Annotated in this window: 54 protein-coding genes; 21 read left to right on the plus strand and 33 right to left on the minus strand. The window is 64.6% G+C overall.

The annotated features are described in order from the left end of the window. Positions 1-213 precede the first annotated feature (213 nt). A complete protein-coding gene (locus tag NMQ14_RS13960; RefSeq protein ID WP_257097102.1) occupies positions 214-1056 on the minus strand; it encodes a DNA ligase in 843 nt (280 codons plus the stop codon). A gap of 202 nt (positions 1057-1258) precedes the next feature. On the opposite strand from NMQ14_RS13960, the gene NMQ14_RS13965 reads away from it, so the two are divergent. Next, positions 1259-2086 carry a DNRLRE domain-containing protein gene (locus NMQ14_RS13965; protein WP_257097104.1) on the plus strand — a complete coding sequence of 276 codons (828 nt, stop codon included), beginning with the start codon at positions 1259-1261 and terminating at the stop codon, positions 2084-2086. 126 nt (positions 2087-2212) lie between these two features. Here NMQ14_RS13965 and NMQ14_RS13970 read toward each other — a convergent pair whose 3' ends face one another. The 15 genes from NMQ14_RS13970 to mnmG form a co-directional block, all read right to left on the minus strand. Beyond that, positions 2213-2914 (minus strand): ABC transporter ATP-binding protein, encoded by a 702-nt coding sequence (locus tag NMQ14_RS13970; RefSeq protein ID WP_257097106.1) that lies wholly within the window; start codon positions 2912-2914, stop codon positions 2213-2215. Beyond that, complete coding sequence (locus NMQ14_RS13975; protein ID WP_257097108.1) at positions 2914-3723, minus strand: ABC transporter ATP-binding protein; 810 nt, start codon at positions 3721-3723, stop codon at positions 2914-2916. Before NMQ14_RS13975 ends, NMQ14_RS13970 begins: the two co-directional genes overlap by 1 nt. Further along, positions 3720-4820 (minus strand): ABC transporter ATP-binding protein, encoded by a 1101-nt coding sequence (locus NMQ14_RS13980; protein ID WP_257097260.1) that lies wholly within the window; start codon positions 4818-4820, stop codon positions 3720-3722. The genes NMQ14_RS13975 and NMQ14_RS13980 overlap by 4 nt, the downstream gene beginning before the upstream one ends. A gap of 2 nt (positions 4821-4822) precedes the next feature. After that, positions 4823-5248, minus strand: coding sequence for a PIN domain-containing protein (locus NMQ14_RS13985; RefSeq protein ID WP_257097110.1), 426 nt, complete (start codon positions 5246-5248; stop codon positions 4823-4825). Continuing rightward, positions 5245-5511, minus strand: coding sequence for a hypothetical protein (locus NMQ14_RS13990; RefSeq protein WP_257097112.1), 267 nt, complete (start codon positions 5509-5511; stop codon positions 5245-5247). The genes NMQ14_RS13985 and NMQ14_RS13990 overlap by 4 nt, the downstream gene beginning before the upstream one ends. 70 nt (positions 5512-5581) lie before the next feature. Beyond that, complete coding sequence (locus NMQ14_RS13995; RefSeq protein ID WP_257079238.1) at positions 5582-6505, minus strand: branched-chain amino acid ABC transporter permease; 924 nt, start codon at positions 6503-6505, stop codon at positions 5582-5584. 7 nt (positions 6506-6512) lie between these two features. Next, a complete protein-coding gene (locus NMQ14_RS14000) occupies positions 6513-7724 on the minus strand; it encodes a branched-chain amino acid ABC transporter substrate-binding protein (protein WP_257097114.1) in 1212 nt (403 codons plus the stop codon). A gap of 172 nt (positions 7725-7896) precedes the next feature. After that, the gene (locus NMQ14_RS14005) at positions 7897-9150 is read right to left on the minus strand and encodes a nidogen-like domain-containing protein (RefSeq protein ID WP_257097116.1); all 1254 of its coding nucleotides are present in this window, start codon (positions 9148-9150) and stop codon (positions 7897-7899) included. Positions 9151-9294: 144 nt separating this feature from the next. Beyond that, positions 9295-10227 (minus strand): acyl-CoA desaturase, encoded by a 933-nt coding sequence (locus NMQ14_RS14010; RefSeq protein ID WP_257097118.1) that lies wholly within the window; start codon positions 10225-10227, stop codon positions 9295-9297. Positions 10228-10389: 162 nt separating this feature from the next. Continuing rightward, positions 10390-10719 carry a c-type cytochrome gene (locus NMQ14_RS14015; RefSeq protein WP_257079234.1) on the minus strand — a complete coding sequence of 110 codons (330 nt, stop codon included), beginning with the start codon at positions 10717-10719 and terminating at the stop codon, positions 10390-10392. Positions 10720-10892: 173 nt separating this feature from the next. Then, on the minus strand, positions 10893-11765 hold the full coding sequence (locus NMQ14_RS14020; protein WP_257097120.1) for a DMT family transporter: 873 nt from the start codon (positions 11763-11765) through the stop codon (positions 10893-10895). A gap of 38 nt (positions 11766-11803) precedes the next feature. Then, complete coding sequence (locus NMQ14_RS14025; RefSeq protein ID WP_257079232.1) at positions 11804-12661, minus strand: ParB/RepB/Spo0J family partition protein; 858 nt, start codon at positions 12659-12661, stop codon at positions 11804-11806. A 35-nt stretch (positions 12662-12696) separates the two neighbouring features. Then, on the minus strand, positions 12697-13467 hold the full coding sequence (locus tag NMQ14_RS14030; RefSeq protein WP_069038906.1) for a ParA family protein: 771 nt from the start codon (positions 13465-13467) through the stop codon (positions 12697-12699). A gap of 7 nt (positions 13468-13474) precedes the next feature. Continuing rightward, complete coding sequence (rsmG, locus tag NMQ14_RS14035; protein WP_257097121.1) at positions 13475-14113, minus strand: 16S rRNA (guanine(527)-N(7))-methyltransferase RsmG; 639 nt, start codon at positions 14111-14113, stop codon at positions 13475-13477. Between the two features lie 47 nt (positions 14114-14160). Beyond that, positions 14161-16050 carry a tRNA uridine-5-carboxymethylaminomethyl(34) synthesis enzyme MnmG gene (gene mnmG / locus NMQ14_RS14040; protein WP_257097122.1) on the minus strand — a complete coding sequence of 630 codons (1890 nt, stop codon included), beginning with the start codon at positions 16048-16050 and terminating at the stop codon, positions 14161-14163. 164 nt (positions 16051-16214) lie between these two features. Between mnmG and NMQ14_RS14045 the strand changes: the two genes are divergently transcribed. Next, positions 16215-16541, plus strand: a complete 327-nt coding sequence (locus tag NMQ14_RS14045) for a hypothetical protein (protein ID WP_257097123.1) — start codon at positions 16215-16217, stop codon at positions 16539-16541. 46 nt (positions 16542-16587) lie between these two features. On the opposite strand, the gene NMQ14_RS14050 is transcribed toward NMQ14_RS14045, so the two are convergent. The 6 genes from NMQ14_RS14050 to rpmH form a co-directional block, all read right to left on the minus strand. Further along, a complete protein-coding gene (locus NMQ14_RS14050) occupies positions 16588-17349 on the minus strand; it encodes a sulfite exporter TauE/SafE family protein (protein WP_257097124.1) in 762 nt (253 codons plus the stop codon). Between the two features lie 30 nt (positions 17350-17379). After that, positions 17380-18744: a tRNA uridine-5-carboxymethylaminomethyl(34) synthesis GTPase MnmE gene (mnmE, locus tag NMQ14_RS14055; protein WP_257097125.1), complete on the minus strand. Its 1365-nt coding sequence runs from the start codon at positions 18742-18744 to the stop codon at positions 17380-17382. A gap of 103 nt (positions 18745-18847) precedes the next feature. Continuing rightward, the gene (gene yidC / locus NMQ14_RS14060) at positions 18848-20488 is read right to left on the minus strand and encodes a membrane protein insertase YidC (protein ID WP_257097126.1); all 1641 of its coding nucleotides are present in this window, start codon (positions 20486-20488) and stop codon (positions 18848-18850) included. 71 nt (positions 20489-20559) lie between these two features. Next, on the minus strand, positions 20560-20769 hold the full coding sequence (yidD, locus tag NMQ14_RS14065; protein WP_069038899.1) for a membrane protein insertion efficiency factor YidD: 210 nt from the start codon (positions 20767-20769) through the stop codon (positions 20560-20562). Next, positions 20766-21281 carry a ribonuclease P protein component gene (gene rnpA / locus NMQ14_RS14070; RefSeq protein ID WP_257097127.1) on the minus strand — a complete coding sequence of 172 codons (516 nt, stop codon included), beginning with the start codon at positions 21279-21281 and terminating at the stop codon, positions 20766-20768. The genes yidD and rnpA overlap by 4 nt, the downstream gene beginning before the upstream one ends. Positions 21282-21327: 46 nt before the next feature. Further along, complete coding sequence (gene rpmH / locus NMQ14_RS14075; RefSeq protein ID WP_083223994.1) at positions 21328-21462, minus strand: 50S ribosomal protein L34; 135 nt, start codon at positions 21460-21462, stop codon at positions 21328-21330. 287 nt (positions 21463-21749) lie between these two features. Here rpmH and dnaA point away from each other — a divergent pair, with 287 nt between their 5' ends. The 15 genes from dnaA to NMQ14_RS14145 all read left to right on the plus strand — a co-directional run bounded on the left by dnaA (position 21750) and on the right by NMQ14_RS14145 (position 39083). Continuing rightward, a complete protein-coding gene (dnaA, locus tag NMQ14_RS14080) occupies positions 21750-23216 on the plus strand; it encodes a chromosomal replication initiator protein DnaA (protein WP_373457197.1) in 1467 nt (488 codons plus the stop codon). 263 nt (positions 23217-23479) lie between these two features. Continuing rightward, the gene (gene dnaN / locus NMQ14_RS14085; protein WP_257097263.1) at positions 23480-24580 is read left to right on the plus strand and encodes a DNA polymerase III subunit beta; all 1101 of its coding nucleotides are present in this window, start codon (positions 23480-23482) and stop codon (positions 24578-24580) included. Between the two features lie 93 nt (positions 24581-24673). Next, positions 24674-27178, plus strand: coding sequence for a DNA topoisomerase (ATP-hydrolyzing) subunit B (gyrB, locus tag NMQ14_RS14090; protein ID WP_257097130.1), 2505 nt, complete (start codon positions 24674-24676; stop codon positions 27176-27178). A gap of 444 nt (positions 27179-27622) precedes the next feature. Continuing rightward, on the plus strand, positions 27623-28387 hold the full coding sequence (locus tag NMQ14_RS14095; protein ID WP_257097132.1) for a DUF1837 domain-containing protein: 765 nt from the start codon (positions 27623-27625) through the stop codon (positions 28385-28387). After that, on the plus strand, positions 28387-31905 hold the full coding sequence (locus NMQ14_RS14100) for a DEAD/DEAH box helicase (RefSeq protein ID WP_257097133.1): 3519 nt from the start codon (positions 28387-28389) through the stop codon (positions 31903-31905). The genes NMQ14_RS14095 and NMQ14_RS14100 overlap by 1 nt, the downstream gene beginning before the upstream one ends. 362 nt (positions 31906-32267) lie before the next feature. Continuing rightward, on the plus strand, positions 32268-33344 hold the full coding sequence (locus tag NMQ14_RS14105) for a Fic family protein (RefSeq protein WP_257097135.1): 1077 nt from the start codon (positions 32268-32270) through the stop codon (positions 33342-33344). Positions 33345-33566: 222 nt separating this feature from the next. Further along, positions 33567-34610, plus strand: coding sequence for an XRE family transcriptional regulator (locus tag NMQ14_RS14110; RefSeq protein WP_257097136.1), 1044 nt, complete (start codon positions 33567-33569; stop codon positions 34608-34610). An 11-nt stretch (positions 34611-34621) separates the two neighbouring features. After that, positions 34622-35110 carry a type II toxin-antitoxin system VapC family toxin gene (locus tag NMQ14_RS14115; RefSeq protein ID WP_257097137.1) on the plus strand — a complete coding sequence of 163 codons (489 nt, stop codon included), beginning with the start codon at positions 34622-34624 and terminating at the stop codon, positions 35108-35110. A 27-nt stretch (positions 35111-35137) separates the two neighbouring features. Beyond that, positions 35138-36148, plus strand: coding sequence for a virulence RhuM family protein (locus tag NMQ14_RS14120; protein ID WP_257097138.1), 1011 nt, complete (start codon positions 35138-35140; stop codon positions 36146-36148). Between the two features lie 386 nt (positions 36149-36534). After that, positions 36535-36993, plus strand: coding sequence for a helix-turn-helix domain-containing protein (locus NMQ14_RS14125; RefSeq protein ID WP_257097139.1), 459 nt, complete (start codon positions 36535-36537; stop codon positions 36991-36993). Position 36994: 1 nt separating this feature from the next. Continuing rightward, positions 36995-37564, plus strand: coding sequence for a PIN domain-containing protein (locus NMQ14_RS14130; RefSeq protein ID WP_257097140.1), 570 nt, complete (start codon positions 36995-36997; stop codon positions 37562-37564). Between the two features lie 111 nt (positions 37565-37675). Next, positions 37676-37774: a hypothetical protein gene (locus NMQ14_RS19845; protein ID WP_373457198.1), complete on the plus strand. Its 99-nt coding sequence runs from the start codon at positions 37676-37678 to the stop codon at positions 37772-37774. Positions 37775-38008: 234 nt separating this feature from the next. Next, entirely contained in the window at positions 38009-38257 is a 249-nt protein-coding gene (locus tag NMQ14_RS14135) for an AbrB/MazE/SpoVT family DNA-binding domain-containing protein (RefSeq protein WP_257097141.1), read from the plus strand. After that, on the plus strand, positions 38254-38655 hold the full coding sequence (locus NMQ14_RS14140) for a type II toxin-antitoxin system VapC family toxin (RefSeq protein ID WP_257097142.1): 402 nt from the start codon (positions 38254-38256) through the stop codon (positions 38653-38655). The genes NMQ14_RS14135 and NMQ14_RS14140 overlap by 4 nt, the downstream gene beginning before the upstream one ends. 89 nt (positions 38656-38744) lie before the next feature. Continuing rightward, a complete protein-coding gene (locus NMQ14_RS14145; RefSeq protein WP_257097144.1) occupies positions 38745-39083 on the plus strand; it encodes a zinc ribbon domain-containing protein YjdM in 339 nt (112 codons plus the stop codon). A 99-nt stretch (positions 39084-39182) separates the two neighbouring features. On the opposite strand, the gene yjjJ is transcribed toward NMQ14_RS14145, so the two are convergent. Further along, entirely contained in the window at positions 39183-40526 is a 1344-nt protein-coding gene (gene yjjJ, locus NMQ14_RS14150; RefSeq protein ID WP_257097146.1) for a type II toxin-antitoxin system HipA family toxin YjjJ, read from the minus strand. A gap of 299 nt (positions 40527-40825) precedes the next feature. On the opposite strand from yjjJ, the gene NMQ14_RS14155 reads away from it, so the two are divergent. Both NMQ14_RS14155 and NMQ14_RS14160 read left to right on the plus strand, forming a co-directional pair. Next, entirely contained in the window at positions 40826-41728 is a 903-nt protein-coding gene (locus NMQ14_RS14155; RefSeq protein WP_257097267.1) for a nuclease-related domain-containing protein, read from the plus strand. A 315-nt stretch (positions 41729-42043) separates the two neighbouring features. After that, on the plus strand, positions 42044-43531 hold the full coding sequence (locus NMQ14_RS14160; RefSeq protein WP_257097148.1) for an acetamidase/formamidase family protein: 1488 nt from the start codon (positions 42044-42046) through the stop codon (positions 43529-43531). A 24-nt stretch (positions 43532-43555) separates the two neighbouring features. Here the strand turns inward: NMQ14_RS14160 and NMQ14_RS14165 are convergent, their stop codons facing one another. Further along, positions 43556-44338 carry a hypothetical protein gene (locus NMQ14_RS14165; RefSeq protein ID WP_257097151.1) on the minus strand — a complete coding sequence of 261 codons (783 nt, stop codon included), beginning with the start codon at positions 44336-44338 and terminating at the stop codon, positions 43556-43558. Between the two features lie 356 nt (positions 44339-44694). Here NMQ14_RS14165 and NMQ14_RS14170 point away from each other — a divergent pair, with 356 nt between their 5' ends. Together NMQ14_RS14170 and NMQ14_RS14175 are read left to right on the plus strand one after the other, a co-directional pair. After that, the gene (locus tag NMQ14_RS14170; RefSeq protein ID WP_257097153.1) at positions 44695-45555 is read left to right on the plus strand and encodes a DMT family transporter; all 861 of its coding nucleotides are present in this window, start codon (positions 44695-44697) and stop codon (positions 45553-45555) included. A 153-nt stretch (positions 45556-45708) separates the two neighbouring features. Next, entirely contained in the window at positions 45709-47571 is a 1863-nt protein-coding gene (locus tag NMQ14_RS14175) for a DEAD/DEAH box helicase (RefSeq protein WP_257097156.1), read from the plus strand. A gap of 60 nt (positions 47572-47631) precedes the next feature. Here the strand turns inward: NMQ14_RS14175 and fba are convergent, their stop codons facing one another. The 9 genes from fba to NMQ14_RS14220 all read right to left on the minus strand — a co-directional run bounded on the left by fba (position 47632) and on the right by NMQ14_RS14220 (position 56990). After that, positions 47632-48648: a class II fructose-bisphosphate aldolase gene (gene fba / locus NMQ14_RS14180; RefSeq protein WP_257097158.1), complete on the minus strand. Its 1017-nt coding sequence runs from the start codon at positions 48646-48648 to the stop codon at positions 47632-47634. Positions 48649-48744: 96 nt separating this feature from the next. Then, on the minus strand, positions 48745-50805 hold the full coding sequence (gene tkt / locus NMQ14_RS14185; protein WP_257097160.1) for a transketolase: 2061 nt from the start codon (positions 50803-50805) through the stop codon (positions 48745-48747). Positions 50806-50815: 10 nt separating this feature from the next. Further along, positions 50816-51706, minus strand: coding sequence for a phosphoribulokinase (locus NMQ14_RS14190; protein WP_257097162.1), 891 nt, complete (start codon positions 51704-51706; stop codon positions 50816-50818). Between the two features lie 521 nt (positions 51707-52227). Continuing rightward, on the minus strand, positions 52228-53382 hold the full coding sequence (locus tag NMQ14_RS14195; protein WP_257097164.1) for a class 1 fructose-bisphosphatase: 1155 nt from the start codon (positions 53380-53382) through the stop codon (positions 52228-52230). Positions 53383-53459: 77 nt separating this feature from the next. After that, a complete protein-coding gene (locus NMQ14_RS14200) occupies positions 53460-54164 on the minus strand; it encodes an HAD-IA family hydrolase (protein ID WP_257097165.1) in 705 nt (234 codons plus the stop codon). Next, positions 54157-54849: a ribulose-phosphate 3-epimerase gene (gene rpe, locus NMQ14_RS14205; protein ID WP_257097166.1), complete on the minus strand. Its 693-nt coding sequence runs from the start codon at positions 54847-54849 to the stop codon at positions 54157-54159. Before rpe ends, NMQ14_RS14200 begins: the two co-directional genes overlap by 8 nt. A gap of 11 nt (positions 54850-54860) precedes the next feature. After that, the gene (locus tag NMQ14_RS14210) at positions 54861-55652 is read right to left on the minus strand and encodes an HAD-IA family hydrolase (RefSeq protein WP_257097167.1); all 792 of its coding nucleotides are present in this window, start codon (positions 55650-55652) and stop codon (positions 54861-54863) included. Between the two features lies 1 nt (position 55653). Further along, a complete protein-coding gene (cbbX, locus tag NMQ14_RS14215) occupies positions 55654-56556 on the minus strand; it encodes a CbbX protein (RefSeq protein ID WP_257097168.1) in 903 nt (300 codons plus the stop codon). Between the two features lie 14 nt (positions 56557-56570). Further along, positions 56571-56990 carry a ribulose bisphosphate carboxylase small subunit gene (locus NMQ14_RS14220; RefSeq protein WP_257097169.1) on the minus strand — a complete coding sequence of 140 codons (420 nt, stop codon included), beginning with the start codon at positions 56988-56990 and terminating at the stop codon, positions 56571-56573. Positions 56991-57182: the final 192 nt, after the last annotated feature.

Consider the following 57182-nt stretch of genomic DNA (forward strand, 5'->3'; position numbering starts at 1 on the left):
CGTCGAAAAACGACGGGGGCGTCAATGCCCCCGTGTTGTCAAAGCCCGGCCAAAGCGCTACACCGTCCGCGTTCTGAAAAAAGACCTTAACTGAACGGTATTAGGGCAGAGCGGGGGTTTCGGCGAGCACGGCTCGCCGCCCGCAGAGCCGGCCGGCCATGCAGGGCCGGCAGTGGATCGCCGCTCCCACAGCGGGCGCTCCCAAGGGACCCGCTACGGCAGATCGCGCACCCGGACAAACACCGGGAAGCGCGGCAGGCCGCGGGTGGTCAATTCGCGATAACGGTAGGTCACCTGTGCGCCGATGGCCGGCGGCGCGGCGCGTGCCGCGTCGCTCAAGCCGCTGCCGATGCGAAAGCGTCGGCCTTCGGCATCCATCACCACGAGCGCGCCGAGCCGGCCGCGGTGCCGGCCTTTGCCCGGCACGTGGCCGGTCACGGTCGCTTCGGCGTCAAGAAAGGGCGTGAGCTTGAGCAGGGCATCGCTGCGCCCGGCGGTCCACAGCGCGTCGGCCCGGTGCAGCATCAGCCCTTCGCCGCCACCGGCGACCACCTCGTCGAAGCGCAATGCCAGTTCGGCCCGGTCGGCCACGCGCCACTGCGGCACGACCTGCAGCCAGGGCAGGCCCGCGTCGGCGACGATGCGGGTCAGGCGCTCAAGACGCTGGCTGAAGTCGCCCGGTGCGCCCGGCAGGTCGAACAGCAGGTAGCGCACCGGCTGCCAGTCGGCGTCGTCCGGCACATCGCGTCGAACAATGCCGGACAGCACATCGAAGCGGCCGCGGGCGATCCACAGTTCGCCATCGAGCGGGTAAGCGGGCAAGGGCCCGGTGAACCAGGCCGGCGCCGCAATCGGGCGCCCGCTGCGAAAGCGCAGCACCCGCCCGTCCCACACGGCGCGCACGCCGTCCAGCTTTTCGCTGACCCAGTAGGCGGCCGGATCGATGCCGTCGTGATGGCGCTGCGCGTGCATCAGCGTCGGCGGTTCAGCCAGCGCGGCCTGCATCGACAACAGTGCGCACAGCACGAAGCGCAGCCATGCGGGCAGGCGGACCATGCTGGCGATTCCTCGGGAAGCGGGACGCCAAGCTTAGCCCAAACATGTCAATGGCATCAACGTCGCCCGACCTTCGATGATCGAGGGTGACATTGCATCTGACGGCGCCGTGGCTGCGTAGACGTCGCGAGTCTGACCGTGTCGCCGACACAGGTCCGGTTCCGGCATGACGCAGTCACCCCACAACACTCCGGAGGTTCAGATGAAAGCTTCAACCCTGTTTGCACCCGCTGTCCTGGCAGCCGCCCTGTCGTTCGGCCACGCCGCGAACGCCGCCGTCAATGTCACGCTGCAGCCGGACGAAGCGTCAAGCGAAGACGTGTTCATCTACGAGTTCGGCATCGACGGTGTATTCGGCATTCCGGCCCCGCGCCGCACCAATCTCGACACGAGCACGCTGTCGGCGTTGAACCCGCCGGCCGCCGTGCCATTCGGCAACTTCCTCGGCACCTCGGACACCGACCCGCGTTTTGGCGAAGGCGGCGTCGAGCGGGCACATGACACCAAAACCCTGATCCGCTTCGACCTCGGGCTGCTGAACCTGACGTCGGCCGGCGTCGGCAGCGCGACGATCAACCTGTATGGCGTGCCGTCGCTGTCGCCGTTCGAAAGCCCGAGTGCCGAGCACCCGGTCACCACCGACCTGTTCCAGGTGCTGAACGCGTGGAACGAAAGCAGCGTGACCTGGGAAACCGCGCCGATGACCGCCATGGCGGCCAGCTCGAGCACGGTGCAGAACAGCGTGAATGGCTGGGTCAGCTTCGATGCCACGGCGCTGGTGCGCAGCTGGCTCGACAATCCGTCGTCGAACTACGGTGTGCTGCTGGCGCAGCGCGACGTGGTGGAATTCGACGTTGACGGCAACAGCCGCTACGTCGGTGCGCTGTATGCCTCGTCGGCGTCGGCCGATGCGTCGCTGCGCCCCTTCCTGCAGATCAGCGCGGTACCGGAGCCGTCATCGGTGCTGATGATGGGCGCCGGTCTGGGCCTGCTGCTGATGGTGGCGCGTCGCCGCCGCAACAGGGCCTGAACGTCGTTGCAGCAAAGGAGCCTGCGAGTCGGTCAGCGACGGTCGCGCAGGCTGTCGATGACGGTCATGTCCTGCTCGATCAGCCGATTGCACACATCATTGCGCCGGTCGACGGCGACTGTCTGCTCACTCGCCCAGATAGGCGGCGCGCACGGCGGGGTTGTCGAGCAGCTCGGCCGACGCGGCGGCCAGCGTGATGCGGCCGCTGTCCATCACGTAGCCGCGGTCGCACAGCGACAGCGCAAGGCGCGCGTTCTGTTCGACCAGCAGCAGGGTGACGCCGTCGCGCGAGATGTCGCGGATGACGCCGAACACGGTGTCGACCATGACCGGCGACAGGCCCATCGACGGCTCGTCGAGCAGCAGCAGCAGCGGCCGACTCATCAATGCGCGACCGATGGCGACCATCTGCTGTTCGCCGCCGGACAAGGTGCCCGCGGTCTGACCGGCGCGTTGCTTCAGCCGGGGCAGCAGCGTGTAGACGCGATCAAGGTCGGCCGCGATGGCGGCGCGATCGTCGCGCGCATAAGCACCCATGTCGAGGTTTTCGCGCACCGACAGGCGGGCGAATACGCCACGGCCTTCCGGCACCAGCGCCAGACCGCGACCGACCAGCGTGTGCGGCGGGGCATGCGAAATGTCGCCGCCGTCGAAACGCACTTCGCCGCCGGCCGGCAGCATGCGCGCCAGCGCCTTCAGCGTGCTGGTCTTGCCGGCGCCGTTGGCGCCGATCAGCGCCACCTTCTCGCCGGCCGCGATGTCCAGATCGATGCCCTTGACCGCCCGGATGCCGCCGTAGTGCACGGTCAGCCCGCGTACTTTCAGCATCAGGCGGCCTCCGGGTCGGCCTGCTGGCCCAGATAGGCGGTGATCACGCGCGGATGGCGGCGCACCACGTCGGGTACGTCTTCGGCGATCTTCTCGCCGTAGTCGAGCACGGCCACGCGGTCGCACAGGCCCATCACCAGCTTCACGTCATGCTCGATCAGCAGCACGGTCAGACCGTCGCCACGCAGCTTTTCGATCAGCGTGCGCAGACCGGCGGTTTCGGTGGCGTTCATGCCGGCCGCCGGTTCATCGAGCGCCAGCAGCTTCGGTTCGGACGCCAGCGCGCGGGCGATTTCGAGCCGGCGCTGGTCGCCGTAACTCAGGTGAGTGGCCTGCTGGTTGGCCAGTTGATCGATGCCGACATAGCGCAGCAGTTCATGCGCGCGCGCTTCGGTGGCCGCTTCTTCGGCGCGCGCCGCCGGCGTGCGCAGGATGGCGCCGATGACGCCGGTACGCAGCCGGATGTGCCGGCCGACCATGACATTCTCGAGCGCGCTCATGGCGCCGAACAGCCGGATGTTCTGGAAGGTGCGCGCAATGCCGGCGCCGGCGATGCGGTGCGGCACGCCCGGCGGCAGGTCGCGCCCGTCGAAGGTGACGCGGCCCTCGTCCGGGCTGTACAGGCCGGTCAGCACGTTGAAGAAGCTGGTCTTGCCGGCGCCGTTCGGTCCGATCAGGCCATACACCTCGCCGCGCCGTATCGTCAGCGACACCTCGCGCAGCGCCTGCACGCCGCCGAAGCGCTTCGACACGCCGCTGGCCGTCAGCAGCACGGCGTCCTGCGCGATCGTGCCTGCGGGGTTGCTCATGCCACCTCCGCGTGTGCGGCCAGTTCGCGCTTGCGCAGCGCCGACGGCCACAGGCCGGCCGGTCGCCATCGCATCACGAGCACCAGCGCCACGCCGAACAGCAGCAGACGCAGCGATTCCGGATCGACCAGCACTTTGCCGAACAGCCATTGCTGCACCGGTGCAGCGCCCCAGCGAAGCACTTCGGGCAGCAACGCCAGCAGCAGCGCGCCGAGGATGACGCCGGCGATGTGGCCCATGCCGCCCAGCACCACCATGCACAGCACCATGATGGATTCGAGCAGGCCGAATGACTCCGGACTGACGAAGCCCTGGAAGCCGGCGAACAGGCCGCCGGCCACGCCGCCGAACGTCGCGCCCAGCCCGAACGCCAGCAGCTTCACGTTGCGCGTATTGATGCCGCAGGCGCGCGCCGCCAGTTCGTCTTCGCGGATGGCGACCCAGGCGCGGCCGAGCCGCGAATCCTGCAGGCGCACGCAGATGAAGATGACCAGCAGCGTCAGCGCCAGGAAGAAGTAATAGTGCGCGGTGACCGACGGGATCTGCAGACCGAACAGTTCGAAGCTGCGGCCGAGCGACTGACCGGCGATCTGCGCCGACTGGATGTTGTTGATGCCCTGCGGTCCGTTGGTCAGGTTCAGCGGTGCATTCAGGTTGTTCAGGAAGATGCGGATGATTTCGCCGAAGCCGAGCGTGACGATGGCGAGGTAGTCGCCGCGCAGCTTCAGCGTCGGCGTGCCCAGCAGCACGCCGAACAGGCCGGCGACCAGTGCACCCAGCGGCAGCACCAGCCACACGGACCAGGCCGGCGCACTGGCGAATACCGCCGGAAATGCGGTGGCCAGATGCGGGCTCGACAGCAGCGCATACAGATAGGCGCCCACCGCATAGAAGGCGATGTAACCCAGATCGAGCAGGCCGGCGAAGCCGACCACGATGTTCAGACCAAGCGCCAGCATGACGTAGAGCAGCGCAAAATCGATGATGCGCACCCACGAATTGCCGAAGTTCGCGCCGACGACAAAGGGCAGCACCGCCAGCGCGATGCCGATCAGCACGATGCCCAGCCGGGCGCGCAGTTTGGGGTCGCCGGGCAGGGTCACGCAGCGTTACCGAGAAATGGGTTCTCGACGCGCACGCCGTCTATCACCTGGCCGTGACTGAGGTCTTCGGTGATCAGCGTGTCGCATCCGGCATGGGCGGCGGCCGATACGATGAGCGCGTCCCAGAACGACAGTCGATGATGCTGACTGCGCCGCGCCGCGATCAATACCAGTTGCGGCGTGACCTGCACGACGTCCAGCACGGTCAGCGCCTCGGTCATGCGGAAAGCGTCCTCCGCCGGAACGGTGGACGCGAATCGTGCCCGAAGCACGAAATGGAATTCCTGCATGACTTGCGTGCTGATGACTGCGTTGCCGGCTTCGGCGTGGTGATTGAAGCACGCGCGCGCAGACCGCTGCTTGATCGGGTCAGCCGTATCTATCCGGTACAGCAGCACATTCGTGTCGAAGAAGAACTTCACTGCTCGCGCGCCGGGCCGTGGCGGGACATCCGCTCTTCGTAGATGTCATTGCGATCGAAGGTCCGGCCGCCTCCGCTGGAGGGCTGGAGGCGGTCGACCAGTGCGTCGAGTTCGGCCAACGCGCGCAGGCGCGCCTCACGGCCGCTGGCGTAACGGGCAATCTGCTCGCGCACGACCGCATTGACCGAGGTCCCTTCGCTCGCTGCGCGGATTCGCGCCTTCTGCAGCAACTCGTCGTCAATCACCAACGTCAGATTGGCCATGTCGCCCTCGACATCGAAATTTCACACGGGACCAGCGTAGCACAGGTTATGTGTTGCTGACGCCCTGCACTCATGCCCGCTCCGCAACCTTCTCGCCCATCAGGCCGGACGGGCGGAACACCAGCACCAGGATGAGCACGAAAAAGGCGAACACGTCCTGATAGTGGCTGCCGAGGAAGCCGCCGGTCAGGTCGCCGATGTAGCCGGCGCCCAGACTTTCGATGATGCCCAGCAGCAGGCCGCCCAGCATGGCGCCGCCGACATTGCCGATGCCGCCCAGCACGGCGGCGGTGAACGCCTTCAGGCCGAGCATGAAGCCCATGGCGTAGTGCGCGATCGAATAGTTGGCCGCGACCATGACGCCGGCCACCGCCGCAAGCGCCGAGCCGAGCACGAAGGTGAAGGCGATGACGCGATCGACATCGACCCCCATCAGCCGCGCCACCGCCGGGTTCTCGGATGTCGCGCGCATCGCGCGGCCGAGCCGGGTGCGCGTGATCAGCCACAGCAGCGCGGCCATCAGCACGGCGGCGGTGACGACGATGAGGATCTGCAGGTCGGTGATCGCGGCGCCGAACACCTGGTGCGGCGTGGTCGGCAGGATGGCCGGGAAGGTGTGGTAGTTGCGGCCCCAGCCCATCATGGCCAGCTGCTGCAGCACGATGGACACGCCGATGGCCGTGATCAGCGGCGCCAGCCGCGGCGCATTGCGCAGCGGCCGGTAGGCGATGCGCTCGATCGAAAAGCCGACCGCCATGCAGACCGGAATCGCAATCAGCAGGCCGCCGAGCACCACCACCGGTCCGGGCAGCCCCGACGGTACGAGCAGGCCGATGGCGGTCAGCGCAGTCAGCGCGCCGATCATCACCACCTCGCCGTGCGCGAAATTGATCAGCCCGAGGATGCCGTAGACCATCGTGTAACCCAGTGCCACCAGCGCATAGATGCTGCCGAGCACCAGACCATTGATGATCTGCTGGATGAAAATGTCCACGCGGCGCTTACGGCGTCGCGTCGCCGCCCATCGTCTCCAGCGGAGACCAGGCCCCGGCCTTCGCCTGGTACAGCGTCACTGCACCGTTCTTGATGTCGCCCTTCTCGTCGAAGGCGATCTGCGCGGTCAGGCCCGGGTAGTTGATCTGTTCGAGCTCGGGCAGGAATTTCATGCGGTCGGTCGAGCCGGCCTTCTTCATCGCCTCGGCCACCACGCGCACCGCGTCGTACGCATACGGTGCGTAGAGCTGGATGTCGGTGTTGAACTTCGCCTTGTAGCGGTCGCGGAATGCGGTGCCGCCGGCCATCTTTTCCAGCGGCACGCCGGGCAGCGAACAGTAGTGGCCTTCCGCGCCCTCGCCGGCCAGCTTGTGGAATTCCACCGTGCAGCCGCCGTCGCCGAACAGCATGGGGATGCCCAGATTGAGTGTCTTCAGCTGGCGCGCCATCGGGCCGGCCTGGGTGTCCATGCCGCCGTAGAACAGCAGGTCGGCCGAGGTCGATTTCACCTTGGTCAGTATGGAGGCAAAGTCGGTTGCCTTGTCGGTCGTGTATTCGCGCGTGACGATTTCCGCGCCGGCCGCCCTGGCGGCCTTCTCGAATTCGTCGGCCAGACCCTGACCGTAGGCGGTGCGGTCATCGATGATGGCGATGCGCCGCGCATTCAGGTTCTTCATCGCGAAGGTACCCAGTGCGCCGCCCTGCTGCACGTCGTCGGCAAACACGCGGAAGGCGCCGGCATAACCCTGGCGGGTGTACTGCGGATTGGTCGCCGACGGTGACACCTGGACGATACCCGCGTCGTGATAGATGCGCGACGCCGGAATGGTGGTGCCGCTGTTCAGGTGACCGATGACGGCATTGACGCGCGAATCGGCGAGCTTCTGCGCCACGGTCGTGCCCTGGCGCGGGTCGGCCTGGTCGTCTTCGCCAAGCAATTCGAAACGTGCCGGCTTGTCGCCGATCTGGAAGCCCTCGGCGTTCAGGTCATCAATGGCCAGCCGGGCGCCGTTCTCGTTGTCCTTGCCCAGATGCGCCTGCGGCCCGGTCAATGGCGCCACATGACCCAGCCGCACGATCAGCGGCGCGTCCATCGCCGGCAAGCCGGCCGCGGGTGCCGCCGACGGCGCTGTATCGGACTGTTCCCCGCACGCCGCGAGCAGGCAGGCCGACAGAACGAGAAGCGCAGGCAGGGGACGCGACGGGAAGAGCTGGGTCATGGAAAGTCTCCGCAAGGCTGAAAGAAGGTCAGCGCCGGATTTTGCGGGCGGCTGCGGGCAGCGTCAATTTTGTTTGTGCGCTGCGGCGCCGGACGGACGAGGGACAAAATGACCGGCGTGTGCTTGCGTCAGCTCGCACGCCGGTCGATACGTACTTCGGAAGCGCGCTGCGTCAGCTGCGCACGCGGCGGCGCGCCGCCACGATGAGGCCCAGACCGGCGAGGAACATCGCATACGTTTCCGGCTCGGGCACCGGCAGCGACAGCACGATGGGGTTTTGCGACAGCTGGACCGCACCGCTACCATCGAAGGTCAGACCGGTGACGAAGGCGGTCGGGTTCAGCGGATCGAGCGCCACGCTCTCTTCGATGCCGAGCACGCGGAAGCGGTCGACACCTTCGCTCAGCGTGTATTCCTCGCCAGCCAGCACATTGTCGGCAAACACCCACTCGGTGCCGTTCCACAGCCAGATCTCGTAGGCGTTGTCGCCCAGTTCCGGCAGCAGCACGCTGGCGAACAGCGGGCCGCTTTCAAGGAAATAGTCGTAGCCGATGGCGATGTCGGGATCAATGAAGAAGGTTTCGCCCGGCCGCACGTTGAAGGTGAACGACCAGCCTTCATCGGTGGCCACCGGCAACAGCGGGTTCGATGGCGACGATCCGGGCGGCGCGCCGTTGCGGATCGCGAACGTCCACAGACCCGGTGTCTCGGCCGACACATTGCTCGCGTGCTGCAGGTCGAGCACGGCGTCGGAGCGCGATCCGGGCAACGTCAGGAAATTGACGCCATCACCGGCATCGTAGCCGGCCTGCGCGGGAATGCCACCCAGGCCATCCGAGCCTTCACTGGCGTCGCCGGTGGTCCATTCGAGGCGTTCGTAACGGAAATCGATATCGAAATTGCCCGCACCGGTATCGGCGCGATTGCGCAACACCAGCTGGAAGCTGTTCGTCTTCGGGCCGACGGCCGCGGCGAGCAGCGTCTCTCCGCCGCCGTCGCCGCCTTCTTCACCGCCACCTGGAATCTGGTCACCAAAGTAGCCGACGGACGACCAGGTCACCGCGAGGGTGTCGGCATTCGGCGAGTGGATCCACAGATTGCCCGCCACTCGCGTGTCGACGTCAGCCCAGTACGGCGCAATCATCGGCTGACTGGCGACCGGGAACGGATCCGGCGTGAAGGTGCCGAGTGCGGACTCGAAGGTGATGTTGCCGTTATTGTTGACGAAGAAGCTGCTGTACGTGCTGCCGAAGAAGTTGATGTCGAACGGCAGCTCAAGCAGATTGGTCGATTCGTCGTCATTCGCCGGGAGGAACTCGGTGCCGAAGCCTTCATCCCCGACGCCGAAATCGAGCAGCGGGATGGCCTGTGCAGAACCCGCGAACGAGGCGAGCAGCAGGGGCAGGGCAAGACGACGAAAAACCATGGCAGAGCTCCTTGAACGCAATGCCGGAGCGCAGCAACTATCGTTCCATCACAGTACTGTCATAAAAAAATGCTATGGGAACAGTCCGCTCCGGTTTTGCGGTGGAGCACGGTGATCGACTGTGTAAAGAAGTGCGACACGCCATCAGCGCAGGTCACCGATCTTCGAGGCGGCCGGCGTCAGTCCGCCCTCTTCCCGCACATCGTCCGGCAACTGGTCCCGCAGATCGCGGATGATGCCCAGCGTGGCCAGCAACTTGAGGATGTAGTAGGTCAGGTCGATTTCGTACCACGCGAAGCCGGCGCGTGCACTGGCGCCGTAGCGGTGGTGATTGTTGTGCCAGCCGCCACCCATCGTCAGCAGTGCCAGCAGCGGGCGGTTGACCGAATCGTCGTCGGTGTCGAAGCGGCGATAGCCACCGGGCAGATGGCCGAAATGACCGATCGAATTGACCAGCGACACCGTCTGCACGCCGAGCGCGGTGGGCAGGAAGAAGCCCCACATCAGCGCCGCGCCGCCGGTCACGGTCGGACCGAAGGCACCCGCCGTCGCCAACAGCCAGATGAAGAAGGCGCCGGACAACATGAGCAGCGTGTAGTGCTTGTTCACCCACAGGATTTCCGGAAAGCGGGCGAAGTCGGGCACCACGTCGAGATCGGTGTCCTTGTAGCGCTCGCACCAGACCCAGCCGACGTGCGACTGCATCAGGCCATGCTGGCGCGGCGAGATCGGATCGTCCGGCTGTTCGACGTTCTGGTGATGGACGCGATGCACCGACGCCCACCACAGCGGCCCGTGCTGGCCGCACTGTGATGCGATCACCGCGAGCACGAACTGGACCGGGCGCGAGCACTTGAAGGCGCGGTGCGAAAAGTAGCGGTGGTAGATGGCTTCGACGCCGAACATGCGCAGCGCGTAGCTGGCAACAGCAAGCAGCACGAGCGGCCAGGTCGGGGGAAAGAGGAAGGGGGTCGCCACCGCGCAGCCGAACAGGATGACGTAGCGCACCCGGGTCTGATTGATCGATTCGGTGACCTGCTTGCCGTAACGGACGCGCGGCGGGGCCGTTGCACTCATGCTCGACTTCTCCTGACAGACACATGTCGGTCGCGAGCGTAGCAAGGCCAACGTCGCCCGTTGGCCCGATAAAGGGGGTGTAAGGCCCGCTATTCCGGCGCAACAAAAGAAAAAGCCGGCTGTTGCCAGCCGGCCTTCTGCTGCGATACGTGCGCTGCCGCCTTACTTGGCGCCTGCGAGGATCCAGGCAGCCAGCTTCTTCGCGTCGGCTTCGCTGACACCCGGATTGGCCGGCATCGGCACCGCGCCACCCCACATCAGCTTGGAACCGGCCGGCGTGCCGGCGCGGATGAAGGCCGCCAGCTTGCCTTCGGCGTCCTTCTGGCCTTCGTACTTCTTCGCCACAGCCTGGTAGCCCGGGCCGAGGACGCCGGCCTTTTCGATGGCGTGACAGCCCAGACAGCCCTTGGCTGTCGCCAGGTCCTTGCTGGCGAAAGCCGGTGCGCTCACGAGCGCGATGGCACAGACGGCGGCAGAAATGATCGTTCTCATGACGTTCCTCGACAGTTGTTTAATCAATGATTATCGCGGGGCCGGGCTCTCCGGCATCAACTCGGCGGCGCGGGTCGCAAGTCTAGTCCAGCCGCAGACGGTGAACAAGCCACGCGAAACGCGCCGACCCTCGCGGATAACGGCGGTCCGGTGCCCTCCGTTGACCGGGAATATCACCCGGGCGTTCGCCGCCAGCCGAGCGTCAGCGCCGTACCGACCAGAATGACGGCCGTGCTGGCCAGCATCGCGGGTGTCGGCACCTCTTCGAACAGCAGGTGGCCCCACAGCATGGCGAAGGGCGGAATCAAGAACGTGACGCTCAGCGCCGGTGTCGCGCCGATACGGCCAAGCAGCCGGAAATACATGAAGTTGCCAAGCGCGGTCGACACCAGGCCGAGTACCAGCACCGCAGTGATCGCCGACCATGACGGCAACGCGCCGGGCAGCGACGCCAGCGCCCAGGGCAGCAGCAGCAACGCTCCGGTGACCGAAAAAGCGGTGGCCACTGACGATGCATCGAGATCGCCGAGCTTGCGCCGCGCCAATTGAACGCCCAGCCCGTAACAGGCGGCACCCGCGAGACCGAGCAGCACGGCGTCAATTCCGATGCGCAGCGGGCCGAGTTCGCGCAGGCTGGCCAGCAATGCGACACCGGCAAAACCCAGCAGCAGGCCCACCGCCTTGCTGCGGGACAGCGACTCCCGCCACACGCACACCGCGAGCAGGGCGGAAAAGAGGGGCGAACTGGCATTGAGCACCGCCGCAAAGCCGGCGCTGGATCGCATGACGGTTTCGGCGAACAGCGTGAAGGGCAGCGCCGTGATACCGGCGCCGATCAGCGCGAGCCAGCCGAGCGTGCGCCGCCGGTCGGTCGCCGCAACGCCGCGCAACGGTGACCCGAACACGAGGCACAGTGCGGTCGCCGCCAGCAGCAGGCGCAGGCTGACGGTCGCGGCGAGGCCGAATTCCGGGATTGCCACGCGGTACAACGCGAACGACGCCCCCCAGACCAGGCCCAGCAGCAGGAATTCGATGGCTGAACGCATGCAGCGTCGGGACGACGGCAGAACGCCGGGCTGGGCGATCAGCCGCGCAGGCGCGCGATCAGGCCGTCGAGCTGGTCGAGGTCATTGAAACGGATGGCGACCTTGCCGGCGCCACGCGCGTTGGCCTGCACACTGACCGCGGCGCCCAGCAGATCGGACAGCTCCTCTTCCAGCTGCGCCAGATCGCGCGGCACGCTGGCGGCGCGCTTGCCGCCCTGTTCGGCCACGCCGCCCTGCGCCACCAGCTTTTCGGTGTCGCGCACGGTCAGGCCCTGCGCCACGACACGATTGGCCAGCGCGATCTGGTCGGCGCGCGGCAACGTCAGAAGCGCGCGCGCGTGACCCATGTCCAGATCACCGGTGATCAGCTGTTCCTGCACCGGCTCGGCCAGCTGCAGCAGTCGCAGCAGATTGGTGGTGGCCGAGCGCGAGCGGCCGATCGCATTCGCCGCCTGTTCGTGCGTCATGCCGAATTCGTCGATCAGCCGCTGTACCCCTGCAGCCTCTTCGAGCGGATTCAGGTTCTCGCGCTGGATATTCTCGATCAGGCTCATCGCCAGCGCCGCTTCGTCGGCGATTTCACGCACCAGCGCCGGCACTTCGGTCAGCCCGGCCAGTTGCGCGGCACGCCAACGGCGTTCGCCGGCGATGATTTCGAAGCGCTCGCGCGCCACCTCGCGCACCAGGATGGGCTGCATGATGCCCTGCGCGCGGATCGACTCGGCCAGCTCTTCGAGCGAGCCCGGGTCCATGCGCGTGCGCGGCTGGTACTTGCCAGGCTGCAGGGCGCCGACCGCCAGCGTGCGCAGCTCGCCGGCGTTGCCGGACTCGCCGGAGTTACCGGCCAGCAGCGCGTCCAGCCCGCGGCCGAGACCTTTCTGTTTGGGTGGGGTCATTGTTTGCCTTCTTTTTTTATTGCGGATGTGCGCAGCTAGAGGGTTTTCACCCGCTCGATCATTTCCTGCGCAAAGGCCGTGTAGGCCTGCGCACCCTTGGCGCTCTTGTCGAACAGCACGCCCGGTACGCCGTAGCTGGGGGCTTCGGCCAGACGGACGTTGCGTGGAACGACGGTTCTGAACACCTTGTCACCAAAGTGCGATTCGAGCTGCGCCGACACCTGCTGCGACAGCGTGCTGCGCGGGTCGAACATGACGCGCAGCAGGCCGATCACCTTCAGGTCGCGGTTCAGGTTGGCGTGCACTTTCTTGATGGTGTTCACCAGATCGGACAGGCCTTCGAGCGCGTAGTACTCGCACTGCATCGGAATGATGACGCCATGCGCGGCGCACAGGCCGTTCAGCGTCAGCAGGCTCAGGCTGGGCGGGCAGTCGATCAGCACGAAATCGTAATCGTCTGCGCACTCCGAAATCGCCTTCTTCAATCGGTTTTCCCGATTCTCAATCTCGACCAGTTCGACTTCGGCGCCCGCCAGATCCCGGTTGGCAGGCAGCACGTCCAGACCGGCATGCGGGCTGGTGACGCGCGCGTCGGCAAGCGAGGCAAGGCCGAGCAGCACCGGGTAGACGCTGGACTTGAGCGTGCGCTTGTCGACGCCGGCGCCCATCGTGGCGTTGCCCTGGGGATCGAGGTCGACCAGCAGCGTACGCTGGCCGGCCTGACCGAGCGCGGCGGCCAGATTGACGCTGGTCGTCGTCTTGCCGACCCCGCCCTTCTGGTTGGCGATCGCGAAAATGCGCGGCATCGGCCGGTCAGCCTGCAGCAGGCACGCGGGCAAGCCACAGCAGATGGCGCGCGCCCTCGACGCCCGGCACCTGCAGTTCCTCGGCGCGGCGCAAGGCCCAGCCGGCAGGAATCGCCCGCACTTCCTCGTCCGGGTAAACGCCCTTCATCGCCAGCATCTGGCCTTCGGGCTTCAGCAGATGCCCGGCCACCTTGATGAAATCGGCCAGATCGCCAAAGGCGCGCGACACGATGAAATCACGGCTCTGCGGCAGCTCCACCGCTTCCGCGCGCGCGACCTGCACGTCGAAATTGTCCAGGCCGAGGTCGATGCGTACCTGCTGCTGGAACGACGCCTTCTTGGAATTCGGCTCGATCGACAGCACGTCGAGGTCGGGTCGCGCGATGGCCAGCGGAATACCCGGCACGCCGCCACCAGAACCGATGTCGATCAGCGTCGAACCATCCGGAATGAAGCGGGCGATCGACAGCGCATCGAGCAGATGATGCGTCAGCATGCGCGACTCTTCGCGGATCGCGGTGAGGTTGTACACCGCGTTCCACTTTGCCATCAGCGCGATGAAACGCAGCAACCGCGTCTGCGCGGAAGCGGGAATCGACAGGTCAAGAACGTTGAGGCCGGCGGCCAGTTCGGTTTGCAGAGTCATGGGCAGATCGCTTGGGGCAACTTCAATTCGGGGGGCGATTCAACGGCTCAGGCTGCGCTGCGCACGGCCTGACGCTTTTTCAGGTGCACCAGCAGCAGCGATATCGCCGCTGGCGTGATGCCCTGGATGCGAGAGGCCTGGCCCAGCGTTTGCGGGCGGTGCTGGACCAGCTTCTGGCGCACTTCGCGCGACAGGCCGGTCACGGCGGCGTAATCCATATCGTCGGGCAGGCGCATGTCTTCGGTGGCGCGCAGGCGCTCGACTTCGTCCTGCTGGCGATCGATGTAGCCCTGATACTTGGCGAGGATGTCGAGCTGTTCGATCGCGTCGACATCGGTGATCGGCTCGGGCGTGCCCGGCAGCGTCATCAGCGCGGCATAGCTCACGTCCGGTCGGCGCAGCAGTTCGAACAGCGAATACTCGTGCTCGATCGGCTTGCCGAGCACGCGGATGGCGTCGCTCGCCGGAACGGTATCCGGGCGTACCCATGTCGCGCGCAGGCGCTGCGTTTCGCCGGCGATCGCGTCGCGCTTGCGGTTGTAGACATCCCAGCGCGCGTCGTCGATCAACCCCATGTCGCGCGCGATATCGGTCAGCCGCAGGTCGGCATTGTCCTCGCGCAGACTGAGCCGGTACTCGGCGCGCGAAGTGAACATGCGGTAGGGCTCGGACACGCCGCGCGTGATCAGGTCGTCGACCAGCACGCCCAGATAGGCTTCGCTGCGTGCCGGGCACCAGGCGTCGAGACCACGCACCTGACGCGCCGCATTGAGGCCCGCCAGCAGGCCCTGCGCCGCAGCTTCTTCATAGCCGGTCGTGCCATTGATCTGACCGGCGAAGAACAGGCCTTCGATGGCGCGGGTTTCGAGCGAAGACTTCAAACCGCGCGGATCGTAGTAGTCGTATTCGATCGCGTAGCCGGGACGCAGGATGTGGGCGTTTTCGAGTCCCGGAATGCTGCGCACCAGATCGACCTGTACATCGAACGGCAGCGAGGTTGAAATGCCGTTCGGATAGACCTCATGCGTCGTCAGGCCTTCCGGTTCCAGGAAGATGTTGTGGCTGTCGCGGTCGGCGAAACGGTGGATCTTGTCCTCGATGCTCGGGCAGTAGCGCGGACCGACGCCTTCGATCACGCCGGTGTACATCGGCGAACGATCAAGACCGCCGCGGATGATGTCGTGCGTGCGCGTCGTGGTGTGCGTGATCCAGCAGGGCACCTGGCGCGGGTGCATGGCGCGGCGGCCGATGAAGCTGAACACCGGCACCGGGTCGTCGCCCGGCTGCGCTTCCATGACCGAGTAATCGATGCTGCGACCGTCGATGCGCGGCGGCGTGCCGGTCTTCAGGCGACCCTGCGGGAGCGCAAGTTCCTTCAGCTTTTCGGCCAGCCGGATCGCGGGTGGATCGCCCGCGCGACCGGCTGAGTGATTCTCCAGGCCGACGTGTACCCGACCATTCAGGAAGGTGCCGGCCGTCAGCACGACCGCCCGCGCACGGAAGCGGATACCGACTTCGGTCACGACGCCGGCGACGCGGTCGCCGTCCATGATCAGGTCGGCGGCGGCCTGCTGGAACAGATCGAGGTTCGGCTGGTTCTCCAGCCGGCTGCGGATGGCCGCCTTGTACAGAACGCGGTCAGCCTGTGCGCGGGTGGCACGGACTGCCGGACCCTTGCTTGCGTTGAGTGTGCGGAACTGTATGCCCGACTCGTCGGTGGCCAATGCCATCGCACCGCCGAGCGCATCGACTTCCTTCACCAGATGACCCTTGCCGATGCCGCCGATCGACGGATTGCACGACATCTGGCCCAGCGTTTCGATGTTGTGCGTCAGCAGTAGCGTACGTGCGCCGGTGCGCGCAGCCGCCAGCGCGGCTTCGGTACCGGCATGGCCACCGCCGATGACGATCACGTCGTAACGGGTCGGGAAATCCATTTTCGCTGCAATGCAAAATAAGGCGAAGGGGCTGAATGATACGACCGAAGGCATCGATCACCAAGGTCGCACGCCCTTGCAGCCTTGCAAGTTCTTACAGTTGCTTACGGCGCAAAGCGTCCGCGCTCACTACGCTTGTGTCGTGTTCACCAAGAGTAAGAACCATGAAAACCCTCAGTTCGGTACTTGCTGCGCTTACATTGACCTTCAGCGGAGTCGCCATGGCTGACCGCGACGACTGGCGTGGGCACCGCGGTGATCGTCACCATGGCTACCAGAAAGACTACCGTGGGCACCATGATTTCGGGCGCCATCACCGCAGCTACGGCCACCGACATCACAGCCCGCGCATCAGCCACCACTACTATGGCGGACCCGCCTACTACGTCGCGCCGCCGCGCTATTACGGTTATGGCGGCTACGGCCACCACGGCCATCGCGGGGGTGGCGGTGTGACCATCGTACTGCCGCCGATCCGCTTCGGGCATTGATCGGTCGCGCCGATCCCTGATCACGTTGTTTCACGTGAAACAATGTTCAGGCTGACAACACATCCCAGGTCAGCCGCGCGATCAGCACACTGACCACAACAATGAACACGCGGCGCACGAACAGTGCGCCGTTTTTCATTGCAAGGTGAGCACCGACCCAGGCGCCCGCCAGATTCGCCAGCGCCATCAGCGCCGCCACCTTGACCATGATGGCGCCAACAGGAACGAACCAGCACAGGGCGGCGAGATTGGTACTGACGTTCACCACCTTGGCTGCCGCCGACGCACGCAGGAAATCCCACGCATAGCAGCGGATGAACAGAAAGATCAGGAAGCTGCCGGTGCCCGGCCCGAAGAAGCCATCGTAGAAACCGATCGCTGCGCCCAGCAACAGCGCGAGCACCGGCCGCGGCTTACGGCCGACGCTGTGCGACGGGGCGCCAAAATCCTTTTTCTTCAGCGTGTAGACGAGTACTGCGACCAGCAGCACGATGACCAAAGGTCGCAGCATCTGCGGCGGGAACAGACCGACTGCCGCCGCGCCCGCGAATGACGCAACGAATGCCGCCAGCGCAGCGCGCCAGAGCACCCGCCAGTCCATGTCTACCTTGCCAAGGTAGCGGCGCGCCGCAAAGGCGGTCCCGACGATGCTTACGGCCTTGTTGGTACCGAAAAGCGTCGCCGGAGCGATACCCGGAAACACGTTGAACAGCAGCGGTATCTGCACCAGCCCGCCACCACCGACCATGGCGTCCACAAGACCTGCGAAGAATGCGCCGACGAACAGCAGGGTGAAATCAGCGAACACGACACACGCCCGGATGTTTCACGTGGAACACTACTTTCCGATGCAGAAGCGGGAAAAGATTTCGCCCAGAAGATCATCCGGTGTGAATTCACCCGTGATCTCACCCAGGGCGCGATGGGCGAGCCTCAATTCTTCAGCGAACAGATCAAGCTGCAACACCGTACCCGCGATGCAGGCACGCGCCGCGTCGAGCCTCTCTATTGCCGCATCAAGCGCATGCAAGTGCCGGGCACGGGCAGACAGCGCATCTTCCGCGCCGCCGTGCCAACCGATGCAATCGAGCAAGGAAGCGCGAAGCAGGTCCAGCCCCGAACCTTCGCGGGCGGACAACCACACCGACACAACATCGCCCGCGCGCTCGGAGTGGGGCGAGTCACCGGTGAGATCTATCTTGTTGAATACGCGTATGCGCTTCAGTCCGTCCGGCAAGCCCTCGTCAATGCTCCGCGCCACCGCATCGAACCCGGTCGTCGCGTCGATCAGGTGAACCACGGCATGCGCGCGATCGAGTTCGCGCTTCGTGCGGGCGATGCCGGCCTGTTCGACCGGATCCGTCGTGTCACGCAGCCCTGCCGTGTCGATGATGTGAAGCGGCACGCCGTCGATGGAAATCAGCTCGCGCAGGGTGTCGCGCGTAGTGCCCGCGATGTCGGTCACGATGGCGCGATCGTCACCGGACAGAGCATTGAGCAGGCTGGACTTGCCGACGTTCGGCGCGCCAGCCAGCACGACCGTCAGCCCATCGCGCAGCACTGCACCGCAGCGCGCTCTTTCGCGCAGCGCGCCGACCGCCCGCATCACCTCGTCGAGCTTGCGCCGGGCACCCGCCTGTTCGATGAACTCGACGTCTTCCTCGGGGAAGTCCAGTGTCGCTTCAACGAACAGCCGGAGATTGACCAGCGCGTCCTCCAGTTGATGGACGTGGCGCGAGAACTCACCGTCCAGTGAACGCATTGCAGCGCGGGCCGCCGATGACGTACTCGCGTCAATGAGGTCGGCCACCGCTTCGGCCTGGGCCAGATCGATGCGGTCGTTCAGGAATGCACGTTCGGTGAATTCGCCCGGGCGGGCAGGGCGGGCACCAAGTTCGAAGCACCGTGCGAGCACCGCCTGCAGCACCGCACCGCCACCATGGCCATGCAGCTCAAGCACGTCTTCTCCGGTGTACGACGCCGGGGCCGCAAACCACAGCGCGATGCCGTGATCCAGCACCGTACCGTCGGCCGCCAGAAACTTCAGGAAAGTGGCCTGACGCGCCGGCGGCAGCCGACCGAGCACACCGTGGGCGACATCGCCGGTCCGGCTGCCGGACACGCGGACGACGCCGATGCCGCCGCGGCCGGTCGCTGTGGCGACGGCTGCAATCGTATCGGTGAGATGCCTGGCTGGATGCATGGTCGGGAGTCCGGTAACGAAGAAGGCGCCGCGCCCACAATACAACCCGTCGCGGGTGATTGCAGTCGCGGCGCCTTCGACGCCGGAACAGGGGGCCGTAGGTTCAGGTCTTGGCGGTCTTGCCACCTTCTATCATGCGGGTGATCTGCCACTGCTGGGCGATCGACAGCACATTGTTCACCACCCAGTACAGCACCAGACCCGACGGGAAAAACAGGAACATGCCGGTGAACACGACCGGCAGGAACAGCATCACCTTGGCCTGGATCGGGTCCGGCGGCGTCGGATTCAACTTGGTCTGCACGAACATCGTGATACCCATGATGATGGGCAGGACGAAGTAGGGATCCTTGATCGACAGGTCGGTAATCCAGCCGATCCACGGCGCGTTGCGCATTTCGACGCTGCCCAGCAGCACCCAGTACAGCGCGATGAACACCGGGATCTGCACCACGATGGGCAGACACCCGCCGAGCGGATTGATCTTTTCCGTCTTGTACAGCTCCATCATTTCCTGCTGCATGCGCATGCGGTCGCCGCCATGGCGTTCCTTGATCTGCTGCATGCGCGGCGTGACCAGGCGCAGCTTGGCCATCGAGCGGTAGCTTGCGGCCGACAGCGGGAAGAAGATGGCCTTGATCAATACGGTGAGCAGGATGATGGCCCAGCCCCAGTTGCCGACCATGTCATGCAGCTTCTCCAGCACCCAGTGCATCGGCGACGCGATGATGGTCAGGAAGCCGTAATCGACCACCAGATCGAGGCCTGGCGCGAGCGCGACCAGATCCTCCTGGATCTGCGGACCGGCATACATCGGGACCTCGATCGACGAGGTGGCGCCCGGCGCTGCCGCGGCAAGCGGCACGACGACGCCTGCGGTGTACAGGTCATTGGCGACCTTGCGCGCGAAGAACTCGCGATCGGCACCCTTCGGCGGCACGAAGGCACTGACGAAATAATGCTGCACCAGCGCCACCCAGCCATCCGGCGCCTTGCTGACGAATTTCGCAGAGTTGTCGGCGATGTCCTTGAAATCGATCTTCTGGTACTTGCCCTGATCGGTGTAGAAGGCCGGGCCGGTAAAGGTGCTCAGCATCGCATTGCCGCCCGCAGTCGGCTTGCCGTCGCGAAGCAGCTGGAAGTAGGCATGCGCATTGACCGGCGCCTGCGAGGCATTCGCCACTTCGTAGCGCGTGCCGATCTGGTAGCTGCCGCGAGTGAACGTCAGCACCTTGGTCACGGCCACGCCTTCGCCACCGGGTGCCGTCATGCGCAATTCGACCTTGTCCTGCCCGTCAGCCAGTGTCAGCTCGCCTTCCGGCAGCTGGAACACCGTCTTGTGTGTCGGCAGCCCTTCACCGATCAGGCCGCTCTGAGCGTGATAGAGGTGAGCGCCACCGTTGTCCAGCAACACGAAATTGCCAGTCGTCTCGGGGCCGGCCTTGTGCTTCAGCAATTCGAGCCGGATGATCGAGCCACCCTCGGCCGACACATCGGCGATGAACAGATCGGTCACCACCCGGGTCGCGGTTTTCTGCGCCACCACCGGTACGGCTGGCACATCGGCCGCACCGGCCGGCGTGCTCACGGTCGGCACCGGTGCCTGGGCACCGGGTGACTGCGCCACGGCATCTGCAGTGGGCGCCGGCGCGACAGGGGGGAGCGACTGGCGCTGCCAGCCATCCCACAGCATGAACAGCGAAAACAGGAAAACGATCAACAGGGCGGAGCGTTGGGTATCCATCTGGGGAATCGTCTGAAAAATGCGTCGTTGAGTGGAAGGCGATCGTGGATGCGGCCGGGAGGACTCGGTGCTCACGGCACCGGATCATGTCCCCCGGGATTCCACGGATGGCAGCGCGCAATGCGCCTGAGCGACAGCCAGCCGCCACGCAGGCTGCCATGGCGGCGGATCGCTTCGGTGGCGTATTCGGAACAGCTGGGCAGAAAACGGCAATTCGCGCCCAGCATGGGGCTGATGGCGTAGCGATACACGGCAAGTACGGACAGCAGAAGACTTTTCAACTGGCTGGCTCCGAAACAGGCGGCTTCCCGCTGGACGGCCCGGCATCGGGCGCTACGGCCGGCGGGCGCATCCGGCCAAAAAGATGGTCAAGTTCCGCGCGCAGCGCCTTGCGGTCCAGACTGTCGGGCCGCGAATTCAGGCGCAGCACAATGTCGAGCGGCCTCAACCCCGTCCGCGCATGGCGGAATGCTTCACGCGCCAGTCGCTTGACCAGATTTCGATCGTGCGCGCGCTTCAGGTGCCGCTTCGCGACCACGACACCCAGACGCGCTCCGGTCTCGGCATCCGGTCCGGACGCTTTGACCGGGCCGTGATGGATCACGAAATGACGACTGCGCTGCGTGCGCCGTAAAGCAAAAACGGATGAAAACTCATCCGTTTTTCTGAGCCGGAAGACCGGGCGGAAACTGTACGTTCCTCGCGCCGGCGTTTCCGATGAATCTGCCGTGCCTGCTTCGCTCACTGTGCGCTCAACCTCCGGCTTGCTGCCCGATGGCAGACGACCGGACATTCACGGACATGGCGGCGCAGGCTGCGGCTGGAAGGGTCTGGCTGCGTTAGACCGCGAGCCGGACGCGGCCCTTGGCGCGACGTGCGCGGATGACAGCGCGGCCGCCGCGGGTGCGCATGCGTTCAAGGAAACCGTGGGTGCGGGCACGGCGGACAGATGACGGCTGGTAAGTGCGTTTCATGGCCTGCTCACTATGTATACGGAAAAGCCCGCGATTACATCGCAAGATCAGCGCCTTGTCAATCGCCCTGCAGCGGCGCGGGTTTGGCCGGTGTGGATAAGCAGGGCCGAAAGCGCTAGAATCCGTCACTCAAAACAGCTGGCAAAAGCGGACCCGGGCCACCGGTCACCGCAGTGCCCGGAACACCGCAAAGAGACGATCCTTCATCACGGATCGACTGTTCCGGGTCAGGTCACAAGGCTGTGCCATACCCCCTAGAAATCGACCCGGCGACCTCGCAGACCATGATGCAACAGTTTTGGGCAGTCTGCCTCAGCCGCTTCGAGCAGGAACTTCCCGCGCAACAATTTCACACCTGGATCAAAGGCTTGCGCATCGATCCGTGCGCCGATGCCGAAACCGAATCACTGGCGCTGGTCGCCCCGAACCGTTTCGTTCTGCAGTGGGTGCGCGAGCGCTATGTGTCGCGCATCGAAGCGCTCGGCCTCGAGTATTTTTCGCAACCGGTATCGGTGCGCCTGAGTCTGCCCCAGGTGGGCAGCCAGGCGAACGACGCCGCCGACGCGCCCATACTGGTGCCATCGTCGTCCGACGCGCCGCGTGTGCGCCAGACGCATCTGCGTGCCGACGGAGAAGAAACGACCCGCGTCACGCCGCCGGCCATCATCAAGCCAAACGGCGATGCGCAGTCCGATCGCAACGACCGCAACCGTGGCCGGCCCGATGAACGCGACCGCTCGCGCCTGAACCCGGGGTTCACGTTCGACAACCTGGTCACCGGCCGCGCCAACGAACTGGCGCGCGCAGCCGCCATACAGGTCGCGCAGAACCCGGGCATGTCCTACAACCCCATCTTCATCTACGGGGGTGTGGGGCTGGGCAAGACGCACATGGTGCATGCGCTGGGCAACGAAGTGATGCGGCACAACCCGGACGCGGTCATCCGCTACGTGCACGCCGACGACTACTACGCCGACGTGGTGCGCGCCTACCAGCAGAAGAGCTTCGACGCCTTCAAGCGCTACTACCGGTCGCTCGACGTGCTGCTGATCGACGACATCCAGTTCTTCAACAACAAGACGCGCACGCAGGAAGAGTTCTTCTATGCGTTCAACGCGCTGACCGACGGCAAGAAGCAGATCGTCATCACCTGCGACACCTATCCGAAGAACATCCAGGGCGTCGAAGAACGCCTGACGACGCGCTTCGGCTGGGGGCTCACGGTGCAGATCGAGCCGCCCGAACTCGAAATGCGGGTCGCCATCCTGAAGAAGAAGGCGGAGATGGAGCGGGTCAAGGTGGGTGACGATGTCGCCTTCCTGGTCGCCAAGAACATCCGCAGCAATGTGCGCGAACTCGAAGGCGCGCTGAAGAAGATCATCGCCTTCGCCCACTTCCACACCGTGCCGATCACGCTGGAAGTGGCGCGCGAGGCGCTGAAGGACCTGCTGGGCGCACACAACCGGCAGATCACGCTCGAATTCATCCAGAAGACCGTCGCCGACTATTTCAAGATCAAGGTGTCGGAGATGTATTCGAAGAAGCGCACGCGTGCCATCGCGCGGCCGCGTCAGGTCGCCATGTGGCTGGCCAAGGAACTGACGCCGGAAAGCTACCCGGCGATCGGCGAAGCGTTCGGCGGGCGCGACCACACGACGGTGCTGCACGCCTGCCGCACCATTGCCGACCTGAGGCTGAAGGACGAAGTGCTCAATCATGACCTGCACGTGCTCGTGCAGACCTTGCGCAAATAGCCGGAAAACGCCGCAGGAAGGGTGTGGATGAAGCGGTATTGAAGCTGTACGGATAAACAGGTGTGATTCCCTGTATGGCAGCTGTGGATAAGCAGGGTGTTTTCAGCGGGTCACACTTTCATCCACATTTGTTCAAGCGCAGAAATGGCAGTTGTACAGACAACGATACATACTGCAAGCAACTGAAAACAATAAGAATTAAGGTGTTATCCACAGAAAATGGTCGACGTTAACGGTTTACAGAGGTTTATAAAATGCTCTTAATGAAGATAGAACGCGAACAGCTGCTGCGTCCGCTGCAGTCGGTCAGCGGCATCGTCGAGAAGCGCCACACCCTGCCGATCCTGTCCAACGTCCTGATCGAAACCGAGGGCGATGCGCTCACGCTGCTGGCCACCGACATCGAAATCCAGATCCGTACCCGGTCCACCGGCAACATCAGCGCCGCCCAGCCGGCTGCGCTGACGGTCGCCGCCCGCAAGCTGCAGGACATCCTGCGTGCCCTGCCGGAAGGGCAGGAGGTGAGCCTCGACGCCGACGACCGCAAGCTCACGGTGCGCTGCGGCAAGAGCCGCTTCACGCTGCAGACGCTGCCGGCGCAGGACTACCCGCGCATGCAGGTCGCCGAGGGTGAAACCGTCAAGCTCAGCCTGACCCAGCGCAAGCTCAAGCGACTGCTGTCGCTGGTGCAGTACTCGATGGCCCAGCAGGACATCCGCTACTACCTGAACGGCCTGCTGCTGGCCGTTGGCAGCGAGGAACTGCGGCTGGTCGCAACCGACGGCCACCGTCTGGCCTACGTGTCCGAAGCGCTGCCCGGCGTGACCGACAAGCTCGACGTGATCCTGCCGCGCAAGACCGTGCTCGAACTGTCGCGCCAGCTGGCCGACACCGACGACCCGGTCGACATCGAACTGGGCGGCAACCAGGCGCGCCTGCGCTTCGGCTCGGTCGAGCTCATTTCGAAGCTGATCGACGGCAAGTTTCCCGACTACGAACGCGTGATTCCGAAGGACCACCCGAAGGAAATCATGCTGCAGCGCGCGTCCTTCCTGCCGGCACTGCAGCGTGCCGCCATCCTGACCAACGAAAAGTTCAAGGGTGTGCGCGTCGTGCTGTCGTCCGGCCTGCTCAAGCTCATTTCAAGCAATGCCGAGCAGGAAGAGGCGCAGGAAGAGCTGGAGGTCGATTACACCGGCGACGCCCTCGACATCGGATTCAACGTGAGCTACCTGCTCGACGTGCTCGGCAACGTGGCCGGCGACACCCTGAGCCTGCGCCTGAATGACGGCAACAGCAGCGCGCTGATCACGCTGCCCGGCACCGACGGCTTCAAGTACGTCGTGATGCCGATGCGCGTGTAAGCCGCGCCGCCTGCACCATCGCCCGGCCTTCGCGCCGGGCTTCGTGTTTTTTGATGGACCCCGCGCACGCAGTGCGCAGCACCGGAATACGCCATGTCTGACGAGCTCACACCGAATGTCCCCGAAGCGCCCAAAGTCCCGGAGGCGCCCAACGCCGACGCCTACGGCGAAGGCAGCATCCAGATCCTCGAAGGACTGGAAGCCGTGCGCAAGCGGCCGGGCATGTACATCGGCGACACGTCGGACGGCACCGGTCTGCACCACCTGGTGTTCGAAGTGGTCGACAACTCGATCGACGAGGCGCTGGCCGGCCACTGCGACGACATCGTGATCACCATCCACACCGACAATTCGATTTCGGTGACCGACAACGGCCGCGGCATTCCGACCGGCATCAAGTTCGACGACAAGCACGAACCGAAGCGCTCTGCCGCCGAAATAGCGCTGACCGAACTGCACGCCGGCGGCAAGTTCAACCAGAACTCGTACAAGGTGTCCGGCGGCCTGCACGGCGTGGGCGTCAGCTGCGTCAATGCGCTGTCGAAGTGGCTGCGCCTGACGGTGCGCCGCGACGGCAAGAAGCACTTCATGGAGTTCGAGCGCGGCGTGCCGGTCGAGCGCCTGCTCGAGGTGCAGAACGGCGTCGAAGTGTCGCCGCTGAAGGTGCTCGGCGCGTCCGAAAAGCGCGGCACCGAGGTGCACTTCCTGGCCGACGAAACCATCTTCGACAACATCGAATTCCACTACGACATCCTGGCCAAGCGGCTGCGCGAACTGTCCTTCCTGAACAACGGCGTCAAGATCAAGCTGATCGACCAGCGCAACAATAAGGAAGAGGATTTCGCCTTCCTCGGTGGCGCGCGCGGTTTCGTCGAATACATCAACCGCAACAAGACCGCGCTGCACCCCAATGTGTTCTGCAGCGCCGGCGCGTCGATGCAGGGAAATGTGCAGATCGACGTCGAAGTCGCGATGCAGTGGAACGACAGCTACGCCGAACAGGTGCTGTGCTTCACCAACAACATTCCGCAGACCGATGGCGGCACCCACCTAACCGGGCTGCGCGCGGCGATGACCCGCATCATCAACAAGTACATCGAAGAACACGAAATCGCCAAGAAGGCCAAGGTCGAAATCACCGGCGATGACATGCGCGAAGGCCTGGCCTGCGTGCTGTCGGTGAAGATGCCCGACCCGAAGTTCGCGTCGCAGACCAAGATGAAGCTGGTGTCATCCGAGGCGCGTCCGGCAGTCGAAGAAGTCGTCGCACAGAAGCTGGCCGACTTTCTGCAGGAACGCCCGACCGACGCCAAAACCATCTGCGGCAAGATCGTCGAAGCCGCGCGTGCGCGCGACGCCGCCCGCAAGGCGCGCGACATGACGCGCCGCAAGGGCGTGCTCGACTCCTTCGGCCTGTCGGGCAAGCTGGCCGACTGCCAGGAGAAAGACCCGGCCAACGCCGAGCTCTACCTGGTCGAGGGTGACTCCGCCGGCGGCTCCGCCAAGCAGGGCCGCGACCGGAAGTTCCAGGCCATCCTGCCGCTGAAGGGCAAGATCCTGAACGTCGAAAAGGCGCGCTTCGACAAGCTCATTTCCAGCCAGGAAATCGTCACCCTGATCCAGACCCTGGGCACCGGCATCGGCAAGGACGAATACAAGCCGGAAAAACTGCGCTACCACCGCATCATCATCATGACCGACGCCGACGTCGATGGCGCCCACATCCGCACCCTGCTGCTGACCTTCTTCTATCGCCAGATGCCCGAGCTGGTCGAAGGCGGCCACATCTACATCGCGCAGCCGCCGCTGTACAAGATCAAGCACGGCCGCACCGAGCTGTACGTGAAAGACGACCACGAACTGAACCAGTACCTGCTCAAGCTGGCGTTCGACGAATCCAGCCTGGTGCCGCGCGAGGGCGCCGAGCCGCTGTCCGGCAGCGCCTTCGAAGAGATGGCGCGCGAATACCTGCTGGCCGAAGCCATCGTCGAACGGCTGGCCGAATACGCTGACGGCGAACTGCTGCGCACGCTGCTCGAACACAACATCGCGCTCAGCCTCGACGACGAAGCCGCCGCCCGCGACAGCGCCGCCCGGCTGACCGCCAAGCTCCCGTCCAGCGTCAAGCTGCTGGCCGAATACAACGACAAGACCGAAGCCTGGCAGCTGCGCATCGAGCGCATGCACCACGGCAACCGCAAGGTCGGCCGCGTCGACAGCGAATTCCTGCTGTCAGGCGACTACCAGCGCATCCGCCACGCCGCCGAACTGATCGCCGGCCTGGTCGGCCCCGGCGCCGTCGTGAAGCGCGGCGACAAGCAGCAGGAGGTCGCCAGCTTTACCGAAGCCACGCGCTGGCTGCTGAACGAAGTCGAACGCAACCTCGGCAAGCAGCGCTACAAGGGCCTGGGCGAAATGAACCCGGAACAGCTGTGGGAAACCACGATGGACCCCACCGTGCGCCGCCTGCTGAAAGTGCAGATCGACGACGCCATCGCCGCCGACGAAATCTTCACCACGCTGATGGGCGACAACGTCGAACCGCGTCGGGCGTTCATTGAAAGCAATGCGCTGGGGGTGAGGAATCTCGACGTATAAACGTGTCGGGTGCGCGCAATCCGAAATAGTGAGACACAGTCCCGCTTCGTGAGACCAAAAACTCCAAGAAGTTGAGACAAAAGAGGAAAAGGCCCGAAAGGGCCTTTTCTGTTTTGAACTCTTACTTATCGACCAAAGCGATCCATTGGCGTCACGAGGATCTGCTCGCGAACGTCAGCTAACGGTCGCCGATGTGCTCATCAGCTCCCGACCAAGAGCTGACGTTCGCAAGAGGCAGCTTGCAGGTTACCTACATGCTGATAGGCATTGCATCAAAACTGCGATGCTGAATCCGGATATCCTTACATCTAGCTAGTTATCATTGCTTCCCTGAGCACTCAGTACGCGGCGGCATGAGGTCCACCGTCACAGGCCATCCGCGCTGAGATCGCGATTGTTAGCCAAGCGCGTGCGAGGGCATTCCGTAGTTGAAGGAACTATCGCATGACGCGTTTCGCCGAATGGTGCACGGAGGTCGTCGTTGGGTGCAGTGCGCCGCATAGCCACACGATGCTGACCGCAGATGCATTAAAGTTTGATGCGGCGGTCGCTATCGTGGCAGATGTGGTGCCCGAGCATTTTTTGCCGCCGAGCCGGCTGGCTGATATGTTCGCGCGCTTGCAGCGGCACGAAGTTGCGGAGTTGATTAAGATTAGGCTGCCGGAAAGCCCGCAGCTCAAATCAGGCGATCTCGGCGAGGTGTTGTGCACCACTTTCGTCCGTGAGAAGACGCCATTCACGCAGGGCATCAAACGTCTTCAGTTCAAAGACCACCGAAACATGTCGATGCGTGGCGACGACATGCTGGGCTTTAACTTGAATCCCGTGACCGGCAAGCTGACTGTACTCAAGGCGGAGTCCAAGAGCAGTGCAACCATGTCTGCTGCCACGGTTTCGAAGGCTCGAGAGGCACTGTCTGGTTATGGCGAGCTGCCGTCGCCTCATTCAATGGGATTTGTTGCCGACCGGCTGGTTTACCCTGCTGACAAGCCCCTGCGTGACGCAATCGACGATGCACAGTTGAAGACGTCGTTAAAGCCGACGGACGTTACGCACATGCTGTTCGCCTTTACAGGCAACGACACCACCACGCTGTTGCAAACCAGCTTGAGCGGCTACACCGGTGGCTCGACCCAGCACTATGTCGGGCTGAGGGTCCCTGAACATCAGAAGTTCATCAAAGCTGTTTTCGCGGCCGTGGGGGCCTGATGGCATCCACGCTGGAGGAGCTTCGCTCCAACATCGGTCAAGCGGTTGAGGCGGGTTACCGCCAACAGCTTCTTGCGAGGGGGCAGGCGCGCGGGATGATTTGGCGCGCAGGCGAGCTGCCAATCGACGCGCCAAATTTCAGTCCGCTCCTGTCGGAGGACCTGCTCTCGTTCGGCTACTCACTGCTGCTCCATGGCTTGCGGTATCTCGATCTAGGCGGTGACTTCGCGACTGCGCGGCAAGCGTTCGAGGTAGCGGGAGAGTCCATCGAGGCAGTCGTTGCCCGAGGAGCGCTGGATGAGACGCGGGACTTCCATCGTCTGGTCGCAGGCAGCGCGTACCACCTGGGGCGATTCTCTGCGCGTGCCTACTCACTTCTGAGATCGGATTTCGAGCAGGCCAATCTGTCTGTCGTTGAACGATGTCTCGCACAGCTGGTGCTGCGGGACCTTGCCGGGGTGAACCGTGCTGTCGCTGGCTGGTTCGAATCCGGCGCCGGTTCCGACGACAAAGTCATTGCTGCGTTGGAGCCCCTTTTCGAAGTCGACGGTCAGGGAGCTCCCCTTGAGGACGGCGAAGGTGTGGCTGAGGCCCTCTTGCTTGGCTTGGAGGGCAACTTCATGTCGGCAATTTCTCAGACGATGCTCGCTCTGGAGCGGGGCGAACAGCATCTCATCGGCGAAGCACAGGCGCGTCTCAGGCAGGGCCTGTCCGTTGCGGGGGACATGAACTTCGTCGGCCAGTGGTGGGTGCATCGCTTGGCGCTGTACATCGTCGACAGCCTTTGGTCCAGCAGCTTTCACGCGATCCTGCCCATGTCCGGTCCCGATGGTGTACCAATCGGCGATTGGGCATCGTTGCGCAAGCTGTTCATCTGCTCGTTACTGCGCCGAGATCGGTCGGAGATTGAGCTCTGGCCGTCTCAGATTGAAGCGGCGAAGCGTGTGCTGGAGTACGACGCCAATCTTGTGCTGTCACTGCCTACAAGCGCGGGAAAGACGCGTATCGCAGAGCTGTGCATCCTCGCGTGTCTGGCGGCAGGCAAGCGAGTCGTTTTCGTTACGCCCTTGCGTGCGCTGTCTGCGCAAACAGAGGTCTCGCTGCGCCGCACGTATGGCGCGCTCGGCAAAAGCGTCTCAAGCCTCTATGGCAGCATCGGTGCCAGCAATACTGACGTCGACACGCTTAAGTCGCGCGACATCGTGGTGTCGACACCTGAGAAGCTCGATTTCGCCCTACGGAGCGACCCGACGCTTTTGGACGACGTGGGGTTGGTAGTCCTTGACGAAGGCCACATGATCGGGCTTGGCGAGCGGGAGGTGCGCTATGAGGCACAGATTCAGCGGTTGCTTCGGAGGTCTGACGCAGCGTCTAGGCGCATAGTCTGTCTTTCCGCGATCCTTCCTGATGGTGACCAACTCGCTGACTTCACCGATTGGCTCACCGGCGACCGACCCGATGGACTCATCAAGAACGGTTGGCGTCCAACGCGGCTTCGGTTTGGCGAGGTTGTTTGGGACCCAGCAGCCAAGGTCGCTCAGCTGAACGTGGTGGTGGGGGACGAGCGCCCGTTCATTCCCAAGTTTGTAGTCGGCAAGAGGACATCCAATCGAGCAAACGCGGCGATTGTCCCCGCATCGCAGACCGACCTCTGCATCTTCACGGCGTGGCGTCTAATTGAAGATGGGCAGTCGGTTCTGGTTTTTTGTCCGCTCCGCGCCTCGGTCGTTCCGTTCGCTAAGCGCATCATTGAGCTAAGCAAAAAGGGGCTGCTCTCACCCATCATGACGCCGCCAGGCGCCGCCACCGCATCTGCGTTGGCCGTGGGCGCTGAGTGGTTCGGCCCAGACCATGAAATCTTGAAGTGCCTTCGCATGGGAGTAGCAGTGCACCACGGCGAGTTACCCAGCCAGTTCCGCAAGGAGGTGGAGCGCTTGCTCCGTGAAGGTATCTTGAAGCTGACGGTGTCGTCCCCCACGCTCGCGCAGGGACTCAATCTTGCGGCCACCAGTCTCATATTCCATGGGCATTTCCGGCATGGCGAGGCGATCGACGAATCGGAGTTCCGCAACGTCGTCGGTCGGGCCGGCCGCGCATATGTCGATATCGAAGGTTTGGTGCTCTACCCGATGTTCGACGAGCACAATAAGCGCCGAGATGCATGGAAGGGGCTCATTCGCGGCGACAAGCAACGTGAGATGGAGAGCGGCATTCTCCGGCTGCTCTACTTGCTGCTTGATCGTATGGCCAAGAAGCTTGGGACAAGCGACGTCGATGCCTTACTGGCGTATGTGGCAGGTCAGGGTGCCTGGAGCTTTGCAGCGGTGCCTGGAGAACAAGAAAGGTCGGCAAAGGCCGCGGCTGAAAATTGGCCGCGTCATCTCACGAGCCTCGACACCGCCATCTTCAGCTTGCTTGGAGACATGCAAGTTTCCGATGAAGAGCTTGAGTCAAAAATTGATGAAGTGCTGACGTCATCGCTGCTGATGCGCCGGCTTGCTCGAATGAGCGAGGGTGTTCAAAAGGCGCTTCTCGTTGGGTTGAAGGCTCGTGCCAAGCTGATCTGGGCCGTCTCCACGGCGGCGCAACGGCGCGGCTATTTTCTAGCCGGAGTTGGCCTTGAGACAGGGCGGAAACTAGATGAAAAGGCCGACGAGCTTCAGTCCTTGCTGCTAAGTGCGTCTACCTCAGTAGACGGCGGATACACCGAAGAAGCCGTGCAGGCGATTGTTGCCTTCGCCGAGATTGCCTTCGACATCGCTCCATTTAAGCCGAAATCGTTGCCCCTCGATTGGCGAAAATTCTTGGACATGTGGCTGAGGGGTGCGCCGGTTACCGAGTTCGGGGACGAAGATGCTGACGAAGCGATGTCCCTCATCGAGCATGCATTCGCCTACAACTTGCCGTGGGCAATGGAAGCCGTGCGGGTTCGGGCGCAGGCCCACGCGCCGGTTTTGGATCCACTCGACTTAGACATCGGCCTGCTGCCGAACTTGGGCAGCGGCAGCGCCGTTGCTGCGGTAGAGACGGGAACGTTGTCCGTCCCGGCTGCGGTGCTGATCAAGGCCGGTTTTGCATCGAGGCTGGGCGCCATCAGTGCGGTGGTCACAACAGGTGCAGATTTCGACGACGCCAGCGGCCTGCGGGCTTGGCTTGCCTCAGATTCTGTGCGGGCTTGGAGCGTCATTCCCACTTGGCCGACCGAAAACTCGCACGATCTGTGGAAGGAGTTCACCGCTCCGCATGGAGGAGGCAACGTAGCACCGTGGACTACCACGTCGTACACCGGACCGGTTCAGTGGAACGGTGGCGTGCCGATGCCACCTGGGATGCCCCTGCGCATCGTCGGCTCCGGACCGAAAGCAGGCGTCATCTACAGCAGCGACTACCGAGAATTAGGCAGGGTTCTTTATCCCTTTAGCCAGATGGCCCTCGGCCTCACGGTGGCAACGTCGAACGGTGCGGTAGACCGGATCTCGTTCGAGTACACCGGACCGAATGACCTGATTCAGTCCTGATGTACCCGCGCTGGATCTAAGCGCTGGCGGCCGCATCCATCAATGGGTCGGAAGTAGCTGAGCCCCCATGGCGCTGTTTGCCACGTTTTTACTTGCATTGCTCTTGCTGGGCAGGCGAGACATAGCCGTGAATACGAGCGGTGAGGGCGTAGTGCATAAAGCCCCGCTAGTAGGGGCGCATCTGAACCGCCCCGGCTTTCGCACAGGTTCCGCGAGGTTAAGTTTGGCCGAGACGGCAGAACCCTTGGCAGATCAATGGCCGCTGTGCATAGGTATAGAAAACGCCGATTTCTATACAGACCGCTCGCCATATGTCTAAAAGTTAGCTATTTTTAGACACGTCTTCATACTAAGGTCGCTGAATGCCGTTCGATCGCGCGCAGCCCTACAACGACCTGCCCCTGCTTCCGCCGCCGGTCGAACTCGAAACCCGGGCCGTTCTCAAGCAGGCGATCAGCGCAAATCGCATGCTGGCCAACCTGCGGGGTCTGGCAGCACAGATCCCGAACCAAGGAATGCTGATCAGCAGCATTGCGCTGCAGGAAGCCCGCCTGTCGTCCGAGATCGAGAACATCGTCACCACCAACGATGAGCTGTACCGGGCCGACGCCGATCCCGAAGGCAAGAGCGATCCGCATACGAAGGAAGTGCTGCGCTACCGGGAGGCGCTCTATCACGGCTTTCAGGCGCTGAAGGCTCGGCCGCTGACGACCAATCTGTTCATCGAAATCGTCCGCCTGATCAAGCAGACCGAACTCGACATCCGGGCGATTCCGGGTACGGCGCTGAAGAACGAGGCCGGCGAGGTGGTGTACACGCCGCCGGTCGGCGAAGCGGTGATCCGCGACAAGTTGGGAAACCTCGAACAGTTCATCCATGCCGACGATGGCATCGACCCGCTGGTGAAGATGGCGGTGCTGCATTACCAGTTCGAGGCGATCCATCCGTTCCCGGATGGCAACGGCCGTACCGGGCGCATCCTGAATCTGCTGTATCTGGTCGAGAAGGGGCTGCTCGACATCCCGGTCCTGTTCCTGTCGCGCTACATCATCGCCAACCGTGCTGCCTACTACGAAGGTTTGCGCCGCGTCACCGAGTCGCAGGACTGGGAGAACTGGATTCTGTTCATGCTGCGCGCCATCGAATCGACGGCGCAGCAGACCCACGACCAGGTGCAGCGGATCCGTGCCCTGATGGAAAGCGTGCGCGCACGGGTGCAGACCGAAGCACCGGCGATCTACAGCAAGGATCTGATCGAGGTCATCTTCCGGCACCCGTACACGAAGATCCAGTTCGTCGTCGACGCGGGCATCGCCAAGCGGCAGACCGCCTCAACCTATCTGCAGAACCTTGCCGGGCTGGGCATCCTGCGCGAACAGAAGCACGGCCGGGACAAGTACTACATCAACGAAGCCTTGTTCAACGAGCTGGCAGGCTGAGCGCGGAACGCGTCGACACAATCGACATGTCCGTAAAACGTGTCGATTTTCGACGGATTTTTAAACACGAATTTCGCATGTGTCGATTTGCTCGACAGGTTTCAGTGACCCGCGAACCTGGAGCACCGCATATCGCAAGACCGGTCGCTGTGCATTCCACCCGCACCAAGCAGGTTGACGATTTCTACGTTTTGTATAGGGTTGTCAACTTGGGAGGCCGCAATGATCCATGACCGCATCCGCCGTGCCCGCGTGCTCCGGGGTTTGAGCCTCGAAGATCTTGCGCAGAGGCTGGGCGATATCAGCAAGCAGGCCTTGAGCAAGTTCGAGAAGGGCGCCGCGGTGCCGAATTCGGCGCGCCTGCTGCAACTGGCACACGCGCTGGACGTGAAGCCCGAGTACTTCTTCCGCCCGGACGCCGTGACCCTGGCGCCGCTGGAATTCCGCAAGCTCGCGAAAATGCCGAAGTATCGACAGCAACAGGTCGAGGAGCAGATGCGCGAGCATCTGGAGCGTTACATCGCGCTGGAGCGATGCTTCGACGCGGCGGACGTCGCGCTGGACGCCGTTCCTGCGCGCGCCATACCCGTCGCGTCCGTAGATGCCGCCGAGGACGCGGCCAGAAAGCTCAGGGAAGATTGGGCGATCGGTGGCGATGCGATCGCCAATCTGACCGAACTGCTCGAAGACCACGGTATCAAGGTCGCGCTGCTCGACGGGCCGGATGACTTCGACGGCGCATGCGCCGCCACCCACGACGAGCAGCACGTGCTGATCGCCCTGAATCGCACCCGCCCCGGCGAGCGCATGCGTTTCACCGCTGCGCACGAGCTGGGGCACTGGATCATGGCCCTGCCGGAAGAGATGCCAGAGCCGGAGAAAGAGGCCTGCTGCCATCGCTTCGCGGGCGCCTTCCTTTACTCCAGGGATCAGGTCGTACTGGATTTCGGCAGCCACCAGCGCTCCAGGGTTCACATGATGGAACTGCTCAACGCCAAGCGGCGTTACGGCGTGTCCATGCAGGTGGCTTTGCGTCGGCTGAAGGATCTGGATCTGCTGAGCGAGTCCGGTTACAAGTCCGCGTCTATCCAGTTCAACGTGAATGGCTGGCGTTCCGCCGAGCCGGAACCATGGCCTGCCGAGCAGCCGCGCCGCTTCGAATCCCTGGTGTTCTGGGGCCTGGCGGAGGACCTGTTCACCCGGTCCCGCGCGTCCGAATTCCTGCAGCGTCCGATCGATCAGCTTGAGCCCGCGATCGAGGTGTAGGCCGTTTCCGCATGAGCCGGATCTACATCAGCGACACCAATATCTGGATTGATTTCAACAACGCCGGCCTGCTCGACGAGTTGTTCCGGCTGCCGTTTGCGCTCTGCTGTACCGATTTCGTACTGGAAGAACTGAAGGACTTCGACCATGCGGCCCTGCTCGCGCGAGGCCTGATTGTCGAGGGGATGGACGGCACGGCAATCTCCGAGCTGCACGGCATGATGATGGAACACAACAACAGTTCCCTGCCCGATGTCTCCTGCTACTTTCTGGCTCGGCAGACCGCACGACCACTGCTCACCGGTGATGGCCGGCTGAGAAAGCAGGCACAGAAGCACGGCCTGGAAGTGCATGGCGCGCTATGGCTTCTGGATCGTCTGGTCGAGCATGCGGTGATCCAGCCGGCTCGCGCCGCCGACTGTCTTGAACTCATGCTGCGAAGGAACGCGCGTTTGCCACATGTCGAATGCCAGGCTCGACTGAAGCAGTGGCGCGGGTAAATTGACAGCCGGTTTTCTATAAACATCATGAGCGAACTGATTCTGTACACCACCGAAGACGGACGCAGCCAGATCAGGCTGCGGGCCGACCAGCAGACGGTCTGGCTGACACAGCTGGAAATGGCCGAGCTGTTCGACGCTACCAAGCAGAACATTTCGCTGCATCTGAAGAACATCTTCGAGGACGGTGAGCTGGACCCGGCGGCAACTGTCAAGGATTCCTTGACAGTTCAGACCGAGGGCTCGCGCGAGGTGCGGCGCACGGTCACGCTCTACAACCTCGACGCCATCCTCGCTGTCGGCTACCGCGTACGTTCGCCGCGCGGGGTGCAGTTCCGCCGCTGGGCGTCCACGGTGCTCAAGGAGTATCTGCTCAAGGGCTTCGTGCTGGACGATGAGCGTCTGAAGAACCCGGATGGCCGCCCGGACCATTTCGATGAAATGCTGGCGCGCATCCGGGACATCCGTGCCTCGGAGAAGCGCTTCTACCAGAAGGTGCGCGACCTGTTTGCCTTGAGCAGCGACTACGACAAGAGCGACCAGGCGACGCAGACGTTCTTCGCCACCGTACAGAACCTGTTGCTGTACGCCGTTACGCAGCAGACCGCAGCCGAGCTGATCACGGCGCGCGCCAACCCTGACGATCGACACTTCGGCCTGCTGAACTGGCAGGGTGCCCGGGTGCGCAAGCAGGACATCCTGCTCGCCAAAAACTACCTGACCGAAGACGAAATCGACACGCTGAACCGCCTGGTGGTGATCTTTCTGGAAACCGCCGAACTGCGCACCAAGCGTCGCGAAGAAATCCGCATGAGCTTCTGGCGCCAGAACGTCGACCAGATCATCGCGAGCAACGGTTTCCCGGTGCTCACGCATGCGGGCAAGCTGAGCCACGCGCAGATGGAGCGCACCACGAGCGCGCTTTACGACGACTACGACCAGCGCCGCAAACAGGACGAGGCGCGCCAGGCCGACGAACAGGACGAAGCCGAATTGCAGGCATTGGAAAACACCCTGAAGAAACGCCCGAAACCCTGATCGAACAAGCCCGGAAACGAATGTGGCGATCCGCTCGACGGGTTTCGGTGAAACGTGAGCGTGGCGCAACGCCTGATTACTCGACAAGGAGCGGGCGCTGGACCCCGCCTCCATGCCTGTCACGCGGCGGTTGAAGTCACCCCCGCGTATTTCGTTTGTTTCGGTTGTTTCGTTTATTTCGGTTGTGTATAGTCAGCCTTCGGCGAGAAATGGCTGCGCCCGGCATCCCCGAGAGGTCCGGCCTGCAAATGGCCTGCCGCATGAACTGACCGACATTGATACCAATACCCGCGCTCACATTGATCCTGAACTGATACCGACGCTGACGACGACTCAACGAAGCCTCTGACTCCAGCACTGAAATCGATACCGACTCCGAGCAAACCATGAACACGAACGCAAGACCCAACCTCCCGACGGAGGCCGAAGCGACGCTGGCCCGGGAAAGCAGCAGGCTGCTCTCCCTGTACCTCAGCAGCCACGAAGAGACCCAGACAATCCGGGTCGTCGATCAAGGGGGCGAGCACGAGGCGGTGCGCGTTCCGACCGCGGCCTATCGGCTGCTGATCGACATCCTGGCTGAAATGGCGCAGGGCAATGCGGTGAGCCTGATCCCGGTGCACGCGGAACTGACGACACAAGAGGCGGCCGACATGCTCAATGTTTCCCGTCCGTATCTGGTCAAGTTGCTGGATGGTGGAGGCATTCCCTTCCACAAGGTGGGTACCCACCGGCGCGTGTATTACCAGGATCTGGTGAATTACAAGAACCACGTCGATACGGAACGATTGAAGGCATTGGAGGCGCTGACGGCCCAGGCACAAGAACTGAACATGGGCTATTGAAGTGACCCGCTTTTCGGTGGTGTATGACGTGTGTGTGCTCTACCCGGCACCTCTGCGCGATCTTTTGATGCACCTCGCGATGACCGATCTGTACTGTGCGAAATGGACGCAGCAGATTCACGCCGAATGGATGCGCAATGTATTGGCCAGCCGGCCCGATCTGAAGCCGGAACAACTGGCGCGCACGCGCGAGCTGATGGACAGAAACGTCCGTGACTGTTTGGTGGAAGGTTATGAGTACCTCATACCGGGGTTGGCGCTGCCGGATGAGGACGACCGGCATGTCCTTGCGGCAGCCATTCGCAGTCGCTCAAGCGTGATTGTGACTTTCAATCTGAAAGACTTTCCCGCTGAGGTGCTCGATGAGTACGAAGTGGAGGCGCAGCATCCGGATGAGTTCATCGCGCATCTGATCGATCTGAACCCGGCATGGGTGCTGGCGGCGGTAGCAAGACATCGCGCCAGTCTGAAAAGTCCGCCGAAGTCTCGGGATGATTATCTCGACACGCTGCTTCAGCAGGGCTTGCCGGAAACGGTATCGCAATTGCGGCAGCGGGCGATCGCCTTCTGACAGGATCGGATTTGCAGGCAGATACCTGAACGCACGTCCAACCATGAGCGAACAAGCCCGGAAACCGTCGCCGACGCGGGCATCGCCGGGCGGCAGACCGCCTCGACCTACCTGCAGCACCTTGCCGGGCAGGGCATCCAGCGCGACCAGAAGCTCGGCCGGGAGAAGTACTACATCAACGTAGCCCTGTTCAACGAGCTGACAGGTTGAGCGCAGACTCGTCGACTCAATCAACATGTCCGTAAAACCTGTCGATTTTCACCTGAGTTTTGAACACGATTTCCGGATGTGTCGATTCGCTCGACAGGTTCCGGTGAAACGTGAGCCTTGAGCAGCGACCCTCACGGCACCGACCCGGCGACGCGCCTGCCGCATGTCGGCGTTTGATCGACGCGTGTCCTTCGCCTATGATTCCTTACCGAAAGTAAGGAATCGAGGGCCGGGATGACCACATCGACACTGACCAGCAAGGGGCAGATCACCGTGCCGCAGGCCGTCCGCACCGCGCTCGGTCTGCAGACGGGCGACAAGGTGGATTTCGTCGCCGACGGTGCAGGCTTCCGCATCGTTCCGCTGCGCGCGGACGTACGCAATCTGAAAGGTCGTTTCGCCGGCCGCGCCGATGCGCCGGTATCGATCGAGGACATGGATGCGGCCATCGCCGATGCCGCTTCAGGGGTCGGCAACCCGTGATCGCGCTCGACACCAACGTACTGGTACGCTACCTGGCGCAGGACGATGCACAGCAATCCGCGCGTGCCACCCACCTGATCGAACAGGAGGTGAGCGATACATCGCCTGCCTTCGTATCGCTCATCGTGCTGGTCGAAACCTGCTGGGTCATGCAGCGCCTGTACCAGGCGTCGAAGCACGATATCTGCGAGCTGGTGCGCGATCTGCTCGATTCGCGCCAGTTGCTGATCGATCAGCGCGCCATCGTGAATCAGGCGCTCGCAGCGATCGAAGCGGATCCGTCCATCGACTTTCCCGACGCGCTCATAGTGGCGAGCGCACGCGCTGCGGGCTGCGATCGCATCGCCACCTTCGATCGCCGCGCGCAGCGGGCAGGCATGGAACTGCTGGCGACCTGATTCACCGACCCGCGCCACGAAAGTCTTCGTCCCTTCCGGCGCCCCCCTTCCAGCGACCCCCTTCGAACCACCCCTTCCCAAGGAAACCCGTGAGCACCCTTCCCCCCTGTCCCCAGTGCAGTTCCGAATTCAGCTACGAAGACGGCACCCTGCTCGTCTGTCCGGAATGCGGCCATGAATGGAGTCGCGATGCCGCTGCGGGTGGCGATGAGCCGCGCGTGTGGAAGGACGCCCACGGCCATCTGTTGCAGGACGGCGACACCGTGTCGCTGATCAAGGATCTGAAGGTGAAAGGCAGTTCCTCGGTGCTGAAGGTGGGAACCAAGGTCAAGAACATCCGCCTGGTCGAAGGCGATCACGACATCGACTGCAAGATCGACGGCTTCGGCTCGATGCAGCTGAAGTCGGAATTCGTCAAGAAGGCCTGATCGGACGTCTTCCGGTCGGTGCGCCGACCTGATCCTCGCCAACCCGCCGCTATTCAGGCCTTGCTTTCCTTGCCGGTGCCGAGGTCTTCGTCGGCACGCTCACGCCAGTCGTTCGATCCGCGCACTTGCGCTGTCGATGTGACGTTCCAGCGCAGCGATGCAGGGTCGGAATCGCTCGCTGAATCCGCTGTGCGCCATGATCCGGGCGAGGTAGGCGCGTGCCAGCGCCTCGGCCTGACGCCACGTTTCGTTTGCCACGCCTGCGTGAATGACGGCTTCGGGAACCGTGTCGGGCAGGCCACCACCACTGCGCGGTGCGAAGGTCATCGGCGTCATGTCGTAGGCGGGTGCGAGGTCGTACGGACGTCCCTGCTCGGCAACGAAGGACAGATTGCCGGCATGCATGTCCGAGTTGCCGATCAGCGTGCCGAAAGCCCACAGCAGACCGGCGCCGGCCGCCGCTTCCGGACGGATATGGCCGGCAGCGGCGAGCCTGGCCGCAATGTCGGGCCAGCCGACCGATGCCTCGCCGACGAACTCTGCATCCAGCGCAGTCAGTGAGAACAGCGCCCGCCGTCCCAGACGGCCGATGCGATCGAAGCGTTCGATCTGCAGGAAGCGCTGACCACCGTGGTCGATCCACTGCGTGGAAGAAGCCGGAACGCCCGCGTCACGCAGCGTTTCAAGCGCGACATGCTCAGCCAGCAGCAGGTCACGCCAGCGCTCGCTGACCTGGCTGTTCTCGGGTTCGCTGAATTTCACGATCACATGCCGGGCCCCGCCGGGTGTCATGGCATAGGCGGTGAATTTCGGTTGTTCCCCCCCCGCTGATGATCCCGGGGTGTCCCCCCGGGCCGCCTCGCGCGCCAGGCGGGCATAGGTTTCAGCCCTTTCCGCATCGGGGATGGGCGCCGGAACCGGCATGGCCAGAAACCGGTCGCGCGCCACATCGCCGGGGAGCAGATTGCCGACCAGGTCGTGACCATGCGCCAGCAGCGCCCGCAAGGCATGCGTATCGCTCCAGTCGGCCAGTCGGGCCGGCAGCCCGAGTTCAGCACCATGGCGCGCCGCGTGGGCCCGACCCAGATAGCCCTGCGGGCGCATATCGAAGAGCCACCAGGGCAGACCTTCGCTGTACCGCGTGACGCCGTCGGTCTGGCGCATCACGAATCCTTCGGAACGCACCGGTACAAGCGTGCCCAGCAGCTTGATCCGGCCTTCCGCATCGACCCCGTATATCGCGATGTCCGGCAAGCCACGTGCGGCATCCCTCAGCGCGTAACGAATGGATCGTGCCGCGCCGATGCGCACGATGTCGTCGCCCAGGTCGGTCAGCGCACGCGACATCGTCGGCTGACTGATGCCCATGCTTTCAGACAGTTGGCGCGCAGACAGCGGCCCCCCGGACAGGCGCATGCGAATGCTTTCAGCGTGCGGCGACATGCTTTGAATGGATTAATGAATAGATATGTGAATATATATCACGTCTGACCTGAGGCCCGTCTCGAGGTTTATCCCACGTCTATCTGCCGCGCCCGGTGCCGCACCGTTCCCGTTTCTGACTTTCGCGTTTGTGGTTACAGTCGCGCGGTGCCCGATGCCCGCGCGTTCGCAGGTCAGTCGGCGCACGCCGGCGGATGTCGACCGGGCGAAATCGCTGATTGAACGCGCATACCAGGAGAACTGATGTCCAGTCCGACCGATTTCAGGAATGGAAAGTCCGGAGGCCCTTGGTGGACTTGATGCTGGAGCTTGTCCGGGCGCTTGGCGTTGCAGTGGTGATGCTGATCGGGCCGGCGGTGGCCGTGGGATTTCTGCTGGTGCGCAAGCGTCAGGTACGCAAGCGGAGCAGGACGCCGTTGACGGACGACCTTCTTCGTCCGCCGGGGCACAGCCTGTTGAAGCGAATCGAGTCGTGCAGGGATGACATCGACGAACACCTGATGCGTCTGATGCTCATACCGACAGCACTCACCGCCATCTATTTCGTGAAGGTATACAGCGATGGGGCAACAGGCATGCGTGCTGGGCTTGCATCGCTCGTGGCGCTGGTCGTGCTGGGCTTCATGGTCCATAGCGTTGTCAGGATGTTGAAGGCAGCGAAGAAGCTTGATGCACTGAAAGCCGGCTACGACGCGGAGTTGGCCGTTGCACAGGAATTGGACCAACTCATGCGCAAGGGTGCGTGGGTCTTTCATGATGTCGAAGCCAAGGGCTTCAATATCGATCATGTCGTCGTTGCGCCCCAAGGAGTGTTCGCCGTCGAAACCAAGGGTTACACCAAACGCACTGGGGGTGACGGAAAGGCGAATGCGCGTGTGGTGTTCGACGGGCTGAAGCTCGTCTTTCCCCACCACTCAACCACTGACCCGATTGACCAGGCCGGGCGACAGGCGAAATGGCTGTCCGACTGGCTCGGCAAGACGACAGGCGCACCGGTGACTGCGGTGCCGGTCGTGGCCTTGCCCGGCTGGTATGTGGAACGCAAGGGTGCCGGCACTGTGAGCGTGTTCAGCGGCAAGGAACTGCAAGCGCATCTGCTCACGATCAGGCGCGCTCAGGCAGTCACCGATTCGCACATGCGCCAGATCGCCCATCAGCTCGATCAGCGCTGCCGAAACATCAAGCCTCAGTACGTTCAGTGAGTGTACTTTTGCCGGCGCCGGGAGGTGCCTGATACCAGGCTTCTCCGGTCAGTCCAGACGCTACGAGGGAAGCGGACTCTGGAACTACAGCACCAGCGGGTATAGGACGTGACTGATGAACCTGAACGTGCCCGGTTATCTCCGATGACGGCACACTCCCGATCGGGAAACGCTCTGTTGCAGTGCGCAACGCACCCAAAGCGGGCAAATGTCACGCACCCGACCGTTGATTCATAACGATTTTCCCTCTGGCACGATTGATGCAGCGCAACACGCGGTGCTGCACATCCCCACTCGTCCAGAAGGAGCGTCCGCATGTCGAGCTGTACTCATCCCGCACATCAGCACTGCAGTTTCTGTGATGCAAAAGGCCGCCTGACGGTACAGGTCGATGGCAACGGCGAGGCGGCGCTCGATGCGCCGGCGCCGCCGGATCCGTCGCGGCGCGGCTTGCTGAAGGGTTCGCTGGCGGCCGGCTTCGGCACGCTGAGCGCCGGCTGGGTCGGTTCGGCGATGGCCAAGGATGCGGCCACCGGCACGATGAAGGCGGTCAATCACTACTACATCGCGGCCAGCGCCGACACGGTGCACTGGGGTTACTTCAGCAAGTCGCTGAAGCCGCAGGTAAGCATCGAGCCGGGTGATTTCGTCACCATCGAAACGCTGACCCACCACGCGGGCGACGATTTCGAGCGGCTGATCAAGGGCGATCCGGGCGCCGAGAGCGTCTTCTACTGGGACAAGAAGAAGAAGGGTGTCATCCGCCGCGGTGCCGGGCCGATGGACGCCAGCCTGTTCGGGCGCGGCGCCGGCGAAGGTCTCGGTGTACATATATGCACCGGGCCGGTGTACGTGAAAGGTGCGGAAGAGGGTGACGTGCTCGAAGTGCGCATCGTCGATGTGTCGCCCCGGCCGAGCGCCAATCCGAAGTACAAGGGCAAGAGCTTCGGCGTCAATGCCGCAGCCTGGTGGGGCTTCCACTACAAGGAACTGATCACCGAGCCGAAGAACCGCGAAGTCATCACGATCTACGAGATCGACGCCAGCAGCGAGAAGAACTGGGCGCAGGCGGTGTACAACTTCCAGTGGACGCCGCAGACCGACCCGTTCGGCGTGGTGCACAAGACGATCGACTACCCGGGCGTGGTCGTCGACCACTCGACGATCAAGGAGAACCACGGCATTCTTAAGAACGTGCGCGTGCCGACGCGGCCGCACTTCGGCGTGACCGGCGTGGCACCGAAGGAAGCCGACATGGTCGATTCCATTCCGCCCAGCTACACCGGCGGCAACATCGACAACTGGCGCATCGGCAAGGGCGCAACGATGTACTACCCGGTCGCAGTCAAGGGCGCGCTGTTTTCGGTCGGCGACCCGCACGCGGCGCAGGGCGATTCCGAACTGTGCGGCACGGCGATCGAATGTTCGCTGACCGGCACCTTCCAGTTCATCCTGCACAAGAAGGCCGACCTCGCCGGCACCGCGCTCGAAAAGCTCGCCTACCCGCTGCTCGAGACGCCTGACGAGTGGGTGATCCACGGCTTCAGCTTCGCCAACTACCTGGCCGAGCTGGGCGACAAGGCGCAGAGCGACATCTACGCCAAATCGTCGGTCGATCTCGCGCTGAAGGACGCCTTCCGCAAGAGCCGCGCCTTCCTGATGGACACGCAGAAGCTCACCGAGGACGAAGCGATTTCGCTGCTGTCGGTCGGCGTCGACTTCGCCGTGACCCAGGTGGTGGACGGCAACTGGGGCGTGCACGCGGTGATCAGGAAGGCGCTGTTCTCCGGCGGCAGCCTCTGACGCGCAGGCGCCGGCGTGCCCGCCTCAGCAGACCGTGCGTTTGTTGCGGGTGCGCGCCAGACCGCCCAGCAACGCAAGCCCGGCCGCCCACATCGCGGCAGCCCGGGCCTCCGGCACGGGGCTGATGCCGGCATCGATCACGATGCGCTGGATGCGCGGCGTGCCGGCAAACGATGGCGCGTCCGGCTGCACCGCCGCCACCACGTAGTCGAAGTCGTCGAAGCCGAGAAAGAAGCCGCCCGACATGCCGTAGGAACGCACGCCGCCGAGTGTCAGTCCGCTGTCGCTCAGTGAGCCGCTGTAGTACGTGCGCGGATGATCCGGCGTCGGGCCCATGTCGAAGCAGAGGCAGGACATGTAGGGCAGAAAGCCATCGTTGTCCACCATGCCGGGTGGTGTATTGAGCGCGCCGGTAAGCGGCGAGTAATTCATGTAGAACGGCACCCGGACGTCATCCGGAATGTCGATCGCGGCGATCAGTTGCGTCGGTTCGGCACGAAATGCCCGGAAGACCCCGGGGGTGTAGTCGGACTCGACGAGATCGAACCCGATCCGGCCGGACAGTGCCACACGGGTGACCGTCTTGCTCAGCTCCCACCGGAACAGCGTCTGCCCTTCGCCGGCCACGATCCAGAGCGGGTTGTCAGGCAGCGGCGAATTCTCGTCATAGACACCGACGTTCTGCCAGCCGCCAGCCGTTTCGATCTCGACGTAGCTGCGCGTCGCGTCGATATCGTAGTTTGCGGCGAGCGCGGGCGCGATCTGGCACGAGGCGAGCAGCAAGAGTGCGTAGGTGAAGCGATTCATGATGCATTCCGATCGGTTGGCCATGTTCGACGTGGAGCTTAGCCAAGCATCGCGACAGGTGCGTGACAACGATGCGCGCGCCCGAGCTCAACAAGGACGACGCGATTTCGCTGTTCTCGGTCAACAGTCCGGGGCGCCCTGCGCGATTGCAAGGCCCGCCTTCGCGATCAATGGATCGCTCCCACAAGAAGCACGCCGAAGTTGTGGAATCAGCAGGGCAATCAATGGATCACTCCCCCGGAACCGCGCCGCATCCTGTGGGAGCGATCCATTGATCGCGAATCGCCCCGTCCGCGCCGCTCACACGCCCCGTCCGGCTTCGCCCAGAATGCGCGTTTTCCTTTACGTCGCGTCCTGTGCTGAACCTTGTCGCCCCCGCGCTGTTCGTGCTGATCTGGTCCACCGGCTTCATCGTCGCGCGTGCGATCGATGGCGTGGCAGCGCCCGCCCTTTTTCTGCTGGTGCGGTTTCTGGCGTCGGTGCTGCTTTTCGCCGGGCTGGCGCTGGCGTTGCGGGTGACCTGGCCGGCGCGCGCGACGTGGCCGAAGCATCTGCTCGCGGGTGCGCTGCTGCAGGGGGTCTATGTTGGTGGCGGCTACTGGGTGGTGTCGCACGGCCTGTCGCCGGCGGTGATGGCGCTGCTCGGCACGCTGCAACCCATGGTGACCGCGCTGATTGCGCAGCGGCTGTTCGACGAGCCGGTCGGGCGGACATTCTGGGCCGGTCTGGTCACGGGTGCGGTCGGCGTACTGCTGGTGCTGTCGCCCGGGCTGTTCGCGCTCGACGGTGACGGCCTGTCGCCGGCGGTCATTGTGGTGGCGCTCCTGTCGGTGGCGGCGATCACTGCCGGTACGCTGGTGCAGAAAACCTCGCTCGCAGCGGCAGACCTGATCAGCGCCAGTGCGGTGCAGTACGCCGGTGGCGCGCTGGTGGTCGGCGTGGCGGCCATCATGATCGGCGAGTCGCTGTGGCGACCGGGTACTGCGCTGTGGGGCGCGCTGGCCTGGTCGGTGCTCGCGCTGTCGGGTGTGGCCACGACGCTGCTGGTGTGGATGGTGCGCCGCGGCTCGGCGGCGAAGGTTACGGTGCTGCTGCTGCTCGCACCCCCGCTGGCGGCAGTGCAGGCCTGGTGGCTGTTCGATGCCCGATTGAGCGGCGTGCAGATCGCCGGCTTCGCGCTGGCGCTGGGCGGCGTGCTGCTGTGCCGGCGTCGTTGAAGGGCGTGCCCTGCACGCCGTCGATCACAACGCCGATACCCGCTGCTACGCCGCCGAACCGTCACGGTGTGCAGGCCGCGCGCCTGCGCGTTCGTGACCCCGGCAGACCCATACGTCTATCATGCGCGATGTTTCGTGCCGTCATCCTGAAGCATGGCCACGCTCATCCCTTCATACAACGCCTGCGCCTCCCGCATGCAGGCGGGCGAACGACGTTTCGCGCAGCGTCTCGAAGACAAGCTCGAAGATGACTACCTGTGCTGGTACGACATGCCGGTCGGTGCCCGCCGACGGTATTCGGACTTCATCGTTCTGCACCCCCGCCGTGGTCTGTTGCTGCTGGAGGTGAAGGACTGGCGCCTAGCCACCCTGCAGTCCATCGACCGCGTATCCGTGCAGCTGCTGACCGAGGCCGGTCCGAGGGTGGTGAGCAATCCGCTGGAACAGGTCAGGCAGTGTGCCTATCAGCTGATTGGCGATCTGGAGCGCGATCCGCAGCTGGTGCAGCAGGAAGGCCGGCATCGCGGCAAGCTTGTGCTGCCGTGGGGCTATGGCGTCGTGCTCAGCGGCATGACACGCAAGCAGTTTGACGCCACCGATCTCGGCGACGTCCTGCCGCCCCATCGCGTGATCTGCGCCGATGAAATGCGCGAGGCGAGCGATGCCGAAGCCTTCCAGCAGCAGCTGTGGAACATGTTCGACGTGAGCTTCCCGCAAAGTCTCACGCTGCCGCAGATCGACCGCATACGCTGGCATCTGTTTCCGGAGGTGCGCATCGGTCACCAGCAGGCGGATCTTTTCGCCGAAGCGGGACACGACGCATCTGACGACGGCGTGCTGCCGGACCTCATCCGGGTGATGGACATGCAGCAGGAGCTGCTGGCGCGCAGCCTGGGTGAGGGGCACCGCGTTATTCACGGCGTGGCCGGATCCGGAAAGACGCTCATCCTCGGCTACCGCTGCCTGCATCTTGCCCGCGTGCTCGCCAAGCCCATTCTCGTGCTCTGCTACAACATTGCGCTGGCTGCTCGCCTGCGCGACCTCATCGCCCTCCGGGGCCTTGCCGGCAAGGTGAGCGTGTATCACTTCCACGACTGGTGCAGCGAGCAGTTGCGGGCGTATCACGTCGAGCGCCCGGCGGCCGGTAAGGACTATTTCGATCGTGTCGTGTCCGCCGTGATCGAGGCCGTCGACACGGGAGCGATTCCGCGCGGTCAGTATGGCGCGGTGATGATCGACGAGGGGCATGACTTCGCACCCGAATGGCTGCGCCTTGTAGTCGGAATGGTCGATCCCGACACCCAGTCCTTCCTGATGCTGTACGACGATGCGCAGTCGATCTACGGCAAGCGCGGCGGTCTGGACTTCAGTCTGTCCAGCGTGGGCATACAGGCGCGTGGCCGCAGCACGGTGCTCAAGCTCAACTACCGCAACACCGAGGACGTGATCCGCTTCGCCTACGACTTCGCGCGCGCCTACCTGACCGCGGCCGATGCCGACGATGACCACGTGCCACTGCTCGAACCGCAGTCGAGCGGGCGCCGCGGACCGCCGCCGGTGCTGCGCATCCTCGAGTCGGAGGCAGAAGAAATGGCGCTGATCACGCGCACGTTGAAGAAGATGCATGCGGAACGCGGCGTGGCCTGGGCCGACATGTGCATTGCCTGTCCCGACACGTACATCGGCGACCGTCTTCATCGCTACCTGACGGCCGCCTCGATTCCGGTGCACTGGCTGTCCGATTCGAAATCGAAGCGCCGTTTCAGCCCGTCCGAGGACACGGTGAAGCTGATGACCATGCACAGCAGCAAGGGGCTGGAATTTCCGTTCATGGTCGTGTGCGGCGCCCACACCCTGCCGCGAGCGGAAGACGACGCGGACCGCGTGGCGGCGGACGCCAAGCTGCTGTACGTCGCCATGACGCGCTCGACCGAGCGCCTGCTGGTGACGGCCTCCGCCGAACGGGGATTCGCTGCACGTCTGAAGGCCATGCAGGGCGGCGAGGCCGTCGCATAGCCGTCACCGGGTCCGGTGACGGCGAGCCGTGCGTGCCGACGTCCGCGCAGGTGGACGCGGCTACGCTGCCCTGCGCGGCAGGATGCGCCCCGCCATGCCGGCACACCCGAAGGCTTCGAAGCGCTCGATGCACAGGTCGCAGGCGGCGGCCATGGCGTCCTTCATGAACTTGCGCGGATCGAACTCGGACGGGTCCTTCGCCATCGCGCGGCGCATGGCGCCGGTCATCGCGAGGCGGATGTCGGTGTCGATATTCACCTTGCGCACGCCGTGGCGGATGCCTTCCTGGATTTCCTCGACCGGCACACCGTAGGTTTCCTTGATGTCGCCGCCGTGCTCGCGGATCACCGCCAGCCAGTCCTGCGGCACGCTGCTCGATCCGTGCATCACCAGGTGGGTATTCGGCAGGCGCGCGTGGATGGCCTTGACGCGGTCGATGGCGAGGATGTCGCCGGTCGGCTTGCGCGAGAACTTGTAGGCGCCGTGACTGGTGCCGATGGCGATCGCCAGCGCATCGACGCCGGTGGCGGCGACGAAGTCGGCCGCCTGTTCCGGGTCGGTCAACATCTGCGCGTGCGTCAGCACGCCGGCCGCACCGACACCGTCCTCCTCTCCGGCGGTGCCGGATTCGAGCGAGCCGAGGCAGCCCAGTTCGCCCTCGACCGACACGCCGACCGCGTGCGCGATGTCGACCACGCGGCGCGTCACGTCCACGTTGTACTCGTAGCTGGCGGGCGTTTTCGCGTCCTCCATCAGCGAGCCGTCCATCATGACGCTGGTGAAGCCGGAGCGGATGGCCTGCACGCACACCGCGGCGCTGGCGCCGTGGTCCTGGTGCATGACGACCGGAATGTCCGGATACATTTCGGCTGCCGCTTCGACCATCTTGCGCAGGAAGGGCTCGCCGGCGTATTTGCGGGCGCCAGCCGAGGCCTGCAGGATGACCGGCGCATTGACCTTCTGCGCCGCCTGCATGATGGCCTGGATCTGTTCCAGGTTGTTGATGTTGAAGGCGGGCACGCCGTAGCCGTGTTCGGCGGCGTGGTCGAGCAGGTGGCGCAGCGAAATCATGGGCATCAAGGTCTCCTCGGGTATTCCGGTCGTGGTAGTTCAAGGTGAAGGGAAGGGCGTGCCGGAACCGTGTCCGGTGCGCCCGGGGGTGTCGCCGTCGCGTCACCCTCCTGTGCGGTCCGCCGAAGCGAACAGCGCGCGCGCGCGCGCCGCCACGGCGTCCGGCGACAAGCCGAACAGTTCGGACAGGTGCGCGGCCGGCGCCGATTCGCCGAAGCGGTCCAGGCCCACCACGTCGCCCTGTTCGCCGACGTACTTCCACCACAGGGCGGTGCAGCCGGCTTCGATGGCCAGGCGGGGCAGATGGCGCGGTATCACGGCGCTGCGCCAGTCGGCCTCCTGGCGCTCGAACACTTCGATACAGGGCATGGACACCACGCGCGCGGCGATGCCTTCGGCCGCCAGCTTTTCCGCGACCTGCAGCGCGATGCCCACTTCGGAGCCGGTGGCGATCAGGCAGAGCGTTTCGTCGCGTGGCGCCCGCAGCACGTAGCCGCCGCGCGCGATGTCTTCGATGCGCGGCGTGCCGTCGCCGGCATGCGGCAGCGCCTGGCGCGACAGCAGCAGGCAGGCGGGGCCCGGCTGGGCGCCCGCGCCGCGCCGCAGCGCTTCGCGCCAGGCGACGGCGGTTTCGGTGGCGTCGGCCGGCCGCCATACGTCCAGTCCCGGAATGAGGCGCAGGCTGGCCGCGTGCTCGACCGGCTGGTGCGTCGGGCCGTCTTCGCCCAGGCCGATGGAGTCGTGGGTGAACACGTGGATGACCGGCAGCCGCATCAGCGCCGACATGCGTATGGCGTTGCGCGCGTAGTCGGAAAAGGTGAGGAAGGTACCGCCGTACGGACGGTAGCCGCCGTGCAGCGCCACGCCGTTCATCACCGCCGCCATGCCGAATTCGCGCACGCCGTAGTGCACGTGGTTGCCGGTACCGTCGCCCTTCAACGGCCGGTGACCGTTCCAGTCAGTCAGGTTGGAGCCGGTCAGGTCGGCCGAACCACCCAGCAGCTCGGGGATGACCGGGGCGATGATGTGCAGGCAGTCCTGCGAGGCCTTGCGGGTGGCGACGGCGGCGGCTCGCGCTTCGGCGCCTTCGCACGCGGCTTCGAGCGCGCGCAGCGCGTCCGACGTGAGCGGCACGTTGCGCCGGAAGCGGCGACTCAGGTCGGCCGCCAGCTCGGGAAAGGCCTTGGTGTAGTTGTCGAAGCGCTGTTGCCAGGCGCTGCGGGCGAGGGCGCCGTGTTCCTTCGCCGACCAGGCGTCACGCAGTGCCGCCGGAATCTCGAAGGGCGGCGAAACCCAGCCCAGCGCCTCGCGGGTGAGCGCGATTTCGGTCTCGCCCAGCGCTTCGCCGTGCGCCTTTGCGGTGCCGGCACGATTCGGCGAGCCCTGGCCGATACGGGTGCGGCAGCACACCAGCACCGGGCGGTCGCTGTCGCGTGCAGCCGCGATGGCGGCGTCGAGTGCCAGCGGATCGTGGCCGTCGACGCCGCGGATGACGCGCCAGCCACAGGCTTCGAAGCGCGCCGGCGTGTCGTCGGTAAACCAGCCGCTCACATCGCCGTCGATCGAAATGCCGTTGTCGTCGTAGAACACGACCAGCTTGTTCAGCTTCCAGGTGCCGGCAAGCGAGCACACCTCATGGCTGATGCCTTCCATCAGGCAGCCGTCGCCGACGAAGGCCCAGGTGCGGTGGTCGATCACCGCGTGGCCGGGGCGGTTGAATTCGGCCGCGAGAAGCTTTTCGGCCAGCGCCATGCCGACCGCGTTGGCGAGGCCCTGACCGAGCGGGCCGGTGGTGGTTTCGACGCCCGGCGTGACATCGACCTCGGGATGGCCGGGCGTGCGCGAATGCAGCTGACGGAAGCGGCGCAGTTCGTCCATCGGCAGGTCGTAGCCGGTCAGGTGCAGCAGCGCGTACAGCAGCATCGAACCGTGGCCGTTGGACAGCACGAAGCGGTCGCGATCGGGCCAGTGCGGGTCGGCCGGGTCGTGCTTGAGGTGGTGGCGCCACAACGCCTCGGCGATGTCGGCCATGCCCATGGGCATGCCCGGGTGACCGGAGTGGGCGGCCTGCACCGCGTCCATCGCCAGCGCGCGGATCGCGTTGGCGCACTGGCTGCGCAGGAAGAGGGTGGAGTCCGGGTGAGCGGCATTCACGTTGTTCATTGCATGTGCCTCAGGCGGCCCGCTGCTGGCGGCGGCGTTCGATCAGGCGCAGGATCATCGGCGTGAAGATGAGCTGCATCGCCAGTTCCATCTTTCCGCCCGGCACCACCAGCGTGTTGGCGCGCGACATGAAGGAGTCGTGCAGCATGCTGAGCAGGTAGGGAAAGTCGAAGCCGCGCGGGTTGGCGAAGCGGATCACCACCAGGCTTTCGTCGGCGGTCGGTATGGTGCGGGCGATGAAGGGGTCGCTGGTATCGACCACCGGCACGCGCTGGAAGTTGATGTGTGTGCGCGTGAATTGCGGGCAGATGTAGTGCACGTAGTCGTGCATGCGCCGCAGGATGACGTCGGTCACGGCTTCGGTGGAATAGCCGCGGGTGCTGCGGTCCCGGTGGATCTTCTGGATCCACTCGAGGTTGATGACAGGCACCACGCCGATCAGCAGATCGGCATACCGGGATACATCAACATGTTCGGTCTTCACACCGCCGTGCAGGCCTTCGTAGAACAGCAGGTCGCTTGCCGGCAGCGGCTCCCATGGCGTGAAGGTGCCGGCCGGCTGCTGGCAGGGCGCGGCCTCCTCGTCGTTGTGCAGGTACTTGCGGCTGCGGCCGGTGCCGCTTTCGGAGTAGTCGCGGAACAGCTGTTCCAGTTCGGCGAACAGGTTGGCCTCTTCGCCGAAGTGGCTGAAGTGGGGGCTGAACTGCGTGCTGTCGCCAGCTTCCGCCTCGGCCATCATGCGCTTCATTTCGGTGCGGTCGTAGCGGTGGTAGCTGTCGCCTTCGATGAGGGCGGCGGCCACGTTTTCGCGGCGGAAAATGTTCTCGAAGGTGCGCGTGACCGACGTGGTGCCGGCGCCGGACGAGCCGGTGATGGCGACGATGGGGTGTTTCACTGACATGAAAGCAATCCTTTCGATCGTGATTCGGTTCTTCAATCCTTCGCCCGCATCAGCGGGAGAAGGTGGCGCGCAGCGCCGGGTGAGGGTTGCGGCGCGTGCACCCTCACCCCCGGCCCCTCTCCCGCTGATGCGGGCGAGGGGAGAAGGGCGTGGGCGGTTGGCGTCGTGGGCGGTGCGTTGGCAAATGCGCATGTGCCTCTCCTGGATGCGGTTTCGACAATCCCTCTCCCGCATCAGCGGGAGAGGGTGGCGCGCAGCGCCGGGGGAGGGTTGCGGCGCGTGCACCCTCACCCCCGGCCCCTCTCCCGCTGAGGCGGGCGAGGGGAGAAGGGCGCGGGCGGTGGGCGTCGTGGGCGGTGCGTTGGCAAATGCGCATGGGCCTCTCCTGGATGCGGTTTCGACAATCCCTCTCCCGCATCAGCGGGAGAGGGTGGCGCGCAGCGCCGGGTGAGGGTTGCGGCGCGTGCACCCTCACCCCCGGCCCCTCTCCCGCTGATGCGGGCGAGGGGAGAAAGGCACGGTCAGACGGCATCGGCGAACAGGCCGCGTTTGCCGAACAGTGGCGACTGGAAGGTGTCGGCCGGCGGCTCGCGGTGGTAGGCCTCGATCCGCTCGACCTCGTCGGCCGAGCCGAACACGAAGCCGATGCGCTGGTGCAGCGCGTCCGGCTGCACGTCCATCAGCCGGCTGCGGCCGGTGCTGGCCATGCCGCCCGCCTGTTCGATCAGGAAGGCGATCGGGCTGGCTTCGTAGAGCAGGCGGAGGCGACCCGCGTTTGGCTGGGGCCGGGGCAGCGCAGGGCCGCTCCCAAGCTGCCCCACCCCCCCGGGGGGCGGGCAATGCGAAGCATTGACCTGGGGGCTCCCCCGGTAATCCTTCGGGTAGAGGAAGACGCCGCCGCGCATCAGGATGCGGTGCGTCTCGGCCACCAGCGAGGCGATCCAGCGCATGTTGAAATCGGCTTCGCGCGGGCCGGTGCGGCCGGCCAGGCATTCGTCGACATAGCGGCGCACCGCCGGCTCCCAGAAGCGGCTGTTCGACGCGTTGATCGCGAACTCGCGCGTACCGCGCGGCACCGTCAGATTGGGGTGGCTGAGCACCCATTCGCCGAGCACAGGGTCCAGCGTGAAGGCGTGCGTGCCGCTGCCCAGCGTCAGCACCAGCATGGTGGAGGGGCCGTAGATCGCGTAGCCGGCGCACACCTGTTCGCGCCCCGGCTGCAGGAAGTCGGCGGCGGTCGCCTCGCGCGCCGGGTCGGGCGCGCGGGTGATCGAGAAGATGCTGCCGACCGACACGTTCACGTCGATGTTCGACGAGCCATCGAGCGGGTCGAACGCGAGCAGGTACTTGCCGCGCGGGTACTGCGGCGGCGGCAGCGATATGTCGTCCAGCTCTTCGGACGCCATCGCGGCGACGTGGCCGCCCCATTCGTTGGCGCGCAGGAAGATCTGGTTGCTGAGTACGTCCAGCGTCTTCTGTTCCTCGCCCTGTACGTTGCCGCTGCCGGCCGAGCCAAGAACGCCGGCCAGGCCGCCCAACGCCACCTTGCGCGAAATCGCCTTGCAGGCGAGCGCGACGTCGGTGATCAGCGCGTTGAGGTCGCCGGTCGCCTCGGGATGACGGCGGCGTTCTTCTATCAGGTACTGGACCAGCGTGGTGCGTCCGCCTGTGGGCATGGGTCTCTCCTCCCTTGATGTGAATGCATGGGTGCGTGCGCCGTCTGTGCGGCGCTGCGCGGGTGTACGTGCCGGCGCTATTCGGTTTGTTCCTCGAAGTGCGCGCTCATTTCCACGAGTAGCTGCGACGGCGAGCCGACTGGCCATGGGGTGACGCCGGGTGCGCTGGCGTGGTGACCGCCCGCCGTGCCGTAGCCCCAGCCCACCAGCGCGACCGGGCAGCCGGCGGCCTGCGCGGCCAGCAGGTCGGCCGAGCTGTCGCCGACCATCAGCAGCTGCGCCGGCTTCACCGCTAGACGTGCGGCGGCGGCGTCGAGCATGGCCGGCGACGGCTTGAGCAGTTCGCTGCGGTCGCCGCCGTAGACCGAAGACATGAAAGGCAGCAGGCCGGCGGCGGCGAGCACCGCGCGCGCCAGCGGCGTCGGCTTGTTGGTCACCACCACCAGCGGGCAGATCGCATACAGGCCTTCGACCATTTCCTCGATGCCGTCATAGACCATGCCGTGATCGAGCGGCGCTTCCAGCGTGGCGCGGTCGAAGTCGGCGCGCAGCCGGGCATGCAGCGTGCCGTCGCTGTGTGCGAGGGCGAAGTGGTCGAGCGCGCGCGTGATCAGCTTGTCGGGGCCGCCGCCTATCCAGCCGCGCACGGTGGCGAGGTCGACATCGGGCAAGCCGGCCTGCGACAGGCCGAAGTTCAGTGCGTACCGGATGTCGGCGGCACTGTCGACCAGCGTGCCGTCGAGGTCGAAGGCAATGGCGTGGATTCTGTTCGTATCAAGCATGAGTGGCCTCGGAGGTGGGCGCGGGTGCGCGGCCTGCGACCGCGCGTTCGCGCAGCGTGCGGATGGCGTCGGCGTAGCGGCCGCCTGTGAAGACGGCCGAGCCGGCGACCAGCGTATCGGCGCCGGCGCCGGCCACCCGGGCCACGTTGTCGGCATTGACGCCACCATCGACCTCAAGCCAGATGTCGCGGCCGCAGGCGTCGATGCGGCGGCGTACCGCTTCGATCTTGGGCAGTGCGGACTCGATGAAGCGCTGGCCGCCGAAGCCCGGGTTCACCGACATGAGCAGCACCAGATCGAGCTGGTCGAGCACGTGGTCGAGTACGTTGAGCGGCGTGGCCGGGTTCAGCACCAGGCCGGCCTTGACGCCGTGGCTGCGGATGAGCTGGAGGGTGCGGTCGACGTGTTCGCTCGCTTCCGGGTGGAAGGAAATGATGGCCGCGCCGGCTTGCGCGAACATCGGGATCAGCGCGTCCACCGGCTTGACCATCAGGTGCACGTCGATCGGCACCGTGGCCCAGGGCTTGATCGCCTGGCACACCAGCGGGCCGACCGTCAGGTTGGGCACGTAGTGGTTGTCCATCACGTCGAAATGGATCAGGTCGGCGCCAGCGTCGATGACGGCCGCCACTTCGGCGCCGAGGCGGGCGAAGTCGGCCGACAGCAGGCTGGGGGCGATGCGCATGGGCGTGCTCGTCACAGTGCGGCCTCCGTCGGATGCGCCTGGCCGGCCAGCCGGCACAGTTCGTCGAAGCCGAGCCAGGCGCGGTGGCGCAGGCGGGTGCCCGATTCGTCCGGCAGCCGGGCCGAGGGGTCGCCCAGGTGCGGCAGCACCAGGCCGGCACCGGAGAAATCGCTGTCTTCGGTCCAGAAGGTCGGCGTGATCACCGTCCACAGTCCGGCGGCGCGCGCGGCGCGCAGGCCGTTGAGCGAATCTTCGAAGGCGATGGTACGGTCGGCGCGCACGCCGAGGTGTTCGAGCGCCAGCAGGTAGATGTCGGGCGCCGGTTTCTTCGCCGCGACCTGGTCGCCGCAGGCGATGACGGCGAAGCGTTCGAGCGCGCGCGCACCCAGCGTGGCGTGCAGCAGCGCATCGACGTTGATCGCCGTGGTGGTGCTGGCGATGGCCAGGCGGCAGCCGGCGTGCTGCGCTTCGTCGAGCAGGCGCGCGACGCCGGGGCGCAGCGGCACCGCGCCGTCGCGCACCACGGCGCTGTAGAAGCGCGTCTTCGCCGCGTGGATCTGCGGCACCCGGGCGAGCAGCCGGGCGCGCTCTGCGTCCGCCAGATCGAGCGCGGCGATGTGGCGGACGATGCGTTCCTTGCCGCCGGTGGTGGCGAGCAGCGATCTGTATTCGGTCCGTGTCCACGTCCAGCCCAGGTCCAGCTGTTCGAAGGCGAGGTTGAAGGCGGTGCGGTGCGCCTCTTCGGTGTCGGCCAGCGTGCCGTCGACGTCGAAGATCAGCGCATCGGGGCGGATGTCGGGCATGTCAGTCTTCCTTTCCGTCGCCCGCGAACACGCGGCTGGCCAGCACGTCTTCGGCGTACAGCGTGCACAGCGCATCGCGCGTCGGCGCCGTGTCGGTGGCGAACAGCCGGGTGGCGTGGCGCAGCCGGATGCGGTCGAGCGCGTTGCGCACCGAGCGCGCGTTGGCGAAGTGCGGCTGCTGGCGGCGCAGGCCGAGGTAGCGTTCGAACGCCGATTCGGCGGTGTCGTCGAAGCGGTAGTTCAGATTGCGCAGCATCAGTTGGGCGATGCGCATCAACTCGTCCTGGTCGTAGTCCGGGAAATCGATGTGGTGCGCGATGCGCGACGCCATGCCGGGGTTGCTGGAAAAGAAGGTGTCCATGCGGTCGCGGTAGCCGGCCAGGATCACCACCAGGTCGTCGCGGTGGTTCTCCATCACCTGCAGCAGGATTTCGATCGCTTCCTGCCCGTAATCGCGTTCGTTCTCCGGCCGGTACAGGTAGTAGGCCTCGTCGATGAACAGCACGCCGCCCATCGCCTTCTTGATGATTTCCTTCGTCTTGGGCGCGGTGTGGCCGATGAACTGGCCGACCAGATCGTCGCGCGTCACCGCCACCATGTGGCCCTTGCGCACGTAGCCGAGCTGCTTCAGCACCTCGGCCATGCGCAGTGCGACCGTGGTCTTGCCGGTGCCGGGGTTGCCGGTGAAGCACATGTGCAGCGATGGCGGCTTCGACTGCAGGCCCTGTTCGGCGCGCAGCCGGTCGATCAGCAGCAGCGCCGCGATGTCGCGGATGCGGCTCTTGACCGGCGCAAGACCGATCAGCTCGTCATCGAGCTGGTCGAGCAGGGCCTGCACGCCGGACGATGCGAACATCGAGCGTGGCGATGCAATGGCGGTCGGGGGGGCGGTGGCGGCGTCCATGAGGCAACCCCCCTTCAGTAACGCGCGCCTTCCGGACGCGCCTGCACGGCATAGCTTTCGATGCTGTAGCGCACGGTGCGGCCCGGTTCTTCGGTGCGGATCAGGCGGAAGCCGGGTTCGGCATCGGGCCGGTTCACGATGAACGACAGCACGACCGATTCGGTGCCGTGCGTCGAGTCGAACGCGGTGACCCGGATGTAGTACTGCGGGAAGGTGGCGCGGCAGGCGTTCACCTCGAACAGGATGGCCGCCGGGTCGCGGATGTCGAACATCGGGTTGCCGAACATTTCCCAGAAGGTGTTGCGCGGGTGCGGGTCATCGGTGTACTCGATGCCGACCGCCCAGCCCTGGTCCAGGCAGTAGTCGATCTGCGCCGCGATCTGGGAATCGGTCAGGTCCGGAAGGTAGGAAAAAGTGCCCTGGGTGATGCGCATGGTGGTTCTCCTTGATACGGTTTCATCAATCCCTCGCCCGCATCAGCGGGAGAGGGTGGCGCGCAGCGCCGGGTGAGGGCTGCGGTGCTTGTTCCCTCACCCCCGGCCCCTCTCCCGCTGATGCGGGCGAGGGGAGAAGGGCGCGGATGGTGGGTGTCGCGGCCGGTGCGGTGGTGATGCGCATGAGCTTCT

It is taken from the genome of Methyloversatilis sp. XJ19-13 (assembly GCF_024580155.1).
Lineage (GTDB): Bacteria > Pseudomonadota > Gammaproteobacteria > Burkholderiales > Rhodocyclaceae > Methyloversatilis.

What these genes read in the sequence shown, in the direction of transcription:
- NMQ14_RS13960 (WP_257097102.1), bottom strand. Translation starts at nt 1,056, where the DNA reads ATGGTCCGCCTGCCCGCATGGCTGCGCTTCGTGCTGTGCGCACTGTTG.
- NMQ14_RS13965 (WP_257097104.1), top strand. Translation starts at nt 1,259, where the DNA reads ATGAAAGCTTCAACCCTGTTTGCACCCGCTGTCCTGGCAGCCGCCCTG.
- NMQ14_RS13970 (WP_257097106.1), bottom strand. Translation starts at nt 2,914, where the DNA reads ATGCTGAAAGTACGCGGGCTGACCGTGCACTACGGCGGCATCCGGGCG.
- NMQ14_RS13975 (WP_257097108.1), bottom strand. Translation starts at nt 3,723, where the DNA reads ATGAGCAACCCCGCAGGCACGATCGCGCAGGACGCCGTGCTGCTGACG.
- NMQ14_RS13990 (WP_257097112.1), bottom strand. Translation starts at nt 5,511, where the DNA reads ATGGCCAATCTGACGTTGGTGATTGACGACGAGTTGCTGCAGAAGGCG.
- NMQ14_RS14000 (WP_257097114.1), bottom strand. Translation starts at nt 7,724, where the DNA reads ATGACCCAGCTCTTCCCGTCGCGTCCCCTGCCTGCGCTTCTCGTTCTG.
- NMQ14_RS14005 (WP_257097116.1), bottom strand. Translation starts at nt 9,150, where the DNA reads ATGGTTTTTCGTCGTCTTGCCCTGCCCCTGCTGCTCGCCTCGTTCGCG.
- NMQ14_RS14010 (WP_257097118.1), bottom strand. Translation starts at nt 10,227, where the DNA reads ATGAGTGCAACGGCCCCGCCGCGCGTCCGTTACGGCAAGCAGGTCACC.
- NMQ14_RS14015 (WP_257079234.1), bottom strand. Translation starts at nt 10,719, where the DNA reads ATGAGAACGATCATTTCTGCCGCCGTCTGTGCCATCGCGCTCGTGAGC.
- NMQ14_RS14020 (WP_257097120.1), bottom strand. Translation starts at nt 11,765, where the DNA reads ATGCGTTCAGCCATCGAATTCCTGCTGCTGGGCCTGGTCTGGGGGGCG.
- NMQ14_RS14025 (WP_257079232.1), bottom strand. Translation starts at nt 12,661, where the DNA reads ATGACCCCACCCAAACAGAAAGGTCTCGGCCGCGGGCTGGACGCGCTG.
- NMQ14_RS14030 (WP_069038906.1), bottom strand. Translation starts at nt 13,467, where the DNA reads ATGCCGCGCATTTTCGCGATCGCCAACCAGAAGGGCGGGGTCGGCAAG.
- rsmG (WP_257097121.1), bottom strand. Translation starts at nt 14,113, where the DNA reads ATGACTCTGCAAACCGAACTGGCCGCCGGCCTCAACGTTCTTGACCTG.
- mnmG (WP_257097122.1), bottom strand. Translation starts at nt 16,050, where the DNA reads ATGGATTTCCCGACCCGTTACGACGTGATCGTCATCGGCGGTGGCCAT.
- NMQ14_RS14045 (WP_257097123.1), top strand. Translation starts at nt 16,215, where the DNA reads ATGAAAACCCTCAGTTCGGTACTTGCTGCGCTTACATTGACCTTCAGC.
- mnmE (WP_257097125.1), bottom strand. Translation starts at nt 18,744, where the DNA reads ATGCATCCAGCCAGGCATCTCACCGATACGATTGCAGCCGTCGCCACA.
- yidC (WP_257097126.1), bottom strand. Translation starts at nt 20,488, where the DNA reads ATGGATACCCAACGCTCCGCCCTGTTGATCGTTTTCCTGTTTTCGCTG.
- rnpA (WP_257097127.1), bottom strand. Translation starts at nt 21,281, where the DNA reads ATGTCCGGTCGTCTGCCATCGGGCAGCAAGCCGGAGGTTGAGCGCACA.
- rpmH (WP_083223994.1), bottom strand. Translation starts at nt 21,462, where the DNA reads ATGAAACGCACTTACCAGCCGTCATCTGTCCGCCGTGCCCGCACCCAC.
- dnaA (WP_373457197.1), top strand. Translation starts at nt 21,750, where the DNA reads ATGCAACAGTTTTGGGCAGTCTGCCTCAGCCGCTTCGAGCAGGAACTT.
- dnaN (WP_257097263.1), top strand. Translation starts at nt 23,480, where the DNA reads ATGAAGATAGAACGCGAACAGCTGCTGCGTCCGCTGCAGTCGGTCAGC.
- gyrB (WP_257097130.1), top strand. Translation starts at nt 24,674, where the DNA reads ATGTCTGACGAGCTCACACCGAATGTCCCCGAAGCGCCCAAAGTCCCG.
- NMQ14_RS14095 (WP_257097132.1), top strand. Translation starts at nt 27,623, where the DNA reads ATGACGCGTTTCGCCGAATGGTGCACGGAGGTCGTCGTTGGGTGCAGT.
- NMQ14_RS14100 (WP_257097133.1), top strand. Translation starts at nt 28,387, where the DNA reads ATGGCATCCACGCTGGAGGAGCTTCGCTCCAACATCGGTCAAGCGGTT.
- NMQ14_RS14105 (WP_257097135.1), top strand. Translation starts at nt 32,268, where the DNA reads ATGCCGTTCGATCGCGCGCAGCCCTACAACGACCTGCCCCTGCTTCCG.
- NMQ14_RS14110 (WP_257097136.1), top strand. Translation starts at nt 33,567, where the DNA reads ATGATCCATGACCGCATCCGCCGTGCCCGCGTGCTCCGGGGTTTGAGC.
- NMQ14_RS14115 (WP_257097137.1), top strand. Translation starts at nt 34,622, where the DNA reads ATGAGCCGGATCTACATCAGCGACACCAATATCTGGATTGATTTCAAC.
- NMQ14_RS14120 (WP_257097138.1), top strand. Translation starts at nt 35,138, where the DNA reads ATGAGCGAACTGATTCTGTACACCACCGAAGACGGACGCAGCCAGATC.
- NMQ14_RS14125 (WP_257097139.1), top strand. Translation starts at nt 36,535, where the DNA reads ATGAACACGAACGCAAGACCCAACCTCCCGACGGAGGCCGAAGCGACG.
- NMQ14_RS14135 (WP_257097141.1), top strand. Translation starts at nt 38,009, where the DNA reads ATGACCACATCGACACTGACCAGCAAGGGGCAGATCACCGTGCCGCAG.
- yjjJ (WP_257097146.1), bottom strand. Translation starts at nt 40,526, where the DNA reads ATGTCGCCGCACGCTGAAAGCATTCGCATGCGCCTGTCCGGGGGGCCG.
- NMQ14_RS14155 (WP_257097267.1), top strand. Translation starts at nt 40,826, where the DNA reads ATGCTGGAGCTTGTCCGGGCGCTTGGCGTTGCAGTGGTGATGCTGATC.
- NMQ14_RS14160 (WP_257097148.1), top strand. Translation starts at nt 42,044, where the DNA reads ATGTCGAGCTGTACTCATCCCGCACATCAGCACTGCAGTTTCTGTGAT.
- NMQ14_RS14165 (WP_257097151.1), bottom strand. Translation starts at nt 44,338, where the DNA reads ATGAATCGCTTCACCTACGCACTCTTGCTGCTCGCCTCGTGCCAGATC.
- NMQ14_RS14175 (WP_257097156.1), top strand. Translation starts at nt 45,709, where the DNA reads ATGGCCACGCTCATCCCTTCATACAACGCCTGCGCCTCCCGCATGCAG.
- fba (WP_257097158.1), bottom strand. Translation starts at nt 48,648, where the DNA reads ATGCCCATGATTTCGCTGCGCCACCTGCTCGACCACGCCGCCGAACAC.
- tkt (WP_257097160.1), bottom strand. Translation starts at nt 50,805, where the DNA reads ATGAACAACGTGAATGCCGCTCACCCGGACTCCACCCTCTTCCTGCGC.
- NMQ14_RS14190 (WP_257097162.1), bottom strand. Translation starts at nt 51,706, where the DNA reads ATGTCAGTGAAACACCCCATCGTCGCCATCACCGGCTCGTCCGGCGCC.
- NMQ14_RS14195 (WP_257097164.1), bottom strand. Translation starts at nt 53,382, where the DNA reads ATGCCCACAGGCGGACGCACCACGCTGGTCCAGTACCTGATAGAAGAA.
- NMQ14_RS14200 (WP_257097165.1), bottom strand. Translation starts at nt 54,164, where the DNA reads ATGCTTGATACGAACAGAATCCACGCCATTGCCTTCGACCTCGACGGC.
- rpe (WP_257097166.1), bottom strand. Translation starts at nt 54,849, where the DNA reads ATGCGCATCGCCCCCAGCCTGCTGTCGGCCGACTTCGCCCGCCTCGGC.
- NMQ14_RS14210 (WP_257097167.1), bottom strand. Translation starts at nt 55,652, where the DNA reads ATGCCCGACATCCGCCCCGATGCGCTGATCTTCGACGTCGACGGCACG.
- cbbX (WP_257097168.1), bottom strand. Translation starts at nt 56,556, where the DNA reads ATGGACGCCGCCACCGCCCCCCCGACCGCCATTGCATCGCCACGCTCG.
- NMQ14_RS14220 (WP_257097169.1), bottom strand. Translation starts at nt 56,990, where the DNA reads ATGCGCATCACCCAGGGCACTTTTTCCTACCTTCCGGACCTGACCGAT.